This window comes from Paenarthrobacter sp. A20 (assembly GCF_024168825.1).
Lineage (GTDB): Bacteria > Actinomycetota > Actinomycetes > Actinomycetales > Micrococcaceae > Arthrobacter.
Window position 1 is genome coordinate 3,723,191 of the sequence record NZ_JALJWH010000001.1, and the last position, 57,671, is coordinate 3,780,861.

The following is a 57,671-nucleotide window of genomic DNA, read 5'->3' on the forward strand; positions in this document are numbered from 1 at the left end:
CGGTGCCCTGCGGGCGGGCGTCACGACGTCGCACTATTCGGTTTACCTTTCCTCAAACACGTGGATTCCCGCCATCATAGTTGCCGATTCTGGGAAGTTCCTTATCGGGCCGAAGCCACGCCGGGACGTGTGACGCCGTTTAGAATCCGAGTTTGACCAATTGCTTGGGATCGCGCTGCCAGTCCTTGGCTACCTTGACGTGCAAATCAAGATAGATCCTGGTACCCAGCAGTGTCTCGATTCCCTTGCGCGCGTTGGTCCCCACTTCACGCAGCCGGCTTCCGCCCTTGCCGATGATGATGGCTTTCTGGGAAGGACGCTCAACGTACAGATTTACCCGCACATCCAATAGCGGGTTGTCTTCGGTTCGACCTTCGCGGGGAACGATCTCGTCCACCACCACGGCCAGGGAATGCGGAAGTTCGTCCCGGACACCCTCCAGGGCGGCCTCACGGATGAGTTCGGCAATCATGACCGCCTCGGGCTCGTCCGTCAATTCCCCATCGGGATAAAGCGGCGGCGACGACGGCATATGGCTGATGAGTACGTCAGCGACCGTGGAGACCTGGAAGCCGTCGGCCGCGGAAACGGGAACGATGTCGGCCCACCCCTGCTCACCGAGGACCTCCCGCCCCAAAGCTGCCACGGCAAGCAACTGCTCAGTCAGCGCTTGACGGTCCACGAGGTCGGTTTTGGTCACCAGGGCCACGATCGGCTTACGCCCCACGGCGGCCAGTTGCGCCGCAATGTATTTGTCGCCGGGGCCGATCTTTTCGTTCGCCGGCAGGCAGAATCCAATGGCGTCCACTTCGGCCAAGGTATCGGCCACGAGTTCGTTGAGGCGCTTACCCAACAGCGTACGGGGCCTGTGCAGGCCAGGGGTGTCTACCAGAATCAACTGCGCATCGTCGCGATGGACAATACCTCGGATGGTGTGACGAGTGGTCTGGGGCTTGGCTGAGGTGATGGCCACTTTCTGGCCGACCAAGGCGTTGGTCAGCGTCGACTTACCGGCGTTCGGCCGGCCCACCAACACCGAGAAGCCTGCGTGGAAGCCGCCGAAATCATTATCGGCATCGAATTTCTTATTTTGCTTGCTCACGTGGAACTCCCTGTTGCGTTGAGTCGGCGTCTTCGAGTAGGTCTTCAAAGTCAGTGTCTTCCTTTGGCATGGCTGCCGCAATGATATGGCTGACCCTGTTTCGGCGACCCTCAAGCCTATCCGCCCTGAGTGATATTCCGTTCACCTCAACGGAGCTTCCTACAATCGGAACCTGGCCGAGGGCCTTGGCCAGGAGGCCACCCACGGTATCGACCTCGTCGTCGTCGAGGTCGATGTCGAACAATTCACCCAGGTCATCAATGCTCATGCGGGCGCTGACCCGGAACGTGCCGTCTCCAAGGTCCACGGCTTCTTCCGCGGCGGCATCGTATTCATCAACGATTTCGCCCACGATTTCCTCGATAAGGTCTTCCAGGGTGACCAGCCCGGCGGTTCCGCCGTATTCGTCAATGACGATCGCCACGTGGGTTGATTCCTGCTGCAGTTCCCTGAGGAGGTCGCTCACGAGCTTGGATTCAGGGACGTAGCGGACGTCCCTGGCGAGGGAATCAACGTCATGCGCCTGCAGCCCGGGTTCGCCGCGATGCATGGCCGCGGCTACATCCTTCAGGTAGAGAATTCCCCGGATTTGGTCCGTGTTCTCGCCAATAACCGGAATCCTCGAATATCCGGAACGTAGAAAAAGACCCATGGCCGCCTCAAGGTCCGAGCCGGTACCGATGCTGACGATATCCGTGCGAGGGACCATGACCGAACGCACCAACGTGTCGCCGAAGTCAAAGACCGAATGGATGAGCTCTGCTTCGTTGTCCTCGATCATGTCCGACTCAGCGGCACGATCCACGAATTCCCGGAATTCTTCTTCGCTCACAAACGCGTCGTCGCCACTCGGGGCACCGGGAGCCACAGCTTGGCCAAGCGCCACGAGCCAGCCGGGGATGGGACCAAGAATCCAGCAGAGGAACCTGATCAACGGAGCTGTGAAACGTACGACGGGTCCGGAATGTGCACGGCCCAACTGCCTGGGCGAAACACCAACCAGGACAAAGCCGATCACGGCCATGATTCCGGTGGCCGCAAGGCCGGCTAGCCACACGTTGTCCAACAAGCTGTGCAGGACCACCGCAACGGCCACGGCAGCGGCCATTTCGAACCACACACGCCAGAAGCGCAAGGCGCGCATATGCGCGATGGGGGCTTTGAGGATGCCACTTAGGGCTTTGCCCTTGCTGCGGACGATGGATTGTTCGGCCTCATGCCGGGGCAGGAAGTTGAAGGCGGCCTCGGCAGCAGTCAGCAAAGCGACGAAACTGAGGAAAACCAGTGCCATGCCGACCAGGATGATCCAGGTCACTGCATGGTCTCCATGGGGGCATCCTTGCCCAGGAATTCAGACAGCAGTTCGCGCTGCAAACCGAACATCTCTTCTTTTTCTTCCGGCTCAGCATGGTCGAACCCGAGAAGGTGAAGGATGCCATGGGTGGTCAGCAGCAGCATCTCGTCCTGGGTAGGATGTCCGGCGTTGCGTGCCTGAACCTCGGCCACTTGGGGGCAGATGGCGATGTCGCCCAACATGCCTTGCGGCGTGGGCTTGTCAGGGGTGCCCGGCGTCAGCTCGTCCATGGGCACCGACAAAACGTCTGTGGCCCCAGGCTCGTCCATGAGTTCGATATGCAGCTTCTCCATGGCGGGTTCATCAACCAGAAGAATTGAAAGCTCGGCCTGCGGATGGATGTACAGCCGCTCAAAGATGAACCGGGACAACGTCACCAGCTGGGCCTCGTCCACCGCCACGCCGGATTCGTTGTTGACTTCAATGCTCATTTGCGTTCTCCACGTTTGTACTGTGTGCCGGCGGCGTCGGTGCGGTGCGCGTCATCCCATGTGCTGTAAGCGGAGACGATATCTGCGACCAGGCGGTGCCGTACCACGTCAGCCGCCTCAAGAATGGAAAAGTTGACGTCATCGATGCCGCTGAGGATTTCGCGGACAATCCGCAGGCCCGACGTAGCACCCAGCGGAAGGTCGATCTGGGTGACGTCCCCGGTGACCACCATTTTGGAGCCGAACCCAAGACGCGTCAGGAACATCTTCATTTGTTCCGGAGTGGTGTTCTGGGCTTCATCGAGAATGATGAAGGCATCGTTCAGAGTTCGTCCGCGCATGTAGGCCAAAGGAGCCACCTCGATGGTCCCTGCAGCCATCAGCCGCGGAATGGACTCCGGATCCATCATGTCGTGCAAGGCATCGTAAAGCGGGCGGAGATAGGGATCGATCTTGTCGCTCAACGTGCCGGGCAGGAACCCCAGCCGCTCCCCCGCTTCCACGGCAGGCCGCGTCAGGATAATCCGGCTGACCTCCTTCATCTGGAGCGCCTGGACAGCCTTGGCCATGGCCAAGTACGTCTTACCCGTACCAGCTGGACCGATACCGAAAATCACGGTGTTTGCATCGATGGCATCCACGTAGTTCTTCTGGTTCAGCGTCTTGGGCCGGATGGTCTTGCCCCTGCTGGAAAGTATGTTGTGCGTCAGGACATCAGCAGGATTCTGCACGGACTGGGTCCTCAACAAGGAGACGAGCTGCTGAAGGACATCCGGGGTGACCACGGTTCCCTTTGCCACGAGACCACGGACTTCTTCGAGAAGTCTCATGATCCGGGGGATGACGGTGGAAGGTCCCGTCATGGAGAGCTCGTTGCCGCGGACATGGAAATTGACGTCCTGGAACTGTTCCTCGATGTACCGCAGGGCTTCGTCGTGGCTGCCCAGCGAGTGAACCATCTGGTCGGAGTTATCGAACGTGACAACTTCCGTGCGCGTGCCCGGTAAGGTGTGCGGGAACTCGTTGGGCGGCTGGTTGCCGTTTCCGGTCCTGAGCCGCCCGTTCAAAGATTCACTCATAGTGCTGGCCGTCAGGCCTGTTCTCCTCCGGTTGGTCGTAATAACGCCATCGATTCGACATCAGCGGTGGACTTTCAGCGACCGCATTGATGCCGGAATGTCTCCAATCCTACGCCAGCCCGGCCTGCGATGAACCTCAGCAGGCGGCCACGTTCCGGCGCGCATCGTGATTGCCGACTTTTTGTCTCAACTCTGCATCAAGCCGGTATCAATCACGTTTCAGTTGGCGCAGGTCCACGGAATCCCGGCCGCCCGCCGTCGGCAATGTGCCAAGCTGGCATAGCGGGTGGAACCACAACCCCGCACCCCAGCCGCTCCATGGCTCCCAAATAAATGCAGGGACAGGACAGGAAACCCATCAAGAAGTCAGCCAACAACGCTCCGGGCGTGCACAAGCGGACCAAGTCCGCTATCGCCGTGCCTGTGATGCTTGCTGCCCTCTTGCTGACTGGGTGCATTGCCAACGGCGAGAGCACCCAGGCCACATCCAGTCCGCCGCCTTTGACCATGCAGGATGCCCCGGCCAGCAACGCCCCGTTGGAGACTACCCAGGCCTCAACCAAGATCCCGGTCTATTGGATTGGGCGTAGCAAGGAAGAGGTCTACCTCTACCGCGAGTTCAGGGATATCTCCGGCGACGGAAACCCCGTGACCACGGCGCTGCGGATCATGATGGCGGAAAAGCCACTGGACCATGACTTCTTCACGCCATGGCAGGAACCGGCCAGCCTGGCCACGTCCATTTCAGGCAAGAACGTGATTACCGTCGACATTTCCCGCGACGCATTCAATTCGAACCTGGACGCCGGTATGGCGCAGCGGGCCATACAGCAGCTGGTGTATACGGCGACAGCAGCGGCTTCGTCCTCGGGCCTCATCAATTCCGGACAGCAGATCCAGGTGGTCATCCTGGTTGACGGACACAAGGATTACATGGCGTTCGGGCAAATCCAGTTGGGTCAGCCCATGGCCCGCGATGCCTCCCTGGTGGCGCCTCTGTGGATCATCGATCCACAGGAAGACACCTCGATGCCCACAGGCTTGGTCAAGTTCAACGGGCGGAGCACCGACAGCTCCAAACCCATCGCGTGGCAGGTCCTGCAGGACAACGGCAAGGGCGAGAAGACAAGTCTGCTGACGGGTCAAACGAAAGCCACGGGCGAACCCGGACAGTACGGCCTCTTCACGTTCGGCGCCACACTCAAGGCCGGTCAGTACGAGGTACGTGTCTCGCAGGTCGACGATGCTGGAAACACGATCGCGACAAGCACTGACACCCGGTTGTTCAGGGTCGGATAGCTCCTCAGGGTAGCCCGTCCGGCTACCAGCGACCCAGAATGTCGCTCGCAAGAACGACGGCGGCAGGTCCCGCCGTCGACGATCGCAGAACGTGATGACCCAACAGCGCCGTAACGGCCCCGGCGTCACTGAGCCGCGTTACTTCGCGGGGCGAGATTCCACCCTCCGGTCCTACGATCAGAAGTACTTCCCGGAACGTCCCGGTGTCCGGTCCACCCTGCAACACCTCGAGGACAGTCCTCAACGGGTTTTTGGCGTCCTCGTGCAGGATGATGGCCAGGTCGGCGGCGGCGACTGCTTTGGCCAAGGCTCCGGTATCCACGATTGTCCGCACGTCCGGAATCCATGCCCGCCGTGCTTGCTTGGCCGCGGCGGTTACCACAGACTGCCACTTCCCATGGGCTTTGGCGGCGCGGTCGCCCTTCCAGCGCACGATTGATCGCTCTGACTGCCACGGAATCACTGCGTCGATACCCAGCTCGGTGGCCGTCTCGATGGCAAGTTCATCGCGGTCACCCTTGGCCAAGGCTTGGACGAGCACCAAGCGGACGTCGGGCTGGTCCTCGAAGACAACATCGGAAGCAGTGACGGTCAGGCCGGCGGGCCCGGCGTCGGCGACCGTGCCGGTCAGCCGTGTGCCGGAACCGTCGGCAATGTCAACGGGCTCCCCCACTGCCAGTCTCTTGACCGTGACGGCGTGCCGTGCTTCAGGCCCCTCCAGCACGAACGTGCCACCGGGACTTACATCGCCAAGACTCCCGGCCGGGGTGAAGAAAACGGGGTTGCTCACCGCTACAGGTTACCGAGCTTGTCACGCAGCTTTGCGAACATGCCGCCACTGGCCACGAGTTTGCCTTCGGTGAACTGCTCCCCGCGAAGCTTGGCGAGCTGCTGCAACAATTCTTCCTGGGCGGGATCAAGCTTGCTCGGCGTTTCAACATGGAGGTGCACCTTGAGGTCTCCCCTGCCGTAACCGCGCAGGTGGGTGACGCCAAGGCCGCGGAGCGTGATGACCTCGCCCGACTGGGTTCCGGCCTTCACATCAATGTCCTGTGCGCCATCGAACGTTTCCAGTTGCAGCTCAGTGCCCAGTGCAGCGGCTGTCATGGGCACGCTGAGGGTGGCGTGGAGGTCGTCGCCTTCGCGCATGAACATGGAATCGTTGTTGACCCGGATCTCCACGTACAGGTCGCCGGAGGGGCCGCCTGCGGGTCCTGCTTCGCCTTGGCCGGACAACTGGATACGCGTACCGGTCGCAACACCGGCGGGCACCTTGATGGTCAGGGAACGGCGGCTGCGGATGCGGCCCTGGCCGTTGCACTCGTTGCAGGGATCCTTGATGACCGTGCCGAAACCCTCACAAGATCCGCAAGGGGCCGTGGTCATGACCTGGCCAAGGATGGATCGGACGGCGCGCTGGACCTGGCCGCTGCCGCCACAAATGTCGCAACGTTCCGGATGGGTTCCCGGGCGGCAGCAGCTGCCGTCGCACGTAGGGCAGGTGACGGCAGTGTCTACTTCGAGCTTCTTGTTAACACCAAATACGGCGTCCTTGAGGTCAATACGGACACTGATGAGGGCGTCTTGTCCGCGACGAACGCGGGAAGCCGGTCCACCGTGGCCGCCGCCGCCACCAAAGAAGGTGTCGAAGATGTCCTGGAACGCGAAGCCCTGGCCGGAGTAGCCACCGCCGAAGCCGTTGTCCGTTCCGTTCTCATTGCCGGTGGCATCGTAGACGCGACGCTTCTGGGGGTCCGACAGAACCTCGTAAGCATGGGTCACGGCCTTGAACTGCTCCGCGACATCCTCACCCGGATTTACGTCCGGGTGGAGTTTCCGCGCCAACTTGCGGTACGCCTTTTTGATCTCTTCCCCGGTGGCTTCCGGCGAGACTCCCAAAACGTCATAGTGGCTGCTCAAAGTCGGTATCTCTTCCTTGTCGTACTGCGGATGTTTCCTCGGGCCTGCGTTCAGCCGCCGAGAATGCGTGAAAGGTAGCGGGCCACGGCCCGAACTGCTGCCATGGTGGTTGGATAATCCATGCGGGTTGGACCGAGGATTCCCACTTTGGCACCCGAGCCGTAGCCAGTGGCCACCACCGAAGCTTCGGCCAAGCCGTCATAGGGGTTCTCCCGGCCGATGCTCACCGTGACGCCGCGGGGGTCGTCCCCCATGTCGGACAACAACCGGAGCATGACCACTTGTTCCTCAAGGGCTTCCAGCACGGGTCCGATACTCAACGGGAAGTCCACGTTGGACCGGGCAAGATTGGCTGTGCCGGCCATGAGGATGCGCTCTTCGCGGCTGTTGTCGCTCAGTGCCTGCAGTCCGTGCGCCAGTGTTTGAGCCAGGCCACGGAGTTCCGGCGGGCACAGGGCAACCACTGAGGGAAGTACTTGCGGCAACAGGGCCAGTTGCGTCCCTGCAATGCTGCCGAGGAATCGTGACCTCAGAAGCATCAAAGCGTCATCGCCCACGTCCGAGCCTGCCTCGATGACCTTCTGGCCAACGCTCCCGGTATCCGCAATCAGGACGACGAGCACTTGCTTGGGAGCCAGGAGGACGAACTCCACGTGCCGCACCAGCGCCCGGTTTGAGTGTGGATATTGCACGACGGCGACCTGGTTGGTCAGCTGCGACAGGAGCCGCACGGTGCGCTCCAGGATGTCGTCGACGTCGTCGGGCCCTTCAAGCAGCGAATGGATCGCGCGGCGTTCCGCCGCGGACAGCGGCTTGACCTGGGAGATGCGGTCCACGAACAGGCGGTAGCCCTTATCAGTGGGAATGCGTCCGGCGCTGGTGTGGGGTGCCGCAATGAGGCCTTCTTCTTCAAGAACAGCCATGTCGTTCCGGATGGTGGCACTTGAAACACCGAGGTGGTGTCGCTCCACGAGGGCCTTCGATCCGACAGGCTCCCTGGAATGCACGTAATCTTCAACGATGGCACGCAGTACTTCCAACTTGCGCGGTTCACTCATTACTCCACCTCCTGACGACTGCCATGGTCACTGCGACCGGCCACCGCGGGATCCCATGGGATCACCGCACTTAGCACTCAACATGCCCAAGTGCTAACCAGTCTAGTATGAGCCACCCCGTTGCTAGCATTGAAACTGCCCATGGCCAGCATCAAGCAACCCAGCATAAACCAGTACAAAAAGGTAGGAATTCCTTGGCTTTCGACTCTTGGGGTCCGCAGGACCTAGCAGCTCCAGCCAAACGACAACTCCCCGAGGTAGCCGTCCAGCGCGGGATGGTCCTCGAAGATGTCCAGTCAGGCTGGGTGGGCGAAGTCACTCGGGTTGAAAAAACCGGGGGCATGCACATCGTGTCCCTTGAGGACAGGCGTGGTAAAACGAAGTCCTTCCAACTCGGCTTCGGCTTCCTGCTTGAAGGCCAACCCATCCGGTTGATGCCTCCGGCCCCCCGCCAAGCGACGGCCCCCGCGCAACCGGGACGAACGGCCTCGGGGTCGGTGAAGGTCCAGGGACAACGCGCCCAAGTGGCAAAAGCCAGCCGGATCTGGGTGGAAGGAAAGCACGACGCCGAACTCGTGGAGAAGGTCTGGGGCGACGATCTCCGCGTCGAAGGCATCGTGGTGGAGCCATTGCACGGCGTCGATGACCTCAAATCTTCCATCGCCGCCTTTAATCCGGGCCCTGGCCGCCGCCTAGGCATCCTGGTGGATCACCTCGTGGCCGGATCCAAGGAGTCCCGCATTGCGGCCGAAGCCATGACGGTCCCCGGGGCGCCAGGAAATGTCTTGATTGTCGGCCACCCGTACATCGATGTCTGGCAGGCCATCAGGCCGAAGGTGCTCGGCATCGATGCCTGGCCTTCCGTGCCTCGCGGCATCGACTGGAAGACGGGAATTCTCACCGCCTTCGGGTGGCCTCACGAGACCGCTGAGGACATTGGCCTGGGCTGGCAACGGCTTCTCGGGGCGGTTCGCAGTTACGCCGACCTTGAGGCCTCCCTGCTGGGCCGAGTGGAGGAAGTCATCGATTTCCTCACGGTTCCCTGACACTGGCCCCGAAAGCGGCAGCAACTGACGTGTCTTCGTGGCGCTTGTCCCGGGAAGTCCACGGAGGCCGGTATTCTGGGACAGCAACACCGCAGCATCTTTACAGCAAAGGGAACACACCGTGGCAGAGAACGCTCCTGAAGAACCGGGCAGCGCCGCAGGCCAGCCCCAGTACCATGGCGCGCCTGCAAATGCGCTGCCACTGACCGCCAGCGAGGACCGGCAGTGGGCAACCTTGGCCCATTTTGGCGGCATTTTGGGATGCCTGCCATCTCTCCTGATCTACCTGATCTTCCGCGACCGCGGACCCTTCACGGCACAGGAATCCAAGGAAGCGTTGAACTTCACGCTGCCTCCTACAATCGCCGCAGTTTTGGCGAACATCCTGGTGCTGCTGCCTGTGGTGGGCAACATTTTCGCAGTGATCGCCACCGGCATCTGGGTGGCCCTGACGTGCTTCTCCGTCTCGGCGGGCATCCGGGTCAACCATGGCCAGCCGCACCGTTACAAGCTCAACCTGCGCTGGATCAAGTAGCTTCCCGCCGCCTTCGCCCAACCACTGATTGTTAGTCGGGCAGGATCCTGCGCACTACAGCGTCAGCGAGCAGTCGACCCTTCAACGTAAGGATCAACCGGCCCTTGAAGGCCTGCACCGGATCCACAAGTTCATCGGCAATGAGCCCAGCCATCGCGTGGCGACCAATCGCGTCCAACGCATCTACGGCCAACCCGGTACCCAGCCTTGCTTCAAGCATGACGCGCTCGACTTCCCGTGTGTCGGAGTCCAAGGTCTCCCGTCCTGCTGCCGGCGAGCTTCCTGCAGCCAACCGTCCGGCATAAGCAGTGGGGTGCTTGACGTTCCACCAGCGGACGCCTCCCACGTGGGAGTGCGCTCCTGGACCGATGCCCCACCAGTCGTCCCCGCGCCAGTAGGCCAGATTGTGCCGGCAGGCTTGGTCCGGCGTCCTGGACCAGTTACTGACCTCGTACCAGCTCAAACCGGCTTCAGAGATCATTTTGTCGGCCAGTTCGTACTTAGCGGCGTGATCGTCGTCGTCGATGCCCGGCACTTCGCCACGCCGGATTTGGGCAGCAAGTTTGGTGCCGTCTTCCACTATCAACGCGTAGGCACTGATGTGGTCAGGTTCGTAAGACAGAGCCGTCTCAAGCGACAACCGCCAGTCCTCCATGGACTCCCCCGGCGTACCGTAGATCAGGTCGAGGCTGACGGCGAGCCCGGCCTCTCGCGCCCACTGCACAACGAGCGGCACACGACTGGGAGTATGGGTGCGATCCAGCACCTTCAGGACATGCGGCACAGCTGACTGCATGCCGAACGAGACCCTCGTGAAACCGGCCTCGGCCAGTACCCTCAGGGATTCGGGAGTCACCGAATCGGGATTGGCTTCAGTGGTTACTTCAGCACCGGGCTCAAGCCCCCAGTGCCCGACGGCGGCGCGCAGGATCCGTGCCAAGTCTTCCGCGGGCAGGAGTGTCGGAGTGCCGCCACCGAAGAAGACTGTGCTCATGCGCCGTTGAGGCAGCCCCGAGGCGTCAAGGGCCACAGCCGCAAAGTCGAGCTCGGACACTGCGGTGGTGGCGTAGGCATCCTGGGAAGCACCGCCTCCCAGCTCGGTGGCTGTATAGGTGTTGAAGTCACAGTAGCCACAACGAACGGCACAAAAAGGGATATGGACGTAGAGCCCAAACTTGCGGTGCTCGACGCCAGCCAACACCTGCGGAGGCAGTATGCCGTCCGCAGGTGCCGGATCGCCCAAAGGTAGGACGCTGGGCATCTACTTCTTGGCCTTGTCCTTGGACTCGTCAGTGGTCAGGGCTGCGATGAATGCCTCCTGGGGCACCTCGACGCGACCCACCATCTTCATGCGCTTCTTGCCTTCCTTCTGCTTCTCCAGCAGTTTGCGCTTACGGGTGATGTCACCGCCGTAGCACTTGGCAAGAACGTCCTTGCGGATGGCCCGGATGCTTTCGCGGGCAATAATGCGGGACCCGATGGCAGCCTGGATGGGCACCTCGAACTGCTGCCTCGGAATCAGCTCGCGAAGCTTCCCGGTCATCATCACACCGTAGGCGTAGGCCTTATCCCGGTGCGTGATGGCGCTGAAAGCGTCCACTTGCTCACCCTGCAGCAGGATGTCGACCTTAACGAGGTCGGCGACCTGTTCGCCGTCGGCCTTCCAGTCAAGCGAGGCGTAGCCACGCGTCTTGGACTTCAGGAGGTCGAAGAAGTCAAAGACGATCTCGGCCAGCGGGATCCAGTAGCGGAGCTCGACGCGGTCCTCGGACAAGTAGTCCATGCCGCGCATCTGGCCGCGGCGGCTTTGGCAGAGTTCCATGATGGACCCAACGAACTCGTTGGGCGCGAGGATGGTTGCCGAAACCATTGGCTCACGGACTTCGGAGATTTTGCCTGTGGGGTATTCGCTGGGGTTGGTGACGTGGATGACCTTCTTGTCCTCGAGGGTCACCTCATACTCCACGTTGGGAGCGGTGGAGATGAGGTCGAGGTTGTACTCACGCTCCAAGCGCTCACGCGTGATCTCGAGGTGAAGCAAACCAAGGAAGCCAACGCGGAAGCCGAAGCCGAGTGCTGCAGACGTCTCGGGTTCGTAAACCAACGCAGCGTCGTTGAGCATCAGCTTTTCAAGAGCATCGCGCAGGACCGGGTAATCCGTGCCGTCAAGGGGGTAGAGACCAGAGAAGACCATCGGCTTGGCGTCTGCGTAGCCGCTGAGTGACTCCGATGCCGGCTTGGCCAGGTTGGTGACAGTATCGCCAACCTTGGACTGGCGTACATCCTTAACGCCGGTGATCAGGTAGCCCACCTCGCCGACGCCCAGGCCCTTGGATGGCGTGGGCTCCGGGGAACTGACACCAATTTCAAGGAGCTCGTGCGTTGCCCTGGTGGACATCATCTGGATGCGTTCGCGCGGGTGGAGCATGCCGTCCACCACGCGCACATAAGTGACGACGCCGCGGTAGGTGTCGTAGACAGAGTCGAAAATCATGGCGCGGGCCGGGGCATCGGGATCACCAACGGGCGCGGGAAGGTCGCGGACAATCTTGTCCAGCAGCGCCTCCACGCCTACGCCGGTCTTGCCGGAAACCTTGAGGACGTCATCGGGATCGCCGCCAATCAAGTTGGCAAGCTCCGCTGCGTACTTCTCGGGCTGGGCGGCCGGAAGGTCGATCTTATTCAGCACAGGAATGATGGTGAGGTTGTTTTCCATCGCCAAATACAGGTTGGCGAGGGTTTGTGCCTCGATACCTTGGGCCGCATCCACCAACAGCACTGCGCCTTCGCAGGCGGCAAGCGAGCGGGAAACCTCATAGGTGAAGTCGACGTGGCCGGGAGTATCGATCATGTTCAGCGCATAACTGTTGCCATCGAGTTCCCACGGCATACGGACAGCCTGGGACTTGATGGTGATGCCGCGCTCACGTTCGATATCCATGCGGTCCAGATACTGGGCCTTCATGTCGCGTTGCTTAACGACGCCGGTGTACTGCAGCATGCGGTCGGCCAAGGTGGACTTACCGTGGTCAATGTGGGCAATGATGCAGAAGTTCCGGATGATGGCCGGATCTGTTGCGGCGGGCACCGGTGCGGTGCGGGCCATGGGAGACACGCAGGATCCTTACTGTCGACACTCACACGGCAATTCCCGGAACTGGGCATAGGCCAGCCGGAACACGCCGCGCATCTGATCCTCTAGTCTCCCATGAACCGGCGCTTCGCCGTACATTGCCTGCCGGGGCTTCAGCCGCATACGGCTGTAGCGTGGTCACATGGCTTTCGACTTGCGCCCCTTGGGCAATCTCATCCTGCGGTCCCTCAAGTCGCTTGGAGGCAATGGCACCAAGGCAACCACCCCCGGAGGTGCCCGAAGGACGCAGACCCGGCGATCCGACGTCGTGCATCAGCCAGGCTCCTACCCAGGCGACTTTCGCGGTTCATTTAAGGTCAGCTACTCCCCTAAGCCCGATGGTCAACCGGACCCCGGCGAAATTGTCTGGAGCTGGGTCCCCTACGAAGAGGACCACACTCAAGGCAAGGACCGGCCGGTGCTTTTGGTTGGTCGGGACCGCGAATGGCTTCTGGGCCTCATGCTGACTTCCAAGGACCACGACAATGGCGCCCGGGCGGACGACTACGTTGACATAGGAACCGGTTCCTGGGATCGGCAAGGCAGGCCCAGCGAAATCAATGTCGGGCGCGTTATCCGGCTTGATCCCGGCACGATCCGGCGCGAAGGCGCCGTCCTGGGAAAGCCGCGGTTCCAGGAGGTAGCCCGGGCCCTCCAAGCGCGGCAATAGAGCGACTGAGTACCGGTTCGGCGTGAGCCCTGACTTTCTGCTATCCTTTATAGCTGTGTGTCCGTGCAGGTCGACGGCCACTCATGGTTGGCTGCCATAGGCATCCCCACGCCGCTCAGTCGATGGCCAACCTGAAAACCCTCTAGACCATTTCCGCATTAAAAAGAGAGTTCATACGTGGCTAATATCAAGTCCCAGAAGAAGCGCATCCTCACCAACGAGAAGGCTCGCCTGCGTAACAACGCAGTCAAGTCCGAGCTGAAGACGGCCATCCGCGCCGTCGCCACCGCCGTTGAGTCTGCTGACAAGGATGCTGCTGGAACTGCACTTGTTGCTGCCAGCCGCAAGCTGGACAAGGCTGTCAGCAAGGGCGTTATTCACAAGAACAACGCTGCAAACCGCAAGTCGGCGATCTCCAAGAAGGTCAACGCACTCTAAGGTTTTTCCAGTTCGACTGAGCTGATCAAAAGGCCGGCACCCTTTGGGTGCCGGCCTTTGGGTTTAACCGGCGATGCCGCCGCGCGCTGGCTTCAGCGTCGACTGGCTGACATGGCAATCACAGTCACCGCATGCTCCACGGCGTAAACGGGGTCACGCGACTCACCCTTCACCTGGGCATCCGCTTCCGCGATGACCTGGATGGAACGGATCAGGCCTTCGGGCGTCCAGCGGCGGACGTCACGCTGCGCCTGCTCTACAAGCCACGGCTGCATTCCCAGGTTCTTGGCGATGGTCGCCGGAGAACCGTTGGCTCCGGCAACTTTGGCCAGGGTGCGCAGCTTGGCCGCCAGCGCCGCAACCAGGGGAACAGGATCGACGCCGGTGGCCAGTGCGTGCCTCAGGGTGGACAGCGCCACTGGCCCATTGCCGGCCATTGCAGCATCGGCCACCTTGAATGCCGTAGCTTCCACTCGGCCACCGTAATAGCGTTCCACCGTCTCCGCCGTCACGGCGGTAGTGGCGTCGGCAATCAGTTGGTTGCACGCTGCTGCAAGTTCGGAAAGGTTCGCGCCCACGGCGTTCACTAGTGCCTGGACAGCTTCGCCCTCAATGCGGCGACCTCCGGCCCTGAATTCGGAGACGACAAACGCGGTCTTGTCTGAGTCCTTCTTCATCGGCTGGCAGTCGATCACTGGCCATCCCGCGGACTTCACGGCGTCGAGCAGCTTCTTGCCACGGACTCCCCCGGCATGACGCAGGACAAGGACAACGTCCTGGTCCGGATGCTGGAGGTAGGCCAATCCGTCGGCCAGGAAAGCATCATTCATTGCCTCGAGGCCCTCGACCTCGATGAGCTTGCCCTCGCCAAAAAGCGACGGCGTGACGGTCATGGCTAGGTAACCGGACTCGTAGGAGCTTGCGTTCAGTCGGCTGAGCTCGACATCCGGAGTAGTGGCCCGCACCTGGGTGCGGATGCCATCCATTGCGCGGATCCCAAGGTATTCTTCCGGGCCCATGATGAGGACTACGGCGGCGGGCGCCGCTTCCCGCCAGCTGACGGTGTTTGCCGCGGCACTCTTGGCCCGGGTGTTTTGGGCAGCAGCCACAGATGGTTCCTTCCGGATGTTACTTTGCAGGCTTCAAGTCTGCCATGCTTGCGCCTTGCACCGCGCTCCAGGAGCACCGTCACAACACCGTGCAGGCCCATGACGTGCCGCTTCACAGCCGCAGGATGCAGCGCCGCCCAGACGACCAGCACAGTCACGACCGATGAGAGCACCATAGCCATCATTCCGATCGGCCCCTCAGCCCAGGGCAAAGCAGCTCCAGGCAAACCGGCAAAGAACCGTGCCAGCCCCGCAACCATCCCCGCGCAGGTCCCCGCAACGGCGATCGGCACCACCGCCAGCCAGGGCAGGACCGTGGCCAGCGGCGCAGCGATCGTCCCAAAAATAGTCACCGGCGCCACCAAAGGACCCGCCGCCACGTTGGCGATCAGGGCATACGGCGTGAACTGAGGCTGAAGTGCCACAATCACCGGCCCGCACAACAACTGCGCCGACAAAGGCACCGCAATTCCGGCAGCCAACCACCGTGGTACCCACAACGGAATCCACGACGCAATACGGGTGGCAAGCAGCACAATCCCGAGCGTAGCCAGAACCGACAAGAGAAACCCCACGTTGGCTGCCATGGCCGGGTCCAGCAACAGCAGAATCGTCGTGGCGAGGCAGAGGAAAGTCAAGGACCGGCCCCGTAATCCGCCCGTCAGGGCAGCCAAGCCCACAGCTCCCATGACCGCAGCCCGCAAGACACTCGGGTCCGGCCCAACCATCACGACGAACGACAACAGACCGCACGCAGCGAACGCCCCGGCGGCCGGGCGTACCAGCCGGAAGCAACGCGCCAACAGCCAAGGGCCGGGGTGACGGACAGTGAGTGCCGCCCACCCCGGAACCTAAAAACGGGCACTCGACGTCTTCCCTCGCATTGTCAGCCGCCAGAGCGCCTCAATGAGTGGCAGACTACAATAGGACCCTAGACCAAAATGTGTCATGAGGCCTTATCAAACGAGGAATCTTTGACTAATAGATTTGCCAAACATCGCATCAAAGTATTAGTAATCGGCTCCACGGGATTTATCGGAAGCCGCGTGATGACGGAACTTGATTCGTGCGATAACGTGGAAGTTTCCATAATGACCAGAAGACGGTATAGCGTCCCCAATCACCCAAGAATAAAAGTCTTGCTTGGTGACGTAACCGACCTCACCTCCTTAAACCTCGCTATCAGAGACTTCGAGGTTGTAGTCAATGCTGCCTCGTACGTCGGAGATGATCCCCTTAGAGCACAACAAGTGAATCACCTCGGTGCTGAAAATGTCGCCCATGCATGGAAATCCTCCGGCGCACGAAAACTGATCCACATCAGCACGACCGCCGTGTATGGCACGGGACCTCACCGATCTCACCCGGCCAACCCTACGGTCTATAAACCCGACTCGGTCGTCAGCCAGACCCGGGCGGCAGGGGAAGCATCCATTCTCAACCTCGGCGGAATAGTCATCCGACCAAATCTCATTTATGGGCCGGGGGACCAATGGTTTATCCCAGGAATTATCCGGCTCTTCAGGACGCTTGGCACCCAAATTGACAATGGGGCCGCCAAAATTTCCGTGGTTGACGTTGCAGACTTGGGGCGTCTCGTTTCTGCTTTGGCGACTTCCCCCGCACCCCTAGATGGCGCCTTCCATGCAGCTAACCCGACCCCCACAACACTCGCACGTCTCGCATATACGATCAGGCGCGAGGTCAGCCCGTTACAGATAGAGGGGACTACAACTCTCGACGAGGCCGTTCGCATTCTCGAGCCGGCCGGCTTCCGCCCCCACCAAGTCAAAATGGTAGGCATGGACCATCACTATGAATCGCAGAATCTCTGGGATCTAGCCGAATTAGGCAAGACCTCACCGACGATTTCGCGCGAAGCGGTAGACTGGTATCGTTTAGTTGCGAAGATTTGAAACAACATTCCAGATCCGAGGCATAGTTTGCAGCGCCCCCACACATCCCCACCCCCCAGAATGGAGTCCGAGGGCGGAGCGCCCACCGGCGGCTTCACGGAACCGTCAGCTTGCCAGGCAACGCAGCTCCCAGCTAAGCCGGACATTGATATAATAGATGAATCACCCCAGATTGAAGGATTAGTGTTGAATCAGAGCCGTGCCGTTGAAACGCGAAGGAATATTCTCTACGCGGCAGCGCGTGTTTTCGAGCGCAAGGGATATTCGGCAGCCACAATTGCCGAAATACTGGCTGAGGCCGACGTAACGAAGGGTGCATTGTATTTCCACTTTGAGTCGAAGGAAGCCCTCGCAAACGTAATTGTGGAGGAACAGTCAAACTGGATCGACGAGAACACCGACCCCCGCATCTCGCCTATACAGAGAAGCATCGATCTCAGCTACCGGTTTATTGAAGCTCTCCAAAATGATCCCCTCGTACGGGCTAGTATTCGACTCACCCTGGAACGAAATACTTTCGGCACGGACAATCCATCACCGTACGTAAGCTGGGTCTCTCTCCTCGCAGACATGCTGGAAAACGCAGCTGCACAAGGCCTGCTACTACCGCATGTCAGCCCACAAGATGCCGCGCACCTGCTTGCATCAGCAGTCACCGGAACACAGTTGACATCGGAAGCGATCACACACAGATCGGACCTTAAATACCGAATAGAACAGATGTGGGTAATTCTGCTGCCGGCATTGGTCCCTTCCAGTCTGCTACCGGCGCTGAACTCAACAGCACCGGCCGAAACCTCTGCCGCCTAGAATCAACCACTCAGCAACTGACAAGGCGAAATCTGCCGGGAGGGGTTAATATAGCCCGTTACGGTAGAGAGGCTTGCCCGGAATGGGTGCTGGATATGGCTACAATGGCGAGAGTCCTTCCCAATTGCTTGAAAATGAATGAGCACTCATCGCCGCTTGGGCCATCAGGAACGTCCGTCGCGATCTGAACGGGCTCGTGCAGTTCCCCGTAATTGAAGAATCGCGCACTGATGACGTTGAACGAAGGATCTCCTCCTCTATTCAGTGCGAATGCCTGCCTGGCAGCGTCGATGACCAGCATTCCTGGAATATGGTCCGCAGGGTGATCAAACAGCCATTTATGTGATGTGTTGATAAGCAGATCACCACCGCCCTCATTCAGAAGGACGTCCTCTTCACAAGTCCGCCCCACATGGGAGGCCTCTGCTCTGAGCCCGGGCGAACGGAACTCCTTGGGCTCGGCGCCGTTGCGCACCCGATGGTACGAGTGTTGTTCCAAGACGATCAATTTCCCCCGCCCTGTCCCAATAATGGCTTTATCGAGCCGGAATGTAACCCTGATGCCCAGTCCAATGAGGCGAGTGCCGCTGAAGTCAGGAGTGAGTTCCAGCCAGAGATCCGGCGTTCCAGTCATGCGACAAGAGTCAAGGCTGATCCCGATGTGCTGTAACGAAAAGGCCGATTCCAGCGGCACGCCATACATGGAATGCGCAACGATGATGACGGCCTGGCGGAAAGTCTCTAACGCCAGCATAGGATCACTCATGCCTTGAGATGCAAGACAGTGATACTCCTGCTCCGCTGCCCATGAGGCCGTCAGCTCTGCAGTGTTCTCACACGTGCTTCGCCACCGGGCTATGAAGTTGGCGGCCGCACTGACTTTATGCACAAGGCGATCCTCAGCCGGACGCCATTCAGCGAAAGCTTGACCGGGCAAGTATGCCTCCGCAGCGAGCAGAGCCCCCCCTCCATTGATGTGACTTTGCGTCATCAAATCCCCCCCTAAGAAACCATCCATGCGGTTTTTTAGAGATTAGTCCAATTGGAGGTGAAACTCACAACGCGCAGGTTCCTCCGGCATGTTCCGTAACAAGTAACGAACTTTTGACATGTACGACTAAGGTTGGCGGCCGCTTGATCACGACAGACCAGTCATCGGGTTATGCATCTCCGAGGTCGAGCTCATTTCCGAGGTCTTCGGCGACCGCCCTCCTGTATATGGACTCCGCCGTGGCCACGTCCAGGGCCCCCAGCCCGAAAGGTGAGCAAACGATGGGCCTTTCGGTAGCCTGCACCTGAGCATCCCGGCGAAGCAGTGACGGAATTTCAAGAACGGAAAGTTCGTTGGGGCCGTATGCGTCGACGGCCAAGTTCAGGGATGTTCGCTCCCTACAAGCGTGCTCGAAATCATCTACAACGTTCACGGCATCGCGAAGTACTGCCGGTGTCAGGTCGCGCAATGATAGGTGCAGAATGATCTGCCCGGGCCGAAATCGATGATCCAGGTAAGGCTCACCGGCGGTTGTGGCCAGCAGAACAACATTCTGGACCAATGCGTCCTCCACGGATCCTACGATCGCATCGACTCCCTCAAGGAGTAAGCGGTCTACTGTCGCTTGAGCTCGCAGCGGATCTACGTCAGAGACAACAACGCGACCAAGGCCAAGAACATGTCGAATGTAGTCAGTCGTCGTCGATGCTATGAGTCCAGAACCGACAATGCCTACGTTCGGCCGCTGGGTTCCGCCAACAACTTGTAATGTGAGTGCTGCTGACGCCGCGGTACGGGCGGCATTCACGGGGGCAGCACTCAAGACGGCCTTGAGATATCCCGAATCCATCGAATTCAGTAGGATCGTTGCGCCAGCGCGCTGAAGCCCTCGACCTGTGTTTGCCGGAACGCTGGACACCCATTTCATTCCCGCAACATCGAACAATTCGTCCTTGACTCTGGACAACAGAGCGATAATTCGATCCCCGGGCCTATCGGGAAATTTCAGAAACGTCGACTGCGGCGTTGAGCTGCTTCCCACGCCATGGGCTAAATAGGCTCTTCTCACAGCATCGAGAACCAAGTCCTTATCCTGAAGGACATAAGAGACAACACGAGCGTCAAGAAAATGAATTTTTGTCACAGAAAGCAACCTTCGATAGTTTTTGGAAGATGAAAATCTATTGGGGACGTCGTTCTTCGGCAACGCGCCCGTCTCCTCACCTCGAATAATCAGGGACCGCGGCGGAGGAAGAACGCAGGTAGTCACGAGCTTCTATGAACGGCGCCAAGGGCGGAGTGAAGTACATAGTTCCAGCAATCCCACCCCTTCGAAGGGTCGCGCCAATGTGAACCGGCGGGACCAGACCCGAAGCCGCGATCGAATCCACGTCAAATCCGAATGGAACACCGCGTTGTCTTAACGCCGGGATCCTAAGGTTTGGATGCTCTGTCCACGCTATGTCGTACATGGATTCCGTAAGCCGACTCATGTCCTGCGGCGTTCCTACCGAACCCGGACTCATACACGGAGCAGCGGCAGCCGAAACTGCACCAAGACCTAGCGTCTCCATCAGCAGGCTGTCGCCTCCGCTGTACCCCAGGAGCTCGCGTTCGCTCCTGCCTACGAGCCGGATGGGGACATCCGAGATCGGCGGAAGCGCGGTACGGAACCAGCGGCCGGGAGCACCAGCGACTCTGATCGCAAATTCCTTCTCATTCATGGACATCGCCGTGAGAATTGAGCTTCCAGGTACATCGGCAGCAGCCTCGCTGACTACTTTTGCAGCGGCCATGGCAACATGCAGGAAATGGAAGTCGGCTGACACCAGATAGCCCAGAAGAGAATGAACAGCAGCATTGTCCCAGGAACCACGAACCTTGATGATGCGCTCCTGGATGGCCGCCCTAAAAATGTAGCCGGCGGCGTTCTGCCGCCCATGCATTTCATCGCCCATGGACAAGGCTTCGACCATCATTGGCATCAGCGCGATGGGTGCCATACGCACGTAATGCCCCAATGCGGGTCCGATGACATCGCGAACGAGTTTGAGGTTGCTGTCTACGCATGCGTTCCAGGAACCAAATGTTAGTGACTCCGCGTGACCGCCCTCGTTCAGACGGCACATTGCAATTCTTCCGGACGTTCGATCACGAACAACCAAAACCGGCATGGACGCGCTGCAAACACCTGTCAACGACCCGACAGTGCCGTGATCCTGGCTCGAGGCAAGTTTTATTCGACCCGATCTGATGCCGGCGTCCGCTTCATAAGGATTTGAGGCGAGGCCTTCGAAGATGGAAGCACCGATAATGGCTCCTCGTTGGCATCCGTCATAGTCCTCCCAATCCATGATTGGTCCGGAGACAAGGACCATATTCGCCGACATATCGGGCACTGTGTCGATCGCGCTCACGACGTCAACCAGCTCCGGTTCGACACTTGCCATGGCTGAGGTAGCAATCGTGTTGGGACTGAGCTTGGTTGAAAGGCGTGGCCCCATGGACGTTGTAGCAGTCAAGAGAGCTCCTAGTAGAGGCTTCAATCTGGGAGCTGAAGGTCTGGAAGCTGGCTTCCCAGCGAGAACCGCGCTTTCCAGCGTCAGCAGCTAGTCCAACTTTACATACAAACCGACCATGTGGTTTTCTTTTCTTGGCAGCACACTCCGCTCGCGTCGAACAGATGCGAGTTGGGTGCCATCAGGCCGAGAACAGCGACCCCCATCTATCGGGCCGCCAACCGGAGGACGAAATTTTGATCTACAACAGCGCTCACGAAATTGCCCTGGACGACTGCTTTCTTCGCATGGATACTCTTGTTCCCGGCTCGGAGTTGTTCCTGAAAGTTGAGGGCCTGAACGCCGCAGGCTCCATCAAGTTGAAACCAGCGTTGGCTATGGTTGAGGCCGCAGAGAGGCGTGGTGAGCTGCAACCCTACTCTCAGATTGTCGAGTCCTCTTCGGGAAACCTGGGCATCGCACTTGCCATGGTTGCAGCCAGCAAAGGTTATGGCTTCCTATGCGTGGTCGATCCCAACGCCTCCCGACAGAGCATCGGAACGATGCGCGCCTACGGCGCCACAGTCGTAGAGGTCGCCACCAGAGATGCAAACGGCGGTTATCTCGGAGCCCGTGTCGAAAAGGTCAACTCCCTTCTACAGGAGGATCCAAGTCGTATTTGGCTGAACCAATACTCAAATCCTGCAAATCCCGCAGCACACGCTTCCACCACTGCCACACAGATTCTGAGTGCTATTGGCCGCGTCGACTATCTCTACGTCGGCACGGGAACGGCTGGAACTCTTATGGGTTGCGTAAAGCACTTTCGTCAGTACTCGCCAAAAACCGTGATCGTTGCAGTGGATTCAATGGGCTCTGTGACTTTTGGCGAGCAGGCTGGCCCACGCCATATTCCAGGACTCGGCGCAAGTCGGCCCAGCTCGCTCTACCGCGAGGGGGCCCCGGACAGAACTTCGCTCGTTGCCGAACGTGACGCCGTGTCGATGTGCCAAACGATGGCCAAGCAGCATGGAGTTCTATTGGGCGGGTCGACAGGATCAGTTTTGGCAGCAGTCGAGATGGACAGCCACAGCATCCCAGCCGGCTCCAAGGTCGTAACCCTCTCTCCCGACTTGGGCGAGAAGTACATCAACACCATTTACAACGACGACTGGGTCGATATGAAATACGGCCTACTTGGCTCCTCGGAAGCCATCGCCGGAGAACCTAAGAGCTATGGCAAGGGCAAAGTCGACCCCACCATTCATCCACTGCAAGTCGTGTAGGGACTTCTGCATAGCATCCAAACGTGAAGCACCACTTCTCTAGCTCTTCCAAAGACCAAAAGTGTACGCAAAGGCGGAATCAAAGTTCTCATGACTTCACATAATCCCAGCACTGTTCTAGCACCGCCAGAAGCAGAGCTGATCAATCTTGTAGTTGAACGGATATCCAAGCAGTTTCCCTGGTATGCAGAACTCGCCAAGACTGACGCCCCTTCACTTTCCACCCTGCCGTTGATCAATCAAGCCATTCTTGAAAAGCATTATTACCTGGAGACACAGGTCCCGAACGGAACGGATACATACTTCACGTCAGGAACCTCCGGCGGAACTCGGAAGCGGATCCTGTACGGGGAAGACGATGACAACGCCTACGTCGCTCAGCGGCGCCAACTCTTCGATCGCTTCCTTACCGGGGTACCCCGCGGGTCAAACGCTGTCGCTGATCTGGGTACCGGTCATGCAGCGGCATCTGCCAGGAGAATCTTCGAGGAGATGGGCCTTCAGTCCTTTGACATAGACTTCCAGCGGCCGATCAGTGAACACATCAGCCTGCTGAATGAGTGGCAACCTGACGTACTCTTCACGATGCCGATGATCCTTGACCAATTGATGCAGCAGTCAGCCGCGCTGCAAATAAGCCCACGCAAAATCATCGTGGTGGGAGATCTCGCTACAGCGGCGTGGCGTCAAAGAGTGGCCTCGCATTTTGGGATTCAGTTCAATGACGTTCTCGATCTCTTCGGGTCAATCGAAATCGGTGCGATTGCGTATTCAGACGCAACGACTGGCCGCTACAAATTCCATTCGCACATTATCCCAGAGTTAGTGAACTACGAGGAGGTGACACGAGGCCATGCGCGAGGCAGCCGCAGCGGCTCTGGAATCCTTGTGTTGACTTCAATTAGCCGACGTTATTTCCCGGCGATTCGTTATGTGACGGGCGACTCAATCACCGACTTGCGCAAGGAGACTTCGGGCGAATGGACCTTTGAACGTATCGAAGGCAGGCAGGTCGGAGATTTCAAGCATGGCGAACGTATCAGCAGTCATGACCTTTGCGAGGCCATGGCCACCGTATTCCCCGCTCAGCCTTTTGAAGTACTCGACGGAAATGCAATGACTATCCGCGTTGTGGGTAGCGTTTCGGATAACCAAAGGAAGGAATTCCGTCGCTACGTGCATCATGCCTCCCCTGATATCGCCGTCATGACAGATGCAGGACTCGTAGGTGAAATACTCATCCAATCCGTTAACTCATCGGATGCATTGGTCAGTGGCGCCAAGCGTCGTTTTAACGTTCGCAGCTCCTGATGTGCGGCATTGCAGGAACAGTTACCTTTGACGGGTCAAGGGTAAGCGACCGTTTCACCGAAACGGCGTGCGAGGTGATGAAACACCGCGGACCGGACGAAGTTGGATACTTCAATGCCCCGGATGCAGCTCTCGGAATGTGCCGCCTATCAATCATCGGTTTGCATGGTGGTAGCCAACCTCTGTTCAGCCGCGATCGTTCAGTGGTGTGTGTCGTCAACGGTGAGATCTACAACCACATGCAGCTGAGAGCCGAGCTGGAGCGCTCGGGCTACGACGTCGATGGCACAAGTGACGTGGCCGTGATTCCCGCCCTGTACCAAAGGTACGGCGATTCTTTCGTCACGCATCTCCATGGGATGTTCGCTATAGCGCTCCTGGACATAAATCTACAACGAGTCATTCTGGCAACAGACAGAACCGGCAAAAAGCCTTTGCTGCATGCAACCTCAGCTTCCGGACAGCTCGTTTTCGCGTCCGAGATGCAAGCCTTGCTGACACATCCAGGCATAGGACGTTCCACATGTCCCACAGCGATTGATGCCTACCTGAGCTATAGAGTCGTCCCGGCGCCCGCGACGATATACCAGGATGTCAAAAAGGTACCGCCGGCCACCTTGATATCGCTGGAATCATCAGGCACGCGCACTTGGCAGTACTGGGATTTTCCATTTACAGCTGAGCTTCAGGACGAACCCGAAGAAGAACTTGTAGCCACGATCGATGCCCTGCTGCATCAAGCTGTTCAGGATCGTCTGGAGTCAGAAGTTCCATTGGGTGCCATGCTCTCCGGCGGCCTCGATTCCAGTTTGGTTGTTGCCTTGGCTGCGAAAAAGTCGTCAGAACCTCTGCACACCTTCTCCGTGGGCTTCGATCACCCAGACTTCGACGAGTCGGTATTTGCAAAGGAAGTCTCCGACTACTGCTCCACAATTCACCACAACGTGCAGTTGAACGCATCACACGCAGCCGCAAGCATCGACCGGATCCTTCGTCACATGGGTGAACCCTATGCCTTCCCGTCCGCCATCGCTTCCGATGCCATGTACGCCTTGGCTAGGAAGACGGTCGAAGTAGTCCTCACCGGAGACGGTTCTGACGAAGTATTCTGCGGATACAGGCGCTATAAGTCACTCCTTTCACTCCCCCACGGGAACTTGGCGGATGACTATGAAGGCATACTGGTCGACGGTCTCAGCCAGGCGAACAAAGCACTTCTGTATTCAGATTCAATCAAGAATGCGCTTGGCAACTTCCCTGAAAACCATCTGTCTCACCGGTTCGAGCTGACCGACAGAAAGAGTCCACGACTAGATCGAGCGATGCATGTCGATGCCCGGTTCTGGCTGCCAGATGCCCAACTGGTGAAGATTGATCGCATGTCCATGGCAAACTCCATAGAGCCGCGGAGTCCTTTTCTGGATCATCGACTGATTGATTATGTTGCTCGCATTCCAGCAGCACGCAAGATGGTTGATCTAAATGAAAAGGCTCTGCTCAAATCCATGGCGGTCAACTACCTCCCATCAAGTATCGTCAACCGACGAAAACAGGAGCTGGCTGTCCCTCTTGAGGGTTGGCTGACCACATCACTTCGACCTGCAATTCAGTCAACGCTGCTGTCCGAGGAATCTCTTTCACGGGACTATTTCGATGCAGATGCTTTGCGCATCTTCGTAACCGACTTCAGGCCCGAAAACGCATACGCCCTTTGGACACTTTTCATGCTTGAAAGATGGCATCTACTCCAAACCGGAACTCCCGACCCGATATCCGTCTGAAAGGACTGCTAAATGAAAACTCAACCCATTGGTGAATTCTCGACGCCTGCTGAAGCTGCCCGCTTGAAAGGTAAGTACGACCACGAGCGCATGCAATCAGAGCTTCGCACAGCTACCCGTGAATCCTGGAGCAAGCAACGTTCATATAACGAACACGGCGTTGGAGCCGAAACCGAAGCCGACTGGCGTTGCCTGGCGTTGAGAAGCCCAGGCGGGGACCCCAGCCGGACCGATCCCGGTGGACCCGGCCCGGAACTTTTTTCCGACACAAAATGGATGTCAGAGTTGCCCTACCTGCGGGAGGTTCTCAACAGCATTCCCGCGCCGATGCATGCCGTCCGTCTCATGGCACTTGGTCCCGGAACCGTGGGAATGACCCACGATGATCCGAAGTACAGCCCAAAGTACGGCGTCCTGAGACTGCATATACCAGTAGTCACCAACCCCGACGCACGGACCATTCTCGACGGAAAACCTCACCACTGGGAACCTGGCGAGTTCTGGTTCGGAGATTTCAGCCGGCTGCACCACGTAGAGAATCTTGGTCCCGAACACCGCACGCATCTGGTGATGGATACCCTTGCAGTGCCAGGCACGGCGTCACTCTTTCCAGAAGAATGGAGCGAATACTTTGCCAGCGGTGATGTCCTTTTCAACAGGCAGCCTTCTCCCTTGCGTGAAGACGAAATGCGCAAGTTCGAATGCGACCTCAAGATTCCCTTTGGTTTCACTCTCTGGGAAGAATATTGGCCCTTGGAAGGCCATGCCGACGATGAACAGGCCAGCATCCGACTGGATGCCTCCGGCCTCGCTCTATCACCAACGGATGGCCAACCGATCGTATTGGTGCATGTTGGGGATGGGGAATTCAGGTTCTCCGGCTGGAGTGAAGAACGCACGATTCAATTGTTCCCGGGAGGTCCCAACCCGACAGCCGTTCTACGGCTTCGGGCTGGCCGCGACGTAATCGAGCGCGTCATTCCGATTCGCCCCACGCCATGACCGCTCAGTCGTCACCTCCGAGGGATCCAGTCGTCCTGGTCGTCACAGACCTTGTCGTCTTCCGGCGCCACACTGCGCTGATCGGCGAGATTCGACGCCAAGGATGCGAACCGGCATTCATCTTTGGTCCAGAGACGGATCCTCAGGAATTGGCAGCATGGAGAAACTCCCCGGGTATGCCGCTTGCTGGACTCGATTTGATCTTCCATGTCACTGATACCGACCTCGTATCCCTCATCCATCCGGTTCGTGAAATTCAGCGCAAGTTTCAGATTGCCGGGCTCATTTGTTGTGGCGAGGTGTTTGTTGAAGCGGCCGGGGTCCTGAGCGAGTCGCTCTGTCTCCCCGGCCCCGGCAGCCATGCTGCACGTGTAGCGCGGAACAAGGCACTACAGCGCCTCAGTGTTCCTTCGCTGTCACCCACATGGCATCTTATCGGTACGGACAGGGACACAACCTCAGCTTCTGGCATCGCATTCCCGGCCATACTCAAGCCCACAGGCCGGATGTCCAGTTCAGGTGTCTATGAGGTGAGCTCCCAGGAACAGCTGAGGGATCTCATCGAGTCATATCGACCCGATGAAGAACTCTTGCTCGAATCCCGAGTGAGAGGGCAGGAGTACTCAATCGAATCAGTTGTCGTTGCCGGAGTGATTCGTTGGGTCGGCGTGACTGCAAAAGATACGAACGAGTCAAGCACCAGCTATTTCACCGAAGTTGGTCACACCTCCCCCGCGCATGAACTTGACAGTAGAGATATCGAGACTCTTCTGGCAGCCAATGAACTGCTGCTGGAGCAGATAAAGCTGTGCACAGGCATAAGCCACGCTGAATTTCGAATGACGCCGTCAGGACCCGTTCTCATGGAGGTCGCGGCCCGTCCTCCGGGAGATGCAATCTCAAAGCTATGGCTCTTGGCAACAGGCATATCCTTTGAGGCGACAATGGTGGCCCTGGCCCTGGGGCTGGAGCCAGAGACGCGGCATAGCGTGCGTCGAGCTCGACAAGTGTTCCTGGATCAGCCGACCGGTGTCCTGCAATCAGTAACGTGTGAGGCTGACGTCCCGGTTACGTGGATTCACGAAAGCCACATATGGCCGGAATTTGAACCCGCCGCACCTGATGCGCCGGCCAGATTATGCGCTGTCATCGTAGGCAAACGACCGGGCGATCGCGTTGGTCCCGTGCGGGACTCATCAGAACGTTGCGTATCAATTGTCGTTGATTGCGCATTGGACGAAGACATTGCGGCCATTACGGAAAATCTTGCCAGCTACGTGCAGACCACCTATACGGATACATCGGATGTCAGGAAGCTGACAGAGGTGCCGTCTTGATCAACAGTGAAGCCTATTTTAGCAGCCCAGTAGGTTCGGTCGGATCTCAGAGATGGGCCGAACTCGCCGGAACGAGCTTCATGAGTAGCGAGGAATGGCTGACATACTGCGCCTTGGAAGCGGAGTTCAGTGGTGCAATCCATACCACCGGCCCCAACGGGTTGGGGGCCGTAGCTGTCACTGCGGTCGACCACTGCAGCAACAGCCTCTATCGCTGGGATCGTATTCTGGCTGAACGGGGCTTGGCCTCCCCACCACCATGTGGTCTTCATATCGGACCGGCCAGAGGCTATCAAGGCGACTTCCTCTGCGAAGATACGGATGTCATTCCCGATCTAGTAGCACTCGGCCAAGAAGCTTGCCAGGAAGCTGTACCCCGGAAACTCAATCGGAAAGCACCTGTTCCTTTCGTGGGTATGTACCTCAAGGACCACGACGTAAACCACCTGACTTCACACGGCTTAGGCTCAGAACCACTGTTGATCGCCTTGGATGCCTATATCCCGGTTCGCGGTCAAAATCTTGACGAGTTCGCAGAGGGACTACCTCGAAAGCGGAGACACACAGTGCGAAAGGAACACGGGGAGTTCCTGGACGCCGGCTACGGAACCACCAGCACCCTTCTCAAGGACAGCACTAGGACGGTCGCTGAGTTAAATGTCGAGATGCAGCTCCGCCGAGGCATCGTAGACGACGTTGACGTAACCCAGGGCCTCTTCCAGCAACAGGCGGCCATTTTTGGGGATAAGGCACATGTTGAAATCCTTCACGACAAGGACGGGCAGAGCGTTGGGTTCATGCTCTGGTACGACAAAGGTGACACCCTTTACGTTCGAGCCGTGGGCTTCAAGGAAGACAAACTGGTGGGCGCGTCGGAGTACTTCAACCTGACCTACTACTGTGCCATCGAGATAGCACAAGATCGAGGACTCAACTGGGTCCACGCGGGTATCGAGGCTTCCAAGGTAAAGGCAATAAGAGGGGCAGAGCTGCGTGGCTTGTGGCTTGTGGACTTGTCAACGGACTCGATCCTACTGCCTTATTCCGACGACATCCGACTGAAGAATGGACAATTCATACAGCAAGCAGTATCGACATCACCCCAGGTGGGGGATGCTCTCGTGGGTGGCGCGTCTCTACTCCTCTAGTACTCCCACGGACCCACCTGACCCGATTGAACATACACCGCAGCCAAAGGCAGTCAATAGCCAATGAACCCCCTAAGCAAGCACAAATCTGTGAAGTACGTTTGGAACAGATTCCCATCCATGCTGCTCGACCAGACCGCAGGCTTCATCATTCCTGTATCCGTCTACGCTCAATCAGGCAATGTGGCTCTTTCCGGGATTGTATTCTTGGTGCAATGGGCTCCAAGAGTGCTATCAACCGGATTGTTAGGAACCCTGCTCGATAAATACACCAGTCTTAGAATATTCGCCACCTCGGATCTTGTCCGCGGACTACTTTGCCTTATTGTTGCTGTCTCAGACTCGATGGTGACACTCTTCCTAGGCGCTGCTCTGCTGATGTTCTTCGGTGGCATCGCGGTGCTTGGTATCGAGAAGGTGATTTCGCTGGATGACCTTGATTCCAGAGAGGTTAGCCAGTCCCATCAACAGGTTGCACTTCAGCTCACGCAAGTAGCAGGGCCACTACTCGGTGGGATGTTGATTCTCTTCCTACAGCAAAAGCTCACGTTCCTGATCCTCGCTGGGGGCTTTGTTATTTCTGCGCTGTCGGCGATCGCTTTCCGGACGACGAAGGCTCAAAAGGGCGACGCAAAGGCACGTCGTGCCGTCCATTCATCCCTGTTTCTTGGAGTCCTCCAAGTCTGGCGTAACAAGGGACTTATGAAGCTTCTCAGCATGGGCGTGATGGTTAATTTCATAGCCGGATTGGGATTGGCAATAGCGCCAGCGGTGGTGATTGGCGAGTTCGCCGGAAACGAATCCACGGTGGGGATGGTTAGTGGTGTTGGCGCTTTGATCGGAGCCGCCTCGGCGATCAGCCTCGCGACGTACGTAAGTCGGGGAGGCAAGATATCCCTTTGGATTGTCAAGGCCAGCTTCATTCTTATGTTTGTCTCGGGGCTCGGGATGGGTTTGGCTGGCAATGCCATCATCTTTGCTGCGGCCTTTGGTCTCTGGTCAGCAGGTTTAACTGTTTTTTCCGTTTGGCTCAGAACCGAACGATTGAAGATCGTTCCCGCTGCCGAAGTTGGGAGTACCATTGGGGCTTTTGTTGCTATCTTGTTGCTCTCGGTACCGTTGTCGGGCGCCGTTTTGGCCCTCTTGGGCGGACTAATGTCACCTCGGCTGATAATACTGCTATCGGTAGCCCTCGTGGGACTAGTGGTTGTCCTAATGTCTATTCGATACGGCATGCTCCGGCATGCCCGTGCTGCATCCGGGCAACCTCGCGAGGAGGATTCTATTGTGCAGCACTGACCAAGGTGACATAGTCCGGTTCTGTTGACGTCAGCCACGACGCCGGTGCTTCTCATTGATAGCGGGGCTTCGCCTTAGGCCTATCCCTTCAGTAAGCGGATCGATTGCTCAGCACAGCATCGCTGCCTCACAACTGGCTCAACCAGGCAGCTCTCCCGCGGCGATGCAGTCGGCGGCCAGCTTGTCAGTGAGGTAATCCCCTACGACAGTGGCGGTAGTTCGCCATACGTTCTGGTTATCGTGTGCCTGGACTATTGCTGTAGGAATTGGTCTGAGCTGCGCTGGTCGTTCCTCATACGTTTCGCAATCCTTGTGAGGATGGCGGCTGCTCTATGCGCGGCGGCTAGCCTCTGACTATGCTGGTCTGATCGGTGCCATGAGGTTGACCCGGAACGATGCCTTAACGTGCAGGTCGTCACCGACGACGGCACAGCGAAGCATTGCGCGTCAAGGGAGTCGGTTCCTCGTGAGAGTCTGCTGATGGACAGCATCTGTTCGGAGTGTTGCACTCGATGATGCCCGAGTACCAATTCGACGCGCTGACCGCGCTCCAGGAGCACCGTCACAACACCGTGCAGGCCCATGACGTGCCGCTTCACAGCCGCAGGATGCAGCGCCGCCCAGACGACCAGCACAGTCACGACCGATGAGAGCACCATAGCCATCATTCCGATCGGCCCCTCAGCCCAGGGCAAAGCAGCTCCAGGCAAACCGGCAAAGAACCGTGCCAGCCCCGCAACCATCCCCGCGCAGGTCCCCGCAACGGCGATCGGCACCACCGCCAGCCAGGGCAGGACCGTGGCCAGCGGCGCAGCGATCGTCCCAAAAATAGTCACCGGCGCCACCAAAGGACCCGCCGCCACGTTGGCGATCAGGGCATACGGCGTGAACTGAGGCTGAAGTGCCACAATCACCGGCCCGCACAACAACTGCGCCGACAAAGGCACCGCAATTCCGGCAGCCAACCACCGTGGTACCCACAACGGAATCCACGACGCAATACGGGTGGCAAGCAGCACAATCCCGAGCGTAGCCAGAACCGACAAGAGAAACCCCACGTTGGCTGCCATGGCCGGGTCCAGCAACAGCAGAATCGTCGTGGCGAGGCAGAGGAAAGTCAAGGACCGGCCCCGTAATCCGCCCGTCAGGGCAGCCAAGCCCACAGCTCCCATGACCGCAGCCCGCAAGACACTCGGGTCCGGCCCAACCATCACGACGAACGACAACAGACCGCACGCAGCGAACGCCCCGGCGGCCGGGCGTACCAGCCGGAAGCAACGCGCCAACAAAATGAAGCCACCCAGGATCAGGCTGCAATTGGCGCCCGAAACGGCGGTTAGATGTGTCATGCCCGTGGTCTTCATTGCGGTTTCCAGACTTTCCGGGAGCGCACTGGTGTCGCCTGTCACCATTCCCGGAAGCAACCCGGCCGAGTCCTCGGGGAGCCACTGTGCAGCGGCTACAAACCCTTTTCGCATGTCGGCCGCGGTTTGTCGGACATCGAACCCAGAGCCCGTAACGACGGGACCAGAGGACGCGTTCAGAAGGGCAGCTTCCGATTGCCCCTCCCTCACCTGTTTGAGCGCACCGGTTGTCCTGATCCTTTGCCCTGGCCGGACATTCTGCCATCCGTCGCCGCCTGTGATGACGATGTCGGCAGATCCTCGCACCACGCTTCCCTCGGACCTGAGATCAATCAGGCTCGCATTCACCATCCATCTGTCGTCATGTGAATGCCCCGGTGAACGCGCCGCTGTGGGGCTGCCAGTAATGAGTACATGGATCACAACCCCATCATCGGCGGCCACCGCCGGGGCTAGTGGCCCATTCTCACGGTTGCCGGCCGAGACCCCGCAGTGCACCGCCACAGCGGCTCCCAGAACGCAGGCAAGAGCGAGGGTCGCGAACAGAGTTCTGCCCCGTACTCCGGACGGCCTTTGGCGGCGCCCCAACACCAGGAACACTCCGCCCATCACGGTCAGTGCACCCGCCAAAGCTGCAGACCAGGATGCACCTATGAAGCCACCCGCCAGCGCTACGGACCACGTCACCATCACAACAGGAACGAGCCTCAGGTCAATGCGCTTTCCCGATTCCGGACCACCCAGGGATTCAGCCACCCTGCACCGTCACAAGGTCCTTGAGCGACTCCATGAGCTTGGGCCCTATCCCGTCAATGGCATCAAGTTCGTCCACCGATGCGAAAGCTCCGTGCTCTTTCCTCCAGTCGAGAATTCGCTGGGCAGTTACGGGCCCCACCCGAGGCAAAGTCCCCAACTCTTCCAGGGAGGCTGTGTTGAGATTGACCTTCGTTGAACCTCCACTCGAGTTGCCGGTAGCAGCGCCACTGCCGGCAAGCGCGGACGGGGCCGGCTGCGGCGCCTCTCCTACGACCGGAACGACGATTTTGACCCCGTCGTTGAGCACCTCCGCAAGATTCAAACCGCCGAGTTCAGCGTTGGTGGCTGCACCCCCGGCGGCATCTATGGCCTGAAAGACGCGGCTACCCAGCGGAAGGGAAATAACGCCGGGCTTCTTAACGGCCCCTGCAACATGAACCAGGAGGCTCCCTTGAGCCTCCGATCCCGCTGGCTCCGGCGATTCTGACGGATCCGGCGCTTCCGGACCAACCGACGTCGACGAATCCAACGGTTCTGATGTTGGCTGGCCCAGGGAAGACTGCCACAAGTGCCACACAATGAGACCCGCCGCTACGACAGCCAGGAGTACCGCCACCCGCCAGGGAGTCCGCCACCGAAGCCGGACACTTCGAACGTGGGCGCCGGGTTCTTCATGGCCAGCTGAGCCGGGCGGATCTTCCGCTGGCAACTCCAGGAGCGGCGAGGTCTGGGTGTCCCCTGCCATTCGCGAGGCAAAGCGTTGCCGGACTGCCTGCGCTGCGGCATCTGGGGAGGTATCCCGGCTCAGGCGTGGCATACAACGAGCCTATGGCTGCCGCCGCTGCCACGAAGGGGACGCGGTGCCTTATGTGGATAAGACGACCCAAGGGTCAGTCTGTTGGCGTGCTGCTCTCCCCCACGATGACAGCAAGAACGCCCAAGCCAGCATGTGCCGCCAGGACGGCCGGGAGCGCGCTGATTTGGGGCGCGGGACAGTCGGGGCACATTTCGTTCAGGCGGGCAGCCAAGGCTTCGGCCTCCAACTGGTTGCCAAAGTGGTGAACTGCCAACCTTTGCTGTCCGGCCGGGCGGGACGCTACGTCCGCGGCCACGATCTCCTCCAAGCGGGCCACGGCACGCACGGCGGATCGGACCTTCTCCAGCGGAACGATCCTGCCGCCGTCGACCGCCAGGATGGGCTTGATGGCGAGGACTGTCCCCAACAACGACGCTGCCGCACCGATGCGCCCACCCCGCCGGAGCTGCTCGAGGCTGGGCACGTAGAAGTAGACCCTGGTACGCTCCATACGCCTCTCGGCGAAGCCGCGAACTTCTGCTGCCTCCTGCCCGTCGGCGGCGGCCACCACAGCGCTTTGGACACCCATGCCCTGTGCCATACCGACCGTGCGCGAGTCGATGACCTCAACCGGGATGCTGACGCGGGCAGCGGCAAGCCTCGCGGCATCAGCCGTTCCGGAGAGCTCGGAAGAAATGTGAATGGAGACCACGGACTCGAAGCCGTGGCGCTGGGCAGCGAGATACGCCTGTTCAAACTGCCCGGGCGATGGCCGCGACGTTTTCACCGAAGCACCGGAAGCGAGAGCCAGCGACAACGTTTGGGTGATGTCGTCTTCGCCCTCGCCGTAGATTTCGTTCCCGACCATGACGGGCATGGGAACAACTGCAAGGCGTCCGTCGGCGGTAAAGGCCGACACCCAGTCAGGCGGCAGTGCAGCTGCTGAATCGGTGACGACTGCTGTCTTGACGACGGCGGCCAGCGGCTCGACAACGGATGTAACCGGGGCAGTGGGTTGCCTGAGGCGCGCCACTCTTTCCTTGAGCCATATCCATGCGGGTGGTTCTCGCTCAGGCACGCAACCTCCAAAGATGATGGCTGGCCGCCGGCACAGTGCCGGCGGCCGCACAATCCCTGCTAGGCAGGGACGATGTTCACCAGTTTAGGTGCCCGTACGATCACGGTGCGGATGCCGCGTCCGTCCAGCGCACGCTGGACGTTTTCCGAGGCAAGCGCGAGTTCGCGCAACTCGTCTTCCGTGATGTCGGGCGAGACATCCAAGCGATCGCGAACCTTGCCCTGGACCTGCACCACGGCAGTGACGGTGTCCTGCACCAGCAGCGCTTCGTCGTGCTTCGGCCAGCCGGCGTTGGCCACGGAAGCGGGGTGACCCAAGGTGTTCCAGAGGTCTTCCGCGGTGTAGGGAGCGAACAGGCTCAGGATGACCGCAACGGCCTCCACCGCTTCCCGTACAGCCGGATCTGCGGCACCTGCACCCGAATCGATGGTCTTACGGGTGGCGTTGACCAGTTCCATCAGTCGGGCGACCACGACGTTGAACTTGTTGTTGTCAAGGAGGTCAGCGGCGTCGGCGACGGTCTTGTGGGTCACGGTGCGCAGGGCGCGGTCACCGGTAGCCGGGTCTGCACCCGGCTCGCTGCTGACGTCCTGGCCGAGCCGCCAAGCACGGGCCAGGAACTTGGCCGAACCCGACGGCGAAACATCCGCCCAGTCGACGTCGTCCTCCGGCGGGGAGGCGAAGACCATGGTGAGACGGACGGCGTCGACGCCAAACTTGTCCAGCTGCTCGCCGAGGTCCACACCGTTGCCCAGTGATTTGCTCATGGCCTTGCCGCCGTTGAGCACCTGGCCTTGGTTGAGCAGCGCGGAGAACGGCTCATTGGCTTCGATCAGGCCAATGTCCTTGATGACCTTGGTGAAGAAGCGTGCGTAGAGCAGGTGCAGGATGGCGTGTTCAACGCCGCCAACGTACTGACCCACCGGCATCCAGTTGTTGATCTTTTCGGGATCGAACGGGCCTTCGGTGTACTCGGGCGAGACGAAGCGCAGGAAGTACCAGGAGGAATCCACGAAGGTGTCCATGGTGTCCGTGTCGCGCTGGGCTGCGCGGCCACAGTTGGGGCACTCAACGTTGACCCATTCGACGGCGGCGGCCAGCGGAGAGGTCCCCTTCGGAGACAAAGCCTCACCGCGCAGGTTGTCGGGCAGCCTGACGGGCAACTGGTCATCGGGGACGGGCACTTCGCCGCATTCACCGCAGTGGATGATCGGGATGGGTGTGCCCCAGAAGCGCTGGCGGCTCAAGAGCCAGTCGCGCAGCCGGAAGTTCACGAACTTCTCGCCGGTTCCGAGCTTCTCAAGAATTTCAATGGCGGCCGGAATTCCTTCGGACTTGGACAGCCCGTCCAGCTCGCCGGAGTTCTTGAGAGTGCCTTCGCCGGCAGTGGCTACGCCCGTCTCTGCAGGGTCCTCGGCACCGGTTTCCAACACCGCCCGGACGGGCAGGCCGAATGCCTTGGCGAAGTCGAGGTCGCGCTGGTCATGCGCGGGCACGGCCATGATGGCTCCCGTGCCGTAGTCGGCCAGCACGTAGTCAGCAGCCCACACGGGGAGCTTTTCGCCGTTGAGCGGGTTGATGGCGTAACGGCCGGTGAAGACGCCGGTCTTCTCGCGTTCGGTGGACTGCCGCTCGATTTCGGACAGGGCCTTGACCTTCTCACGGTAGGCCATGAGTTCGTCATGCTGTCCCGGCGTGACCAGGTCCAGCGCCAAATGTGCATCTGCTGCGACAACGAAGAACGTTGCGCCGTAGAGGGTGTCCGGACGGGTGGTGAATACGGTGACTTCACGCTCGGCGCGGTCCTCGGTGGCTTCGATGACGAAACGCACGTGGGCACCTTCGGAGCGGCCGATCCAGTTGCGTTGCATGGCGAGGACGCGCTCGGGCCAGTGACCCTGCAACTGGTCCATGTCCTCAAGCAGACGGTCGGCGTAGTCGGTGATCTTGAAGTACCACTGGTTCAGTGACTTCTTGGTGACAGGCGTGCCGCAGCGCTCACAAGCACCATTGACGACCTGCTCGTTGGCCAGCACCGTGAGGTCCTTGGGGCACCAGTTGACGGGCGAATCCTTACGGTATGCCAGGCCACGCTCGTAGAAGCGCTTGAACAACCACTGGGTCCACCGGTAGTACTCGGGGTCAGAGGTGTGGAGGCGGCGCGACCAGTCGGCAGAGATGGCATATCGCTTGAAGGACGCCGCCTGGGTGTCGATGTTCGCGTAAGTCCACTCGCTGGGGTGTGCGTTGCGCTTGATGGCAGCGTTCTCGGCTGGCAGGCCGAAGGAGTCCCAACCGATGGGGTGCAGTACATCGAAGCCCTTTTGGCGCAGGTAGCGTGCCACGACATCGCCCATGGCGAAGGCCTCGGCGTGGCCCATGTGAAGGTCGCCCGAAGGGTAGGGGAACATGTCCAGCACATAGCGGCGTTCCCGCGAGCCGTCGTCGGCGGGCGTGAAGACTTTGAGGTCTTCCCAGACCTGCGGCCACTTGGCTTCCATCGCAGCGAAGCTGTAGACGCCTTCTTCGGGCGCTTCGGCTGCGGCTGTTTGTGCTGTTCCGGTCTCTGTCTCCGGCTGAACGCTCACTGCTGCCCTCTTCTGTTCTTCGATGGCGGTTTTGCCTCCTGCTGCGGTCCCGGATACCCCCGGACACACAAAAGCCCCTCAACTATGGAGGGGCGGCCGCACGGCTATTGAAGCCGAGCGGCTAGCTAAGCAGAAGGATCGCACGCATACCAATACCTTACCCCACCAAACCCATGGGCTTGGTGTAAGACGTCCGTATGCGGCAAGAGGTTCCGGGGACTCCCCGCCATGGCGTGGTGGGCACCGCGAAGCGGGCGGGCGGGAGTCCCCGGAACCTGTGTCAAGAGAAGACTACTTAACGTCCTCGTCGACCCAATCCATGGACTTTGTCACTGCCTTCTTCCAGAGACGCAGTTGGCGCTCCTGCTCTTCAGCGGGCATCTGCGGTTCCCAGCGCTTGTCTTCGTTCCAGTTGGCGCTCAGTTCACCGAGGTCCTTCCAGAATCCGACCGCCAGGCCAGCGGCGTAAGCAGCCCCGAGTGCCGTGGTTTCGACGACCTTCGGGCGGACAACAGGTACGCCCAGGATGTCTGCCTGGAATTGCATGAGTGCCTCGTTGGCCACCATGCCGCCGTCGACCTTCAACTCGGTGAGGGGAACACCCGAGTCGGCGTTGACGGCGTCGAGTACCTCGCGGGTCTGGAAGGCCGTGGCCTCCAGCGCTGCACGGGCGATGTGTCCCTTGTTGGCGAAACGCGTGAGGCCAACAATCGCGCCGCGTGCATCTGCCCGCCAGTATGGTGCGAACAGTCCGGAGAAGGCGGGGACGATGTACACGCCACCGTTGTCCTCCACTGCTGCGGCCAGTTCCTCTACCTCCGGGGCGGAACTGATCATGCCCAGGTTGTCGCGGAGCCACTGGATCAACGAGCCCGTGACGGCGATGGAACCTTCAAGGGCGTAGTGCGGTTTGGCATCGCCCAGCTTGTATCCGAGGGTGGTGAGGAGTCCGTTCTTCGAGTGAACAATGTCCTCGCCCGTATTGAAGATCAGGAAGCAGCCGGTGCCGTAGGTATTCTTGGCCTCGCCGGCTTGGAACGCCGCCTGGCCGAAGGTTGCGGCCTGCTGGTCGCCCAGAATGCCTGCTACCGGGGTTTCGCGAAGCAACTGGGACGTGTGGACCTGGCCGTAGACCTCGGAGGAGGACTTGATGGCCGGCATCATCGAGGCCGGGACTCCAAAGACATCCAGGATTCCCTGGTCCCACTGCAGCGTCTCGAGGTCCATGAAGAGGGTGCGGGAAGCGTTGGTGACATCCGTGACGTGCACGCCGCCGTCCACGCCGCCGGTCAGGTTCCACAGAACCCAGGCATCGGTGTTGCCGAACAAGAGGTCGCCGGCTTCCGCACGCTCGCGGGCTCCTTCGACGTTGTCCAGGATCCATTTGATCTTGGTGCCGGAGAAGTAGGTGGCCAGCGGCAGGCCGACCTTCTGTTTGAAGCGTTCGAGCCCACCGTCCTTGGCCAGTTCATCGACGATCGGCTGGGTGCGGGTGTCCTGCCAGACGATGGCGTTGTAGACAGCCTCGCCGGTGTTCTTGTCCCAGACAACAGCAGTTTCGCGCTGGTTTGTAATGCCGACGGCGGCGATGTCGTGCCGGGTCAGGTTCGCCTTGGACAGGGCTGAGGCGATGACCTCGCGCGTGTTGTTCCAGATTTCGGCGGGATTGTGCTCTACCCATCCAGCCTGAGGGAAGATTTGCTCGTGTTCCATCTGGCCGGTGGAGACGATGTTGCCCGAGTGGTCGAACACGATGGCGCGGGAGCTGGTGGTGCCCTGATCGATGGCGATGACGTATTGGTTCATGGTGACGTCCTTGTCTGAAGTTATTGTCTACGTTCGGGTGTTTATGGTGTGCGGGTGGGTAGGTGCAGAACTAGCCGGCGATTGCAGGCATGATGTCCGGAACCCAGATGGCCACGAGGCCTGCGAGGGCGCCGCCAACCAGCGGTCCCACGACCGGGATCCAGGAGTAGGCCCAGTCGCTGGAGCCCTTGCCCTTGATGGGGAGGACGGCGTGTGCGATGCGCGGGCCGAGGTCACGTGCAGGGTTGATGGCGTAGCCGGTGGGGCCACCGAGGGATACACCGATACCGACAACCAGCAAGGCAACTGCCAGCGGGCCGAGGCCGGAAGGGGTGCCGCCGAAGGTCAGGATGACGAAGACCAGGACGAACGTGCCGATGATTTCGGTGATGAGGTTCCACGGGGTGGAACGGATGGCGGGGCCGGTGGAGAAGGTGCCCAGCTTATTCGCTGCCAGGGGCTCCTCATCGAAGTGCTGCTTGTAAGCGAGCCAGCAGACAACGGCACCCAGGAAGGCGCCGAGCAGTTCGCCGCCGAAGTACGTGAGCGTCGAGGCGAAGGTCACCGCAACGTCCTTCGCGTACTCATCGCTACCTTTGACCAGCAAACCCAGGGTGACAGCCGGGTTCAGGTGCGCACCGGACTTTGCGGCCACGAAAACGCCCGCGAAGACCGCAATACCCCAGCCCCACGTCACCATCAAGAATCCACCGTTGTTGCCCTTGGTGCCTTTGAGCGCAACGTTTGCCACGACGCCACAACCCAGCAGGGTCAGCATCATGGTTCCGAATACTTCGGAAAGGAAAACAATTCCAAGAGACATCTTTGACTCCTCATTTTTCTGTTGTCAGCCCCCTCGCGGGTGAAGAGGCTGTTGGGACGGTTCCGTTGTCTCCGGAACCGTCCCGGTGTGGTGGTCCCCTGGCGGGCCCACCTACCCCATTCCGTCCCTACCGCACGCTGGGACGGTCAAGCTGTTTTCCGCTGCTTGGTGTCAGGCTACGAGACTGTGCACGTCAACCTTGTGGAATCGCTGCAGTACTTCCTGGGCGTGGCGGATTTCCGCTTCGCGGGCAGCAGCGTCCCACCCCAGCGGCTCTGCCAACGCCGCGGCGATTTCGTTGAGCAACTCGCCGGTAACCAGGCCACGGAAGGCCAGCGATGTCCTGCGGATGAGGACATCCACCAAGTGACCGATCTGCTCGTGCTCGGCCATGAACGCCAGCTCACGGAGACTCAGTTCGCGAGTGGAACGCAGCGGCGCGTCATGTCCGGCATTGAGGTACTCGATGACAGCGTCTGCGCGTGTTCCGTACCGGGTCAGCAGGACGGCTACGCGGTCAGCGTCGAGGCCCGGCCCCATGTGCTTCTTGATCCATTCCTGTTCTCCCTGCTCGGTGGACGGGAAGCCAGCGCCACCGCCGATGGCGAGTTTCGCCGTCGAGACTTTGCGTTCCATGCCGAGTTCGCGGAGGACGTCGTTGGTCATGTGTTCGGCCAGCGCGCGGAACGTGGTCCACTTGCCGCCCACCAGGCTGAGTACGACGGCGGCCTTACCGCCTGGCGTTGTGACGGCGTCGCTGCCGGTGCGGACGCTGCGTTCGATGCGGTAGTCACGTGAGACGAAACCGGGCTGGGTTTCGTCGTGGCGCGGCAACGGGCGGACACCGGCAAAGCTATAGACGATCTGCTCGCGCCCAACCTTGATGGTGGGGAACACATGTCCCACGAGGTCGAAGAAGTAGTCGATCTCTTCGTCCGTGCACACTGCGTCTTCGGACATGTCGGCGTCCACGTCCGTGGTTCCGACCAACACGCGGTCGCCCATGGGGTAGATCAGGACGATGCGGCCGTCGGTGTGTTCAAAGAAGATTTCCCTACCGTTGCAGGCAGCGAGGAGTTCCGGGTGGTCCAGGACGATGTGGGATCCCTTGGTACCGCCCATGAACTTGCTGACGGCGCCCATGGCCTGGTTGGTGAGGTCCACCCAGGCGCCGGTGGTGTTGACGACGACATCTGCCTGGAACTCAAATTCCTTGCCGGTCAGTTCATCGCGTAGCAGTACTCCGTCGGGGCCCATGGACACGAGGGAGACGTAGTTGCTGGCGCGGGCGCTTCCTCCCGGAAGTCCGCCGCCACGTCCGGCCTTCTCGCCATCCTGCAAGACGTCCAGGGTCAGGCGTTCCGGGTTGTGAACAGAGGCATCGAAGTATGTTGCTGCGTACTTGATACCGGAGTTCAGTTTGGGAAGCTCGGCAAGGGCCTTGGTCCGGCCACGGAACTGGTGGCGCGGAACGCTGCCGCCGTCACGGGAGAAGAAGTCGTACAGGCTCAAGCCAACCTTGATAAGGAAAGCGCCCCGCTCCTTGGGCTTGCCCTGCTTGTGTGTAAGGAAGCGCATGGGCGCGGAGAGGATGCCGGAGAACGTGCTGTAGATCGGGATGGTGGTCTGAAGAGGCTTGACGTAGTGCGGTGCGATGCGCAGGAGCCGGTTGCGCTCAACCACTGATTCCTGGACCAGACGGAATTCGCCGTTTTCAAGGTAGCGGATGCCTCCGTGGATCATGTGGGACGAGGCGCCGCTGGCGCCTTGGCAGTAGTCACCTCGCTCAACAAGCGCGACGTCGACGCCCTGCAGGGCGAGGTCGCGGAATGTCCCAACACCATTGATGCCACCGCCGATGATGAGTACCTTGGCCGAGGGCCGCTCCTGCAGGGCAACGACGGAGTCGCGCTGCTGTGCGTGCTGTGAGGTACCGGAAATCCTGTTGTGTCCCAAAACTGCTCCCTTGGGCTTGGTTCGTGCGCCGCGCCACTCGCTGCTGCACCGTTCACCACTAATCTTGCGAAGGTGGAAAATGGAGTCAAGCTATTTGCACAAACGTGCAGTAAGGAAATGAGATGGCACGATCACGTCACTCGGATGCGCTCCGGGCTGCACAGATGTATTACCTGCAGGACCTGACCATGGATGCGATAGCCCGCGAGTTGCGGACCTCCCGATCCACGGTGTCCCGGCTGCTGTCCTCAGCCCGGGAAACAGGCTTGGTCCAGGTCCAGATTCGGAGCCCGTTCGACACCGGACCGGAACTGGAAAGCCAGATCCGGAGCCAGTACGGCGTCGATGTCCACGTGGTTCCGGTCCTCGATACCCTCAACGAAGCAGAGACCTTGGACCGGGTGGCCATGCAGGCAGCGCGAACAATCGGACCTTTGGTGGACTCGAATGCAATCATCGGGGTGGCGTGGGGGGCGACGCTTAGCGCCGTCAGCCGCCACCTCACCCGCAAGGTGACCCACGACAGCATCGTGGTCCAACTCAACGGTGCAGGAAACATGCAAACCACCGGCATTACCTACGCCAGCGACATCATGCGTCGCTTCGGCAGTGCGTATGGCGCGCGGGTGGAGCAGTTCCCCGTTCCGGCGTTTTTCGACCACGCATCCACCAAGACGGCGATGTGGAATGAGCGCAGCGTTCAACGCATCCTGGATTTGCAGGACCGCATGAGCATCGCAATATTCGGCGTCGGATCGGTCGATTCGGACTACCCGAGCCACGTGTATGCCGGAGGTTACCTCGATGAACACGACCTCACCGTGCTGGCTGCCGACGACGTGGTGGGCGACGTCGCCACCGTCTTCTTCCGCAGTGATGGGTCCTCGGACGGCATCACCCTCAACCAGCGGTCGACCGGCCCCAGCCACGAACAACTCCGTCAGGTCAGGCGCCGGATTTGCGTCGTGTCCGGGGCCTCAAAGATCAATGGCCTCCAGGGGGCACTGGCGGCAGGGTTGGCCACGGACCTCATCCTGGACGAAGCTTCCGCCCGACGACTGGTCAGTTTCAACGGCCATGCCTGAGGCATTCGTGCAGGGAATGGGTAGAGTCGTTGCTATGAGATCCCCAGCCCGGCTGACATTGAACAACGGCGTACAGATGGAACGCCTGGGATTTGGCCTCTATAAGGTTCCACCCAAAGACGCCGACACCCTGGTAGCTACCGCGTTGGGCGAAGGGTACAGGCGCTTCGATACAGCAGCCATGTACGGCAACGAGGTAGGCGTGGGCCGGGGCATCGGCGGCGCAATCGGAGATGCGGCGGCAGCCAACAACGGCACCGGCGGTTCCGGGGAATCTGTGCACACGCTCTCACGCGAAGACCTGTTCGTCACCACTAAAGTCTGGAACGACGACCACGGCTACGATGCCACCCTCAGGGCTTTCGACACCTCCATCTCCAACCTTGGCCTCGACTACGTGGACCTCTACCTCATTCACTGGCCTTGCGCGGGCCGGGGGCTCTTCGCGGAGACATACAAGGCAATGGAGACCCTGTACCGGGAAGGCAAAGTGCGGGCGATCGGTGTGTCCAACTTCCAGCCCGGGCACCTTGAAGAACTCATGCAGAAGGCCGAGGTTGTACCAGCAGTGAACCAGGTCGAGTTGCACCCCTGGCTTCAGCAGACCCGGTTGCGGACTTTGCATGACCAGTTGGGAATCGCCACGGAGGCCTGGAGCCCACTCGGCCGCGGACAGGTCCTGGCTGACCCCGCCATCGTGGCTTTGGCGGAGCAGTACAACAGGACGCCGGCGCAGGTCGTTCTCCGCTGGCATCTTCAACTGGGGAACCTGGTCATTCCCAAAGCGAGCTCTGCGGGACGGATCAAGGAAAACTCTGCCATCTTCGACTTCGAATTGGACGCCACCGACATGGACGGCATCGCAGGACTCGAACGCCACCACCGGACCGGGTCGCACCCGGACAACGTGAATTAGGACCACCGCATGGAAAGAGTGGACACCGCGCATTCGCCTGACAACGCGCAGGCCCCCAGCGTATTCTTCAGCAAGTCATTGACGGGACGCACGCACGCTTCGGACGTGGATGTCGATGGCAGCAATGTTGCCTACTGGACCTACGAGCCAGTGACCGTGACCCCGGCTACCCGCACCATCCTGGTCATTCATGGGTTCCGTGGAGACCACCACGGGCTGCTGCGCGTCGCGGACCAGCTTCCGGAAATGCGCATCATCATGCCGGACCTGCCGGCTTTCGGAAGCTCGGAGCCGTTCGTCGATGCCGAGCACAGTGTTGAACGCTACGGCCGGTTCATTACCGGCTTCATGGCCGCCCTCGGGATGGGACCCAGGACTGTGTTAGTGGGCCACTCCTTTGGTTCGATCGTGGCCAGCCACTTCGCCGCCTCGCACCCAGGCGCTGTCTATCCCCTGATCCTGATCAATCCCATTGCCGCACCGGCACTGGAAGGTCCCAAGGGAATCATGACCAAACTTGCCGTCCTGTACTACCAGGTGTCAGCCAAGCTCCCCCGCCGCCTGGGACTGGCAGTCCTCCGCAACCGGGCGATCGTCCGGGTCATGAGCATCACGATGGCCAAAACCAAGGACAAGGAACTGCGCCGTTTCATCCACGGACAGCACGATGCCTACTTCAGCGCGTTCGCGGACCGGAAAAGCCTGCTGGAATCCTTCAAAGCCTCGGTCTCCGGACACGTGGCCGAGGTTGCCGAGCAGCTAACCCTTCCAGTGCTCCTTGTCGCCGGCGAAAAAGACGAGATCGCCACCCTTCCCAACCAGCACAAACTCATGGAGCGCCTGCCGGACGCCACGCTGGAAGTCATTCCCGGCGTCGGACATTTGATCCACTATGAGACGCCGGTACCGGCGGCAGCAGCCATCCGCACCTTCCTGGAGGAACATCCCGCGTGAAAATTGTCATCGACGCCCGCTTTACCAGGACGGACCACCACGATGGCATCAGCCGCTACGGTTCCAGCCTCATAGCCGCCACATCCAAGATTGCGGATGTCACCATGCTGATCAGCGACAAACGCCAACTCGCACTGTTGCCCGATGTCCCCTATGTGATGGTCAACAGCCCCTTGTCCCCATTGGAGTTGTTCGTGGCCCGGCGTGTTAACCCCCTCGGTGCAGATGTTGTGGTGTGTCCCATGCAGACCATGGGAACCCTGGGGCGGCGTTACGGCCTGATTCTTACCCTGCACGACCTCATCTACTACGAGCACCCGACTCCCCCGGGCTTCCTCCCTGCGCCCGTGCGCCTGCTGTGGAGGCTTTACCACAAGGCCTTCTGGCCGCAGCGTCTCTTGCTGAACCGGGCGGACGTGGTGGCTACCATCAGCCGCACCACTGAAGCTTTGATGGCCAAATACAAACTGACCAAACGGCCCGTGCGGATTGTCGGCAATGCTCCCCAACCAGGTCAGACGCCGCGCGATCCCGCCGCAGGCGCCGAAAAAACCTTGCTGTACATGGGTTCGTTCATGCCGTACAAGAACGTCGAAACCATGATCCGGGGCATGGCAGGCCTGCCGGACTACACCCTTCATCTCCTCAGCAGGATCACCCCGCAGCGCAAGGCGGAATTGGAGGCTTTGGTTCCGCACGGAGCCAAAGTACAGTTCCACAATGGTGTCACGGACGCCGAGTACGACGAACTCCTTGTCCGGGCAACTGCGCTGATCAGCCTTTCCCGCGCAGAGGGATACGGCCTGCCCCTGGTGGAAGCGATGGCCTTGGGTACTCCGGTAATAGCCAGCGATATCCCGATCTTCCGGGAGGTGGGCGGCGACGCCGTGAGCTACGTAGACCCGGAATCGCCGACGGAGTTCGCGGCAGCGGTGACCGCGCTGGGCACCGACGGCCTCTGGCAGCAGCGCTCCCGCACGTCTGTGGAACGCGCGTCAGACTTCAACTGGGACGAATCCGCGCGGCAACTTCTTGCCGCCGCCGAGGAAGTCGTGGCGGTCCGCAAGCGCAGGGCTTAGTCCCTCGCCTAGAGGACGTCCACCCCGTCCAAGCGAAGCTGTACCGGACCAGACGTGCGCTTCGCGGCGTTGGCTGCCCGGACGGCCCGCAGCGCCCGCGTGGTTTCCGCGGCATCAGCATACGGAATGAAGTAGAGCGTCCGGACGTCCGCATCAGCCTCGCCGGTGGTCCCCTGGGATGCGCCGGAGAACAGCTGCACCGGAGCTGGCCCCGCAGTGCGGAGCTTGGTGCCCGCGGCACGCACAGCGCTGGCCTCGAACGCATCTGCAAAGTGTCCGACGTCGGCCCTTGAACCAGTCACTGAGGCCACCCTGACCGCAGGGGGCAACTGCAGTTCTTTCCGAAGGGCCAGCTCCCGCGACGCATAGCCGGGGGCGTCCCACCGCAGGAGTGCTCCCGTGGCGGCGGTATCGTCCGCAGTGATGACCACGAGTCCGCCTTGGTTGGCCGGCTTCACGAGGGAGGCGGCATTGAACCAACGACGGACGGTGTCCTCCCCTGCCCTGAGGTTCTCGCGTCGGAGGAGCGAATTTCCGTCCAACAGCAAAGCGGCCGCATAGCCTTGGGGAGCCACCGGCTCAGCTCCAACCGTGGCCACTACCAGGGCGGAAGCATCAGGCACGGTTGCCTTGATGTGCTCACCTGAAGAGGTCACCACGGCCTTCCCCGGGAAGGCCCGCCCCAGCTCTTCGGCCGTCCGCAGAACACCCGTTGCGCCCTTGCGCAGCCTGGTTGCACTGCAATGCGTGCAGCGCCATTGGGGAGCAGGTGTGGAGCACCAACGGCATGCGGGTATGGCGGAGCTGCTGGAGGCTGCCAGGGGCCCTTGGCAGGCGTTGCAGCGGGCAAGCTCACGGCACGTCTCGCAAACCAAGGACGGTGCGTAGCCGGCACGGGCCACCTGCACCAAAACCGGTCCACGTTCCAGACCCTCCTTGGCAGCGCGCCAGGCAGCACCGGGCAGGCGCGCGATACGTGCCAACGGATCACGTTCCTGCTCGAAGCTGTCCGCCGTATTGAGGACCCTTGGCACCGTGGAACGGACTGTAGTGCGCGGCGCCTCAACAGGCACTGCCCACTGCATTTCGACGAGGCGTTGGAGTTCAGTACTGCGGCTGTGGGAGGCCATGAGGCATGCCGCCCCCTCCTGCTCGGCGCGCAGCAGCAGGATCTCCCGAGCGTGGGCGTAAGGGGCGCGCTGCTCGATGTGGAGGTCGTCGCCGTCATCCCAGCACACCACGAGACCAAGATCCTTGACGGGCGCGTAAGCAGCCGAACGAGTGCCGATGGCAACCCCGGCCGCACCACTCAGAAGCCGCAGGAAGTTCCTGTAGCGGGGCGTCTGGCCGTCGTCCGCGGTGAGTCGTGCAACGTCCGAAGACGGCAGGACTTTGGTCAGCGCGGTCTCCAACTGCTCAAGATCCCGATAATCCGGCACTACCACCACGGCGCCCCGCCCTGAGGAACGGACTGTTGCAACTGCTGAGGCGATGAGAGCCGGCCAACCCGCAGGTCCGAATCGCTGGAGGGCCGTGAGGACAGCCTTGGGCGAACCGCCACTGGCAAGGTGCTGCAAATACTGCGTTCCGTTGGAGTACGCCGCCCAGGTGTAGGGATCCGTGAACGGCTTCAGATCCGCAACGTCGCCGGCCAAACCCCCGGCAAGTAATTCCTTCTCCACCTTGGCAACACGGGGAGGAACCGCCGTCCGGAGAACATCGCTGAGCGTACCGGCGTACCGGGCAGCAACCGTACCGGCCAACTCAGCAACGGCCGGCGTCAAGACAGCCACCGGAGAAACCACTTTATGGAGCGCCGTCAGCGGGTGGGCCGCATCCGAGTCCGCACGCCGCTCAATGATGTAGCCGTTGAGTTCCTGGCCATTGAATTTGACCTTCACCCGGACGCCTGGGACGGCGGAGTCGGAGAGTTCGGCAGGCACGCTGTAGTCGAACGGCCTGTCCAAATGGGGCACAGACGACTCAAGCACCACGCGCGCCACGGGATTCTCCGCAGCAAGGGGTGGGCCGTTGATCGGCGCACGGTCAGGAAACCCTTGCAACAACGAGGGCTGGAGCAGCGACGGCTGGGCCTCGCGTCCTGCCATGCCTTTCACCTCATCCTCATCCTCATCGAGCGGTAACCCACCGCACACCTTCAACGAGAGATGCCCGCAGCGGGATTAACCCGCTGCGGGCATCTCTCTGGCTCCAGCCAACCACGAACCACCGACAAAACAACATCAGCGATGGGATCGACCGGAAGGACCAGCAATCAGGCGTTGAAGTATTCCTTCAGGTCAGCCACCCTGTCCAGGCGCTCCCAGGTGAAGTCGGGCTCGTCGCGGCCGAAGTGACCGTGGGCCGCCGTCTTGGCGTAGATGGGCCGCTTGAGGTCCAGTGCGTCAATGATGGCGCGGGGACGGAGGTCGAACAATTCATCGATGGCCTCGCTGATACGGGCCGGGTCCACGGTCTCCGTGCCGAAGGTCTCGACATACGTTCCGACAGGACGGGCCTGGCCAATGGCGTAGGCAATCTGGATCTCGGCGCGCTTGGCCAGTCCGGCGGCCACCACGTTCTTGGCAACCCACCGCATGGCGTAGGCGGCCGAACGGTCAACCTTGGACGGATCCTTGCCGGAGAACGCGCCGCCACCGTGCCGGGAGAACCCACCGTACGTGTCCACGATGATCTTGCGACCCGTGAGGCCGGCGTCGCCTACCGGGCCACCAATGACGAAGGCTCCGGCCGGGTTCAGGATGTTGGCTGTGCGGGACAAATCCAGGTTGGACGCCGCCAGAACGGGATCAATGACATAGCTCGCGAGGTCCGCCCGAAGCTGCTCAAGGCCCGCTTCTTCCGCATGCTGGCTGGAGATGACCACCGTTTCAACCGAAACCGGGCGATCGCCGTCGTACCCTACCGTGACCTGTGTCTTGCCGTCCGGGCGGAGGTATGCCAGCTCGCCGTTTTTACGCACTTCGGTGAGTCGTTCCGACAAGCGGTGGGCGAGCCAAATGGGGGTGGGCATGTACGACGCGGTCTCATCACTGGCGTAGCCGAACATGATGCCCTGGTCGCCGGCGCCCTGGAGGTCGTAATCGTCTTCCTGGCGGCCTTCACGGGCCTCCAACGAGTTGAAAACGCCGCCTGCAATGTCATTGGACTGCTGCCCGATGGACACGGAGACACCACAACGTGCGCCGTCGAAGCCGTTGGCCGAGGAGTCGTAGCCAATGCCAAGGATGGTCTCGCGGACAATCTGCGGAATCTCCACGTAGGCGTCCGTAGTAACCTCACCAGCCACATGCACCAGGCCGGTAGTGGCCATGGTCTCAACGGCCACGCGGGATTCAGGATCAGCGGCAAGCAGCGCGTCCAGGATGGCGTCGCTGATTTGGTCGCAGATCTTGTCCGGGTGCCCTTCGGTGACCGACTCGGAAGTGAAGAGCCGGAGCTTGGACGGGGTGCCATGGGGTTCATGGTGCAGCGGTAAAGTCACTCGACCACCTTACTGGGTTGCGGGACGGCGGCATTTGCCGTGTGTCCCTATGCTAAGAATTCGGGGTGGGCCCGGTTACAAGGCCGGGAAGACGCGTTCGAGCTCGGCCCCAACTCGGTCAACCACGGCAGCCGCGACGTCGGACTTGGAGCCGGCGGCCGATTGTGGCTTGGCACCGTGACCGGACAGAATGACCACGGAATTCTCGTCCTGGCCGAAAACACGGCCAATGCCCACCTGATTGACCACCAGGAGGTCGCAGCCCTTGCGCTTGAGCTTTGCCGTGGCGTGTTCAAGGACATCTCCTTGGGCGTCGCCCGTTTCAGCCGCAAACCCGACGATCAGTTGCTGGCCGCCCTCAGCGTTCCGCCGCTCAACCAGCTCGTGCAGGATGTCCGGGTTCCGGATCAGGCGCACCACAGGTGCGTCCTCGCCGTCGACCTTTTTGATCTTGGTGTCCGAGACCTCCGCAGGACGGAAATCGGCAACGGCTGCCGCCATGATGACGACGTCGGAATCCGCTGCCGCTTTCAGCGCCGCCTCCCTCAGTTCCAAGGCCGACTCAACGCGGACAAGCTCGACGCCGGCAGGCGGCTCAACGTCCATATGCGCTGCGAGGAAGCGCACGGAGGCACCGGCAGCCAAGGCCGCAGCGGCCAACGCAACGCCCTGTTTGCCGGAAGATCGATTTCCCAGGAAGCGAACAGGATCCAGCGACTCCCTGGTTCCGCCGGCGGAGATCGTCACGAGGCGGCCGGCAAGGGGCTTGGCCGCGGCAGGCAAAGCCGTGGCCCCATTCGCGGCCTCAGCCAATGCCATGGCAGCGGCAAAGATCGCCTCGGGTTCGGGCAGGCGGCCGGGACCCGAGTCGGAACCCGTGAGCCGCCCGGACGCCGGTTCAAGGACGGTCACGCCGCGGCCGCGCAGTGTCTCCACGTTGGCCTGCGTAGCGGCATGCTGCCACATTTCCGTATGCATCGCCGGAGCGAAGAGCACCGGCCCGTGGGCCATGAGGAGTGTGTTGGTGAGGAGGTCGCCCGCTTGTCCGGTGGCTGCTCTGGCCAGAAGGTCGGCAGTGGCCGGCGCAACCACGATCAAGTCAGCCTCATGACCCAATCGGACATGGTTGACTTTCTCGACATCGTCAAAGACGCTGTTGCTCACCGGGTTGCCAGAGAGGGCCTCCCACGTGGCCACCCCGACGAACCGGGTAGCAGCTTCGGTGGGAATGACCGTCACCTTGTGACCGGCTTCAGTAAAAAGCCGGAGGAGCGATGCAACCTTGTAGGCTGCGATCCCTCCCCCGACTCCGAGGACTATGCGCACGTGACCTCCGTCAACAGGCAGTCTGCTTTATTCTGCGGGCTCGATCGGCGTGGAAACCAGAAGGCCTTCGTTGATCTCGCGGAGGGCGATCGAGAGCGACTTCTCGTTCAGCTTGGTGTCAACCAGCGGGCCGACGTACTCGAACAGGCCCTCGTGCAGCTGGGCGTAGTAGGCGTTGATCTGGCGCGCACGCTTGGCGCCGAAGATGACCAGGCCGTACTTGGAATCAGCAGCCTCAAGCAGCGAATCGATCGGCGGGTTGATGATGCCTTCAAGGTTCGTGGACACGAATTCTCCAAATTTTAGCGGGCCAACAAATGCAAGCGCTTAGCGCCCGTGCGGGGTAAGCCCCATGAGTGAAACAAGCTCGTCTGCTGCCCGGCGAACGTCGTCATTGATGACGGTGTGGTCAAACTCCGGTTCAGCAGCAAGTTCCAGTTTAGCGGTTTCCAGCCTTCGCTGCTGTTCCTCGGGAGTTTCGGTGCCGCGGCCCACCAGTCGACGGACCATTTCGTCCCAGCTGGGCGGGGCCAGGAAGACAAAATTCGCGTCCGGGACTGCCGCTTTGACTTGCCGGGCGCCCTGGAGGTCGATCTCCAACAGCACGGACTTCCCGTCGGCGATGGCCGCATCAACGGTGCTGCGGAGCGTGCCGTAGCGGTTCTGGCCGTGGACGACGGCCCACTCCAGCAGTTCCCCGTCAGCCACCAGTGAGTCGAATTCTTCGGCAGACTTGAAAAAGTAGTGAACGCCGTCAGTTTCCCCGGGACGCGCGGCCCGGGTGGTTGCCGAGACTGAGAGCCAAACCTCCGGATAGTTGTCCCTGATGTAGGTGGATACGGTTCCCTTGCCAACGGCAGTGGGGCCTGCAAGGACAGTCAGTCCGGGTTTCTTGCTCACGGATTCCTTCGGGGAGATGCGTTACACGCTTTGCTGGGTATCCATAAAATCTACCAGCGCCCGGGCCTGGTGAATTCCCAGGCCCCTGATGCGGCGGGATCCTGCGATGCCAATCTCCGCCATGATCCCGGCCGCCCTGACGGGCCCAATACCCGGCAGGGCCTCCAGGAGTTCCACCACCCGCATGCGTGCAATCGCCTCGTCGGTAGAACCTGAGGAGATCAACTCGGCAATGCTCACCTCGCCACGCTTGAGCCGATCCTTGGCGGCGGCACGCACTGCCCGCGCCTTGGCGGCCTTCTCCAACGCATCGGAACGCTCCTGTGGTGTCAGCTCTTTAAGGCCCACTGCCAAACCCCTGTCAGATCGAGATTGTGATCCAGATCACGCGGACTGATCCTGAACCTACCGGCAGGGGCCCGGTTGCGCAATGAGGCTTGGCAACTTACTCCGGGCGAAGTCCCCGCAGAGTCTCCTCGGTTGCGGCACGCAGCGCTGCGACGGCTGGACCAGCAGCCAGGATCCCACGGCTGGAGGTGGCCAGGACGCTCGGATACGCATCGCCGAAAGTCGCACGCAGATCGGCCGGTGTAGCGCCCTGGGCACCGAGTCCCGGAGCCAGGATGGCGCCGCGAACTGGACCAAGATCGATATCCAGATCCTCCAGTGCCGAACCAATAGTGGCACCCACCACCAAGCCAACCGAACCCAGGGCGCCGCCATAGCGCTGGTTCTCCGTGGTTGCTGCAGCCACGATCCGGCGGGCAACGGAATCAGTTCCGCCAACATGCTGGACCGACTTGCCTTCAGGATTGGACGTCAGTGCGAGCACAAACACTCCCCTGCCGTACTGGGCTGCGAGGTCCAGCGCCGGACGCAGCGACTCAAAGCCAAGGTATGGGCTCAAAGTCACCGAGTCCGCGGCCAAGGATGACCCGTCACGCAGCCAGGCATCGGCATAGGCAGCCATGGTGGAACCGATGTCTCCACGCTTGGCGTCGGCGATGCTCAGCACGCCGGCCTCCGCTGAGGCAGCCAGCGTGCGCTCCAGGACGGCCATACCAGCCGACCCATGACGTTCGTACAGCGCCACTTGCGGCTTGACCGCGGCAGCGAGGGAACCCACGGCCTCCACGACCGTCAGCGAGAAGCGCTCCAGCCCGGTGGCGTCGTCGTTCAATCCCCATTCAGCCAGGAGCTGCGGATGAGGATCGATTCCGACGCAGAGCGGACCGCGCGCGGCCATGGCGGCAGCCAGCCGGGAGCCAAAGGACTCCCGGATGGGCTGCTGCCCTTGCTGTGCTTCAGCAGACTCAGGCATTGGCCGCTTCCACTGCTGCTGCCAGGTTGGCTGCGTGCTCCTGCAAGCTGGTCACGGACCACTCGTAGGTGCGCAGTGCCTCGATGGCCTGCACCGCGGCATTGAATTCGGCGACGGTGGTGATGCAGGGAATGCCGATGGAGGTGGCTGCGGCACGGAGTTCGTAGCCGTCGCTGCGGGCTTCGCCACCGGAGGGTGTGTTGAAGACCATATCGATCTCGCCCGCGATAACGAGGTCCGCGATGGTGCCTTCGCCTTCGGCGCTGCTGCCCTCGGCTACCTTGCGCACCGGAGTCGCCTGGATGCCGTTGCGGCGCAGGACGTCCGCCGTGCCACCGGTGGAGACGATCTCGAAGCCCAGGTCAGAAAGGCGCTTGACGCCCATGATGACCGAGCGCTTGTCGCGGTTGGCCACGGAGACGAAGATCTTGCCCCCTGTGGGCAAGGCGTTGTTCGCAGCGGCCTGGCTCTTGGCGAAGGCGGTGTCGAAGTGCTTGTCGATACCCATGACTTCGCCCGTGGAGCGCATTTCCGGGCCGAGCAGGGAGTCCACGACCTTGCCCTCCGGAGTGCGGAAACGGCTGAACGGCAGAACGGCTTCCTTCACGGCAACCGGCGCGTCCAAAGGCAGCGTGGAACCGTCACCGGTTTCCGGCAGCATCTTGTAGGCGCCGCGGAGTTGGTTGATGGTCACGCCGGTGCCGATCAGGGCAGCGGCCTTGGCCATCTGCACGCCCGTGGCCTTGGAGACGAACGGAACGGTGCGGGAAGCGCGCGGGTTGGCTTCAAGGACGTACAGGACGTCTGAGGCCAACGCGAACTGGATGTTGATGAGGCCGCGGACGCCCACGCCTTCAGCGATGGCACGGGTTGCCGTGCGCACGCGCTCAATGACGTTGGTGCCGAGCGTGATCGGCGGAAGCACGCAGGCCGAGTCGCCGGAGTGGATACCGGCTTCCTCGATGTGTTCCATGATCCCGCCGAGGTACATGTCGGTGCCATCGAAGAGGGCGTCGACGTCGATTTCGACGGCGTCTTCGAGGAAGCGGTCGATCAGCACCGGGTGGTCCGGCGTGATCTCCGTGGCGTTGGCAATGTAGCGGGAGAGATTGGGTTCGTCGTAGACGATCTCCATGCCACGGCCGCCAAGGACGTACGACGGACGCACCAGGACCGGATAGCCGATCTCGTCAGCGATCTTCTTGGCGTCCTCGAAGGAAACAGCGGTGCCGTTCTTCGGGGAGGTCAGGCCGGCTTCGTCCAGAACGCGCGCAAAGGCGCCACGGTGCTCAGCAAGGTCGATCGCCTCAGGGGAGGTGCCCAGGATCGGCACGCCGGCGTCGGCCAGCTGCTGTGCCAGCTTCAGCGGAGTCTGTCCACCGAGCTGCACGAAGACACCCATGACACCGCCAGTGCGCTCTTCGGCGGCGATGACTTCGAGGACATCCTCAAGGGTCAGCGGCTCGAAGTACAGGCGTGTGGAGACGTCGTAGTCGGTGGAGACAGTTTCTGGGTTGCAGTTGACCATGACGGTCTCGTATCCGGCTTTGCGCAGGGCCATGGAGGCATGCACGCAGGAGTAGTCGAACTCGATGCCCTGGCCGATGCGGTTGGGGCCGGAGCCAAGGATGATGACGGAGGGCTTGGCGTGCAGGCCGACTTCGTCTTCTTCGTCGTAGGCGGAGTAGTGGTACGGCGTGTAGGCGGCGAACTCCGCGGCGCAGGTGTCCACCGTCTTGTAGACCGGACGGATGCCCAAGGCGTGGCGGACCCCACGGACAACGGCCTCAGGGTTATGCGTGAGGGCACCGATCTGCTCGTCCGAGAAGCCGTGGCGCTTGGCGTTGCGCAGCATGTCTTCGGTCAGCACACCGGCCTTGCGGATCTCCTGCGCGGTCTCGTTGAGAAGCTGCAGCTGGTCCAGGAACCAAGGATCGATCTTGGTGGCCTCGAAGAGGTCCTCCACGCTGGCGCCGCCGAGCATCGCACGCTGCACCTGGTGCAGGCGGTCCGTGGTGGGGCGCTTGGCTTTCTCGATGAGCTCGGCCACTTCGTACTCCGGCACCGAGCTGAAGTCCAGCTGGGACCCCTTCTGTTCCAAGGAGCGCAGGGCCTTCTGCAGGGCCTCGGTGAAGTTGCGGCCCATGGCCATGGCTTCGCCGACGGACTTCATGGTGGTGGTCAGCGTGTTGTCCGCTGCCGGGAACTTCTCGAAGGCGAAGCGGGGAACCTTGACCACAACGTAGTCGAGTGTCGGCTCAAACGAAGCCGGCGTCTTCTGCGTGATGTCGTTGGGGATCTCGTCCAGGGTGTAGCCCAGGGAAAGCTTGGTGGCGATCTTTGCAATGGCGAAGCCGGTTGCCTTGGATGCCAAGGCAGAAGAGCGGGACACTCGCGGGTTCATCTCGATGACCACCACACGACCAGTGGCGGGGTCGATGGCGAACTGGATGTTGCAGCCACCGGTGTCCACGCCGACTTCGCGGATGACGGCAATGGAGACGTCGCGCAGCTTCTGGTACTCGCGGTCGGTGAGGGTCAGGGCCGGAGCAACCGTGATGGAATCACCGGTGTGGACGCCTACGGGATCGAAGTTCTCGATGGAGCAAACAACAACGACGTTGTCGTTCTTGTCCCGCATCATCTCGAGCTCGTACTCCTTCCAGCCGAGGATGCTCTCTTCAAGCAGGACCTCGGTGGTGGGGCTGTACTGCAGCCCCTGGCCTACGATGCGGCGGAGGTCGTCCTCGTTGTACGCCAAGCCGGAGCCCAAGCCACCCATGGTGAAGGAAGGACGGACCACCATCGGGTAGCCGAGGTCCTCCGCGGCTTTGAACGCTTCTTCCATGGTGTGGATGATGTGGCTGCGCGCGGACTCTGCGCCACAACGCTCTACGACGCCCTTGAACTTCTCGCGGTCTTCACCAAGCTCAATGGCAGCAATGTTCGCACCGATCAGCTCTACGTTGTACTTCTCCAGCACGCCGTTCTTGTCCAGCGCAATGGCGGTGTTCAAAGCAGTCTGGCCACCGAGGGTCGGCAGGATGGCATCCGGGCGCTCCTTGGCGATGATCTTCTCCACCACCTCGGGGGTGATGGGCTCAACATAGGTGGCGTCGGCAAACTCGGGGTCCGTCATGATGGTGGCCGGGTTGGAGTTCACGAGGATGACGCGGAGGCCTTCCTCCTTGAGGACGCGCAGTGCCTGGGTACCGGAGTAATCGAATTCGGCAGCCTGCCCAATGACGATCGGGCCGGAACCGATGACAAGGACGCTCTTGAGATCTGTACGCTTGGGCATTACTTCTTGTCCTCAGTCTTGGAGTCGGTGGTGTTGGCGGCGCCGGACTTCGTCTCAGCCATGAGATCGATGAAGCGGTCGAACAGGTACGCGGCATCGTGCGGCCCGGCCGCGGCCTCGGGGTGGTACTGGACCGAGAATGCCGGGATGTCGAGGCAGGCGAGTCCTTCAACGACGTCGTCGTTCAACGACACGTGGCTGACTTCAACCCGTCCGTAGCGCTCTTCGGGAGCCACCGTGGCACCGTTCATCGGGGCGTCGACGGCAAAGCCGTGGTTCTGCGAGGTGATTTCCACCTTGCCTGTGCGGCGGTCCATAACGGGCTGGTTGATGCCGCGGTGACCATAGCGGAGCTTGTAGGTGCCGAAGCCGAGGGCGCGGCCCAAGATCTGGTTGCCGAAGCAGATACCGAAGTACGGCAGCTTCTCGTCCAGCACCGAGCGCAACAGGGAAACCTGGTGATCAGCCGTGGCCGGGTCGCCAGGTCCGTTGGACATGAAGAATCCATCCGGGTTGACCGCGTTGACGTCTTCCAGCGTGGAGGTGGCCGGCAGGACGTGGACGCGCACACCGCGCTCGGCGAAGCGAACAGGTGTCATGGCCTTGATGCCGAGGTCAACGGCGGCGATGGAGAACCGCGGCTCGCCTTCCCAGCCGTGGTCCTTGGGCTCAACGACATACGCCTTATCGATGGAGACTTCCTCCGCCAGCGCTGCACCTTCCATGGGGGCGCTGGCCAGGACGGCATCGACCAGTTCCTTGTCGGATACCTGAGCGGCCTCACCTGAGAAGATGCCGGCCCGCATGGTCTTGTGCTCGCGGAGGTGACGGGTGATGGCGCGGGTGTCGACACCCTGGATGCCAACAATGCCCTGCTCCACCAATTCGTCATCGAGGCTCCGTTCGGAGCGCCAGTTGGAGGGTCGGCGGGCAGCGTCGCGCACGATGTATCCGGCAACCCAGATACGGCGGGACTCAGCGTCTTCGCTGTTGACTCCGGTGTTGCCGATGTGCGGGGCCGTCTGGACTACCAGTTGGCGCGCATAGGAGGGGTCGGTGATGGTCTCCTGGTAACCGGTCATACCGGTGGCGAACACGGCTTCGCCGAGTGCGGTTCCCTGTGCGCCGTAGCTGCGGCCGCGGAACATGCGGCCGTCTTCGAGCACCAGCACTGCTGCTGAGGAGGTGGGTGTGGTGGCTGCTTTACTATCCGTCACTTTATTACTTTCCACTATCGGCATCTGCCTGAGGGGCTGCGGAGGTCAATTCCTGGAGGGCTTCGAGGAGGAGCTGCTTGTCGGCTGCGTGCCTGGAACGGAACCCGGTGTCGAGTTCCTGGCTGCCGAGCTTCCAACTGATGACCAGGAGTCCGTCCTTCTCGACGAACTTGCCAGCCATGCCGTTGGACTCGCGACTGTCCACTACTGCGGCGCGCGGGATGAACACGGGGGCGGCACCGGATCGGTCGAACAGCACGCCTTCGGCGTGGATGCTCAGTTCCGCGTTGGTCCGGATGCCAAGGCCCTGGACCGCGATCCGGTCCAGCCAGTCCCCTGCCGTGGTG

General features: G+C 60.7%; 50 protein-coding genes (2 of these 50 running past the window's edge). 18 read left to right on the top strand and 32 right to left on the bottom strand.

From position 1 onward, the window contains the following. The 5 genes from J3D46_RS17125 to J3D46_RS17145 form a co-directional block, all read right to left on the bottom strand. Positions 1-34: the 5' end (the start) of an LCP family protein gene (locus tag J3D46_RS17125; protein ID WP_253468289.1), read on the bottom strand. It extends 1,526 nt beyond the left edge of the window; only the first 34 of its 1,560 coding nucleotides appear in the window; it begins with the start codon at positions 32-34; its stop codon lies off the left edge, out of view. A 105-nt stretch (positions 35-139) separates the two neighbouring features. Beyond that, positions 140-1,102: a GTPase Era gene (gene era / locus J3D46_RS17130; protein WP_253468290.1), complete on the bottom strand. Its 963-nt coding sequence runs from the start codon at positions 1,100-1,102 to the stop codon at positions 140-142. Beyond that, positions 1,086-2,417: a hemolysin family protein gene (locus J3D46_RS17135; protein ID WP_231342926.1), complete on the bottom strand. Its 1,332-nt coding sequence runs from the start codon at positions 2,415-2,417 to the stop codon at positions 1,086-1,088. Before J3D46_RS17135 ends, era begins: the two co-directional genes overlap by 17 nt. Next, positions 2,414-2,887, bottom strand: coding sequence for an rRNA maturation RNase YbeY (gene ybeY / locus J3D46_RS17140; RefSeq protein ID WP_089595199.1), 474 nt, complete (start codon positions 2,885-2,887; stop codon positions 2,414-2,416). Before ybeY ends, J3D46_RS17135 begins: the two co-directional genes overlap by 4 nt. Further along, positions 2,884-3,966, bottom strand: a complete 1,083-nt coding sequence (locus J3D46_RS17145) for a PhoH family protein (RefSeq protein WP_231342928.1) — start codon at positions 3,964-3,966, stop codon at positions 2,884-2,886. Before J3D46_RS17145 ends, ybeY begins: the two co-directional genes overlap by 4 nt. Before the next feature lie 426 nt (positions 3,967-4,392). Between J3D46_RS17145 and J3D46_RS17150 the strand changes: the two genes are divergently transcribed. Beyond that, positions 4,393-5,265, top strand: coding sequence for a GerMN domain-containing protein (locus J3D46_RS17150; RefSeq protein ID WP_231342948.1), 873 nt, complete (start codon positions 4,393-4,395; stop codon positions 5,263-5,265). A 22-nt stretch (positions 5,266-5,287) separates the two neighbouring features. Here the strand turns inward: J3D46_RS17150 and J3D46_RS17155 are convergent, their stop codons facing one another. From J3D46_RS17155 to hrcA, 3 genes are read right to left on the bottom strand one after another with little or no spacing between them, the layout of a single operon-like run. Then, a complete protein-coding gene (locus J3D46_RS17155; RefSeq protein WP_231342929.1) occupies positions 5,288-6,055 on the bottom strand; it encodes a 16S rRNA (uracil(1498)-N(3))-methyltransferase in 768 nt (255 codons plus the stop codon). Positions 6,056-6,057: 2 nt separating this feature from the next. Further along, entirely contained in the window at positions 6,058-7,185 is a 1,128-nt protein-coding gene (gene dnaJ, locus J3D46_RS17160) for a molecular chaperone DnaJ (protein WP_231342934.1), read from the bottom strand. A 50-nt stretch (positions 7,186-7,235) separates the two neighbouring features. Continuing rightward, positions 7,236-8,243: a heat-inducible transcriptional repressor HrcA gene (gene hrcA / locus J3D46_RS17165; RefSeq protein WP_231342936.1), complete on the bottom strand. Its 1,008-nt coding sequence runs from the start codon at positions 8,241-8,243 to the stop codon at positions 7,236-7,238. A gap of 194 nt (positions 8,244-8,437) precedes the next feature. Here hrcA and J3D46_RS17170 point away from each other — a divergent pair, with 194 nt between their 5' ends. Both J3D46_RS17170 and J3D46_RS17175 read left to right on the top strand, forming a co-directional pair. Continuing rightward, the gene (locus J3D46_RS17170; RefSeq protein ID WP_231342938.1) at positions 8,438-9,289 is read left to right on the top strand and encodes a DUF3097 domain-containing protein; all 852 of its coding nucleotides are present in this window, start codon (positions 8,438-8,440) and stop codon (positions 9,287-9,289) included. A gap of 121 nt (positions 9,290-9,410) precedes the next feature. Beyond that, entirely contained in the window at positions 9,411-9,824 is a 414-nt protein-coding gene (locus J3D46_RS17175) for a DUF4870 domain-containing protein (RefSeq protein ID WP_159699313.1), read from the top strand. A 31-nt stretch (positions 9,825-9,855) separates the two neighbouring features. Here the strand turns inward: J3D46_RS17175 and hemW are convergent, their stop codons facing one another. Together hemW and lepA are read right to left on the bottom strand one after the other, a co-directional pair. Next, on the bottom strand, positions 9,856-11,085 hold the full coding sequence (hemW, locus tag J3D46_RS17180; RefSeq protein ID WP_231342940.1) for a radical SAM family heme chaperone HemW: 1,230 nt from the start codon (positions 11,083-11,085) through the stop codon (positions 9,856-9,858). Next, entirely contained in the window at positions 11,086-12,939 is a 1,854-nt protein-coding gene (gene lepA, locus J3D46_RS17185) for a translation elongation factor 4 (protein WP_231342943.1), read from the bottom strand. It abuts the gene before it with no gap. A 160-nt stretch (positions 12,940-13,099) separates the two neighbouring features. Here lepA and J3D46_RS17190 point away from each other — a divergent pair, with 160 nt between their 5' ends. Continuing rightward, entirely contained in the window at positions 13,100-13,627 is a 528-nt protein-coding gene (locus J3D46_RS17190) for a type II toxin-antitoxin system PemK/MazF family toxin (RefSeq protein WP_231342944.1), read from the top strand. A gap of 177 nt (positions 13,628-13,804) precedes the next feature. Then, the gene (rpsT, locus tag J3D46_RS17195; protein ID WP_231342946.1) at positions 13,805-14,065 is read left to right on the top strand and encodes a 30S ribosomal protein S20; all 261 of its coding nucleotides are present in this window, start codon (positions 13,805-13,807) and stop codon (positions 14,063-14,065) included. A gap of 92 nt (positions 14,066-14,157) precedes the next feature. Here the strand turns inward: rpsT and holA are convergent, their stop codons facing one another. Continuing rightward, entirely contained in the window at positions 14,158-15,174 is a 1,017-nt protein-coding gene (holA, locus tag J3D46_RS17200; RefSeq protein ID WP_231339991.1) for a DNA polymerase III subunit delta, read from the bottom strand. Next, complete coding sequence (locus J3D46_RS17205; RefSeq protein ID WP_231339992.1) at positions 15,093-15,977, bottom strand: ComEC/Rec2 family competence protein; 885 nt, start codon at positions 15,975-15,977, stop codon at positions 15,093-15,095. Before J3D46_RS17205 ends, holA begins: the two co-directional genes overlap by 82 nt. Before the next feature lie 138 nt (positions 15,978-16,115). Here J3D46_RS17205 and J3D46_RS17210 point away from each other — a divergent pair, with 138 nt between their 5' ends. Both J3D46_RS17210 and J3D46_RS17215 read left to right on the top strand, forming a co-directional pair. Then, positions 16,116-17,090: an NAD(P)-dependent oxidoreductase gene (locus J3D46_RS17210; protein ID WP_256491495.1), complete on the top strand. Its 975-nt coding sequence runs from the start codon at positions 16,116-16,118 to the stop codon at positions 17,088-17,090. Between the two features lie 183 nt (positions 17,091-17,273). Continuing rightward, the gene (locus J3D46_RS17215) at positions 17,274-17,900 is read left to right on the top strand and encodes a ScbR family autoregulator-binding transcription factor (protein WP_231339993.1); all 627 of its coding nucleotides are present in this window, start codon (positions 17,274-17,276) and stop codon (positions 17,898-17,900) included. Between the two features lie 58 nt (positions 17,901-17,958). Here the strand turns inward: J3D46_RS17215 and J3D46_RS17220 are convergent, their stop codons facing one another. The 3 genes from J3D46_RS17220 to J3D46_RS17230 form a co-directional block, all read right to left on the bottom strand. After that, the gene (locus J3D46_RS17220) at positions 17,959-18,918 is read right to left on the bottom strand and encodes an AfsA-related hotdog domain-containing protein (RefSeq protein ID WP_308102708.1); all 960 of its coding nucleotides are present in this window, start codon (positions 18,916-18,918) and stop codon (positions 17,959-17,961) included. Between the two features lie 142 nt (positions 18,919-19,060). Next, positions 19,061-20,098 carry a hypothetical protein gene (locus J3D46_RS17225; RefSeq protein ID WP_231339994.1) on the bottom strand — a complete coding sequence of 346 codons (1,038 nt, stop codon included), beginning with the start codon at positions 20,096-20,098 and terminating at the stop codon, positions 19,061-19,063. A 13-nt stretch (positions 20,099-20,111) separates the two neighbouring features. Next, positions 20,112-21,308: a DUF1116 domain-containing protein gene (locus J3D46_RS17230; RefSeq protein WP_253468291.1), complete on the bottom strand. Its 1,197-nt coding sequence runs from the start codon at positions 21,306-21,308 to the stop codon at positions 20,112-20,114. Between the two features lie 338 nt (positions 21,309-21,646). Between J3D46_RS17230 and sbnA the strand changes: the two genes are divergently transcribed. From sbnA to J3D46_RS17265, 7 genes are all read left to right on the top strand, one after another. After that, positions 21,647-22,675 (top strand): 2,3-diaminopropionate biosynthesis protein SbnA, encoded by a 1,029-nt coding sequence (gene sbnA, locus J3D46_RS17235; protein ID WP_231339996.1) that lies wholly within the window; start codon positions 21,647-21,649, stop codon positions 22,673-22,675. Between the two features lie 90 nt (positions 22,676-22,765). Further along, complete coding sequence (locus tag J3D46_RS17240) at positions 22,766-23,986, top strand: hypothetical protein (protein WP_231339997.1); 1,221 nt, start codon at positions 22,766-22,768, stop codon at positions 23,984-23,986. Further along, on the top strand, positions 23,986-25,767 hold the full coding sequence (asnB, locus tag J3D46_RS17245; protein WP_231339998.1) for an asparagine synthase (glutamine-hydrolyzing): 1,782 nt from the start codon (positions 23,986-23,988) through the stop codon (positions 25,765-25,767). The genes J3D46_RS17240 and asnB overlap by 1 nt, the downstream gene beginning before the upstream one ends. 90 nt (positions 25,768-25,857) lie before the next feature. Then, on the top strand, positions 25,858-26,769 hold the full coding sequence (locus J3D46_RS17250) for an aspartyl/asparaginyl beta-hydroxylase domain-containing protein (RefSeq protein WP_253469244.1): 912 nt from the start codon (positions 25,858-25,860) through the stop codon (positions 26,767-26,769). A 176-nt stretch (positions 26,770-26,945) separates the two neighbouring features. Next, a complete protein-coding gene (locus J3D46_RS17255) occupies positions 26,946-28,106 on the top strand; it encodes an acetyl-CoA carboxylase biotin carboxylase subunit family protein (RefSeq protein WP_231340000.1) in 1,161 nt (386 codons plus the stop codon). Next, a complete protein-coding gene (locus J3D46_RS17260; protein WP_253468292.1) occupies positions 28,103-29,254 on the top strand; it encodes a peptidogalycan biosysnthesis protein in 1,152 nt (383 codons plus the stop codon). The genes J3D46_RS17255 and J3D46_RS17260 overlap by 4 nt, the downstream gene beginning before the upstream one ends. Positions 29,255-29,374: 120 nt before the next feature. Continuing rightward, a complete protein-coding gene (locus J3D46_RS17265; protein WP_231340002.1) occupies positions 29,375-30,553 on the top strand; it encodes an MFS transporter in 1,179 nt (392 codons plus the stop codon). Positions 30,554-30,804: 251 nt separating this feature from the next. On the opposite strand, the gene J3D46_RS17270 is transcribed toward J3D46_RS17265, so the two are convergent. The 7 genes from J3D46_RS17270 to J3D46_RS17300 all read right to left on the bottom strand — a co-directional run bounded on the left by J3D46_RS17270 (position 30,805) and on the right by J3D46_RS17300 (position 41,720). After that, entirely contained in the window at positions 30,805-32,673 is a 1,869-nt protein-coding gene (locus tag J3D46_RS17270) for a ComEC/Rec2 family competence protein (RefSeq protein WP_231340003.1), read from the bottom strand. Continuing rightward, positions 32,666-33,490, bottom strand: a complete 825-nt coding sequence (locus J3D46_RS17275; RefSeq protein WP_231340004.1) for a helix-hairpin-helix domain-containing protein — start codon at positions 33,488-33,490, stop codon at positions 32,666-32,668. The genes J3D46_RS17270 and J3D46_RS17275 overlap by 8 nt, the downstream gene beginning before the upstream one ends. Positions 33,491-33,563: 73 nt before the next feature. After that, a complete protein-coding gene (locus J3D46_RS17280) occupies positions 33,564-34,547 on the bottom strand; it encodes a DegV family protein (protein ID WP_231340005.1) in 984 nt (327 codons plus the stop codon). 59 nt (positions 34,548-34,606) lie between these two features. Then, positions 34,607-37,135: a leucine--tRNA ligase gene (gene leuS / locus J3D46_RS17285; protein ID WP_231340006.1), complete on the bottom strand. Its 2,529-nt coding sequence runs from the start codon at positions 37,133-37,135 to the stop codon at positions 34,607-34,609. Between the two features lie 291 nt (positions 37,136-37,426). Beyond that, positions 37,427-38,941: a glycerol kinase GlpK gene (gene glpK / locus J3D46_RS17290; protein WP_231340007.1), complete on the bottom strand. Its 1,515-nt coding sequence runs from the start codon at positions 38,939-38,941 to the stop codon at positions 37,427-37,429. 70 nt (positions 38,942-39,011) lie between these two features. Next, positions 39,012-39,764, bottom strand: a complete 753-nt coding sequence (locus tag J3D46_RS17295) for an MIP/aquaporin family protein (protein ID WP_231340008.1) — start codon at positions 39,762-39,764, stop codon at positions 39,012-39,014. A 171-nt stretch (positions 39,765-39,935) separates the two neighbouring features. Further along, positions 39,936-41,720, bottom strand: a complete 1,785-nt coding sequence (locus tag J3D46_RS17300; RefSeq protein WP_231340009.1) for a glycerol-3-phosphate dehydrogenase/oxidase — start codon at positions 41,718-41,720, stop codon at positions 39,936-39,938. Between the two features lie 122 nt (positions 41,721-41,842). On the opposite strand from J3D46_RS17300, the gene J3D46_RS17305 reads away from it, so the two are divergent. From J3D46_RS17305 to J3D46_RS17320, 4 genes are read left to right on the top strand one after another with little or no spacing between them, the layout of a single operon-like run. Continuing rightward, positions 41,843-42,805 carry a sugar-binding transcriptional regulator gene (locus tag J3D46_RS17305; RefSeq protein WP_231340010.1) on the top strand — a complete coding sequence of 321 codons (963 nt, stop codon included), beginning with the start codon at positions 41,843-41,845 and terminating at the stop codon, positions 42,803-42,805. Between the two features lie 34 nt (positions 42,806-42,839). Then, positions 42,840-43,721, top strand: a complete 882-nt coding sequence (locus tag J3D46_RS17310) for an aldo/keto reductase (protein WP_231340011.1) — start codon at positions 42,840-42,842, stop codon at positions 43,719-43,721. A gap of 9 nt (positions 43,722-43,730) precedes the next feature. Continuing rightward, positions 43,731-44,675, top strand: coding sequence for an alpha/beta fold hydrolase (locus J3D46_RS17315; protein ID WP_231340012.1), 945 nt, complete (start codon positions 43,731-43,733; stop codon positions 44,673-44,675). Continuing rightward, on the top strand, positions 44,672-45,754 hold the full coding sequence (locus J3D46_RS17320; protein WP_231340013.1) for a glycosyltransferase family 1 protein: 1,083 nt from the start codon (positions 44,672-44,674) through the stop codon (positions 45,752-45,754). Before J3D46_RS17315 ends, J3D46_RS17320 begins: the two co-directional genes overlap by 4 nt. A gap of 8 nt (positions 45,755-45,762) precedes the next feature. On the opposite strand, the gene J3D46_RS17325 is transcribed toward J3D46_RS17320, so the two are convergent. From J3D46_RS17325 to J3D46_RS17370, 10 genes are all read right to left on the bottom strand, one after another. Next, entirely contained in the window at positions 45,763-47,862 is a 2,100-nt protein-coding gene (locus J3D46_RS17325) for a primosomal protein N' (RefSeq protein WP_253468293.1), read from the bottom strand. A gap of 167 nt (positions 47,863-48,029) precedes the next feature. Then, on the bottom strand, positions 48,030-49,259 hold the full coding sequence (metK, locus tag J3D46_RS17330; protein WP_231340015.1) for a methionine adenosyltransferase: 1,230 nt from the start codon (positions 49,257-49,259) through the stop codon (positions 48,030-48,032). A 75-nt stretch (positions 49,260-49,334) separates the two neighbouring features. Then, positions 49,335-50,585 (bottom strand): bifunctional phosphopantothenoylcysteine decarboxylase/phosphopantothenate--cysteine ligase CoaBC, encoded by a 1,251-nt coding sequence (gene coaBC, locus J3D46_RS17335; protein ID WP_253468294.1) that lies wholly within the window; start codon positions 50,583-50,585, stop codon positions 49,335-49,337. Positions 50,586-50,612: 27 nt separating this feature from the next. Next, positions 50,613-50,873 carry a DNA-directed RNA polymerase subunit omega gene (gene rpoZ, locus J3D46_RS17340; RefSeq protein WP_017197559.1) on the bottom strand — a complete coding sequence of 87 codons (261 nt, stop codon included), beginning with the start codon at positions 50,871-50,873 and terminating at the stop codon, positions 50,613-50,615. A gap of 39 nt (positions 50,874-50,912) precedes the next feature. Continuing rightward, positions 50,913-51,485: a guanylate kinase gene (gmk, locus tag J3D46_RS17345; RefSeq protein WP_159699256.1), complete on the bottom strand. Its 573-nt coding sequence runs from the start codon at positions 51,483-51,485 to the stop codon at positions 50,913-50,915. A gap of 21 nt (positions 51,486-51,506) precedes the next feature. Then, complete coding sequence (gene mihF / locus J3D46_RS17350; RefSeq protein ID WP_253468295.1) at positions 51,507-51,833, bottom strand: integration host factor, actinobacterial type; 327 nt, start codon at positions 51,831-51,833, stop codon at positions 51,507-51,509. 97 nt (positions 51,834-51,930) lie between these two features. Next, positions 51,931-52,806 carry an orotidine-5'-phosphate decarboxylase gene (gene pyrF, locus J3D46_RS17355; protein ID WP_253468296.1) on the bottom strand — a complete coding sequence of 292 codons (876 nt, stop codon included), beginning with the start codon at positions 52,804-52,806 and terminating at the stop codon, positions 51,931-51,933. After that, positions 52,799-56,107 (bottom strand): carbamoyl-phosphate synthase large subunit, encoded by a 3,309-nt coding sequence (gene carB / locus J3D46_RS17360; RefSeq protein ID WP_231340019.1) that lies wholly within the window; start codon positions 56,105-56,107, stop codon positions 52,799-52,801. Before carB ends, pyrF begins: the two co-directional genes overlap by 8 nt. Continuing rightward, positions 56,107-57,348, bottom strand: coding sequence for a glutamine-hydrolyzing carbamoyl-phosphate synthase small subunit (carA, locus tag J3D46_RS17365; protein ID WP_231340020.1), 1,242 nt, complete (start codon positions 57,346-57,348; stop codon positions 56,107-56,109). The genes carB and carA overlap by 1 nt, the downstream gene beginning before the upstream one ends. Continuing rightward, positions 57,329-57,671, bottom strand: the 3' portion of a protein-coding gene (locus tag J3D46_RS17370) for a hypothetical protein (RefSeq protein WP_231340021.1). 179 nt of this gene lie beyond the right edge of the window; the window shows 343 of its 522 coding nt (coding positions 180-522); its start codon lies beyond the right edge, outside the window; the stop codon is at positions 57,329-57,331. The genes carA and J3D46_RS17370 overlap by 20 nt, the downstream gene beginning before the upstream one ends.

Excerpts from the sequence above, each read along its gene's own strand:
- ybeY (WP_089595199.1), bottom strand. The coding sequence starts at position 2,887 with ATGAGCATTGAAGTCAACAACGAATCCGGCGTGGCGGTGGACGAGGCC.
- J3D46_RS17145 (WP_231342928.1), bottom strand. The coding sequence starts at position 3,966 with ATGAGTGAATCTTTGAACGGGCGGCTCAGGACCGGAAACGGCAACCAG.
- J3D46_RS17150 (WP_231342948.1), top strand. The coding sequence starts at position 4,393 with ATGCTTGCTGCCCTCTTGCTGACTGGGTGCATTGCCAACGGCGAGAGC.
- hrcA (WP_231342936.1), bottom strand. The coding sequence starts at position 8,243 with ATGAGTGAACCGCGCAAGTTGGAAGTACTGCGTGCCATCGTTGAAGAT.
- hemW (WP_231342940.1), bottom strand. The coding sequence starts at position 11,085 with ATGCCCAGCGTCCTACCTTTGGGCGATCCGGCACCTGCGGACGGCATA.
- J3D46_RS17190 (WP_231342944.1), top strand. The coding sequence starts at position 13,100 with ATGGCTTTCGACTTGCGCCCCTTGGGCAATCTCATCCTGCGGTCCCTC.
- J3D46_RS17210 (WP_256491495.1), top strand. The coding sequence starts at position 16,116 with ATGTGTCATGAGGCCTTATCAAACGAGGAATCTTTGACTAATAGATTT.
- J3D46_RS17220 (WP_308102708.1), bottom strand. The coding sequence starts at position 18,918 with ATGGATGGTTTCTTAGGGGGGGATTTGATGACGCAAAGTCACATCAAT.
- J3D46_RS17240 (WP_231339997.1), top strand. The coding sequence starts at position 22,766 with ATGACTTCACATAATCCCAGCACTGTTCTAGCACCGCCAGAAGCAGAG.
- asnB (WP_231339998.1), top strand. The coding sequence starts at position 23,986 with ATGTGCGGCATTGCAGGAACAGTTACCTTTGACGGGTCAAGGGTAAGC.
- J3D46_RS17250 (WP_253469244.1), top strand. The coding sequence starts at position 25,858 with ATGCAATCAGAGCTTCGCACAGCTACCCGTGAATCCTGGAGCAAGCAA.
- J3D46_RS17255 (WP_231340000.1), top strand. The coding sequence starts at position 26,946 with ATGCCGCTTGCTGGACTCGATTTGATCTTCCATGTCACTGATACCGAC.
- J3D46_RS17265 (WP_231340002.1), top strand. The coding sequence starts at position 29,375 with ATGCTGCTCGACCAGACCGCAGGCTTCATCATTCCTGTATCCGTCTAC.
- J3D46_RS17275 (WP_231340004.1), bottom strand. The coding sequence starts at position 33,490 with ATGCCACGCCTGAGCCGGGATACCTCCCCAGATGCCGCAGCGCAGGCA.
- glpK (WP_231340007.1), bottom strand. The coding sequence starts at position 38,941 with ATGAACCAATACGTCATCGCCATCGATCAGGGCACCACCAGCTCCCGC.
- J3D46_RS17295 (WP_231340008.1), bottom strand. The coding sequence starts at position 39,764 with ATGTCTCTTGGAATTGTTTTCCTTTCCGAAGTATTCGGAACCATGATG.
- J3D46_RS17305 (WP_231340010.1), top strand. The coding sequence starts at position 41,843 with ATGGCACGATCACGTCACTCGGATGCGCTCCGGGCTGCACAGATGTAT.
- J3D46_RS17310 (WP_231340011.1), top strand. The coding sequence starts at position 42,840 with ATGAGATCCCCAGCCCGGCTGACATTGAACAACGGCGTACAGATGGAA.
- J3D46_RS17315 (WP_231340012.1), top strand. The coding sequence starts at position 43,731 with ATGGAAAGAGTGGACACCGCGCATTCGCCTGACAACGCGCAGGCCCCC.
- J3D46_RS17325 (WP_253468293.1), bottom strand. The coding sequence starts at position 47,862 with ATGGCAGGACGCGAGGCCCAGCCGTCGCTGCTCCAGCCCTCGTTGTTG.
- pyrF (WP_253468296.1), bottom strand. The coding sequence starts at position 52,806 with ATGCCTGAGTCTGCTGAAGCACAGCAAGGGCAGCAGCCCATCCGGGAG.
- carB (WP_231340019.1), bottom strand. The coding sequence starts at position 56,107 with ATGCCCAAGCGTACAGATCTCAAGAGCGTCCTTGTCATCGGTTCCGGC.
- carA (WP_231340020.1), bottom strand. The coding sequence starts at position 57,348 with ATGCCGATAGTGGAAAGTAATAAAGTGACGGATAGTAAAGCAGCCACC.